Origin of the sequence: Labilibaculum sp. (assembly GCF_041595635.1) — a bacterium.
Taxonomy (GTDB): Bacteria; Bacteroidota; Bacteroidia; order Bacteroidales; family Marinifilaceae; genus Labilibaculum.
In genome coordinates this window covers 57,672-115,342 of sequence record NZ_JBFHJW010000001.1, presented here as the reverse complement: position 1 = coordinate 115,342, position 57,671 = coordinate 57,672, and the positions used below count along the sequence as shown (strand labels likewise).

The window sequence follows — 57,671 nt, the reverse complement described above, 5'->3', positions numbered from 1 at the left end:
TGCTGTTTACAGTGTCTTTTGTCATCCTATCTATTTTGCAGGTAAAGGACCTACGGAACGAATCGAAATTCATTTATACCCACACCTACACTGTTAGTAATGCGGTCCGCGATATCAACACGCATATCCAAACCATGGAAAGTGCCATGAAAGATATTCTACTCGCCGAAACCCAACAAGAATTCGATCATGCCTTAGACACAATCAATTTGTACCATCTTAAAGTAATGAGTCAATTCGATACTGTTTTCGATCGTTTTTTAGGTGATAAACGCGATGTTGGAATCGCCTACCATACATTTATTGAATGGGAAGATCTTAGAAATCAGATTATTGATTTAAAAATAAGTAAAAAAGAAGCGAGAGCGAAAAAAATGGTTGATGGAATAGGCGCCAAACACCTTAATAAACTAAAAGAGAAAACGAAAGTAATGACTGATTTTGCCGAAACCCAGGCAAAGCAGATTTACCGTGAAGCAACTGAAGCTCATACCCGAAAGTTATATATTTTCACAATCATATCTATCCTTATCGTACTCACGAGTATATTTATTACCTACATAATATCGGAAAGCATTAGCCGTCCAATTAAAAATTTCATATACAAGGCTCAAGCAATCTATCAGGGCAATGGAAATGGTTCTGCTCTGAAAATTAGCGAAGAGCAACTTCTAAGTCATTCTATAAGCGAATTAACTCAAACATACACCAAACTCCAGAACGAAATTTCGGAAAGGGAACGAGCTGAAGAAACCATCAGAATACAATATCAGGAAATTCATGATTCTTCGGAAAAACTACGGCACTTTAATGAAAAACTAGAAGAAAGAGTTGCCGAGAGAACAACTGCTCTGACCGAAAGTGAAGAAAAATACCGTAATCTGATTAATGGAAGCACCGATATTATATTGGTCCATGAATACAAAGGAGGTAATTCTTCTAAATTAATCGAGGCAAACGACACTTCTTGTATTGTTCTTGGCTATACAAAAGGTGAGCTATTTAAGCTTGAACCACAAAACTACATAGAGGATCTACCTACTGATTACATCACAAATTCTATAAAGAGGCTAACGAAAGAGAAACAGATTACTCTTGAACAAGTTTTTACTACTAAGTATGGTAAAAAAATACCAATGGAAACCGTGAGTCAATTAGTTAGTCTCCAAGGAAAACATGTAATTTTATCTACCTCCAGAGATATTACAGACCGAAAATATGCCCAACAGGCAATTGTTCAAAGTGAAAGAAGATTGAAAAAAATGATTCATCAATCTCCCCTTCCGATTGTAATTACCGATAACGAACAAAACATTGAATACTTCAATAATAAATTTGTTGAGTTATTTGAATATACTTTAGATGATATTAAAACTTCGGAAGATTGGTATCGATCCTGTTTTCCTGATCGCAAATACAGAGATCAAGTAAAAGATACGTGGAATAAAGCAATTACAAAAGCAAAGAAAGACCAAACTGACATTGAGAAACAAGAATTTAACATGACCATAAAGAATGGGAATGTTCGTCATTGCGAATTCTTTATGGTACCATTCGATGGCTCATCAATGATTATCATTAATGATATTTCAGAAATCATATCAACCCAAAAAGAATTGCTTAAAGCAAAAGAAAAAGCTGAGGAAAGTGATCATTTAAAATCTGCTTTTTTGGCTAATATGTCACATGAAATAAGAACGCCGATGAATGGAATCATTGGTTTTGCCGACATGCTAAAAAGACCAGACAGAACAAAGGATCAGAGTGATACCTACATTAATATTATTTACAAAAGCTCTAATCAGTTATTAAAAATCATTAATGATGTTCTCGATATTTCAAAACTTGATTCGGGACAAACCTATCTCAAAGAAAGCAATTGCTCCATTAATTCATTACTTGATGAATTACATACTCAATTTTCCAAAGAGAACAGCACTGATGATGGAATTGAATTTAGAGTGAGTAAGGCGCTTTCTAATAGAAATGCATTGGTAACTACCGAAGCTCGAAAATTACGGCAAATACTATCCAACCTATTGAGTAATGCCTTTAAATTTACCTCATCTGGACTTATAGAGTTTGGCTATGAGCTAATATCAGACTCACAATTGGAATTTTACGTTAAGGATACGGGGATAGGAATACAAAAGAAAAAACAAAAGATTATATTTGAACGATTCCGACAAGTAGAGGAAACATTTACTCGCAGATATGGAGGAACTGGACTCGGATTGGCTATTTCGAAAGGTTTTGTAGAATTAATGGGTGGACAAATAAATATGGAAACAGAAGAGGACAAAGGCACCACATTTTACTTTACGATTCCATATAAACCTGTGAATCCGAAAGCTCCAAATGCAAATCAAAGGAAAAAAAGATCGTACAAATGGAATGATAAACTGATTCTTGTTGTAGAAAAAGATGAAAACAATTTTAAATGTATTGAAGCAGCGTTAAAACCTACAAAAGTTAAAATACTGCGCACCATATCAGGAAACAAAGCCATTGAATTAAGCCTTAAAAATCCAACAATTAACTTGGTACTAATGGATTTAAGCCTATCTGACGTTAATGGACTGGATGTTAGCCAGTCAATTAAAAAAATGAGGGATAATTTGCCTATTATCGCTCAAACATCCAATCCACTGCAAGAAGATCGTATAAAAAGCATTGAGGCTGGCTGTGACGACTTTTTGGCTATCCCTTTTGATAAGAATAATTTATTGGATACCATCGACAAGTACTTGGTAAAGGAAAGCAAGGTGATCTTTTAATCTACAGCAAGAGAATAAATTTCCGTTGGAATTTTTTTCCCAGTCAATATAACTTCTCCCAAATAGTTACATTCATGCTGAATTTTATTCTCCTTGCACAAGTCTGCATGCAAACTCCCAGAAATAAGTAACCTGGAATTGTAAGAATTACAAAGACCCTGTATTCTCGATGCAGTATTAATCGCATCTCCATGATAGGCAATTTCTGATTTTAATTCACCTACCTCAGCCACCATCACTTTGCCTGCATGAACTCCTGCCTTGAAAATGGGAACCATTCCATACTCCTTTTGGTAGTATTCTCTTCTTTTTTCGAGAATATTCAAGAAATCATAAAACACTTGTAAACACCTTAAATTCTTTATTCCCTTTTTCATCGTCCAACTTAAAACAACCTCATCGCCAATATATTGATAGATTTGCGCCTGATTGTTACGAACCGCATCAGAAACATCCTTGAAACAATCCTGAATTAGTCTGCTATACTTAAAATGCCCTAGTTTCTCGGCATAATAAGTAGACGACTTTAGATCCATAAAGAGAAAAATTCTTTGTTCTTCTTTGGGCTTATAATAGCGTCCTAACAAAAATTTTACGAGCAAGCCTTGACCTAATTTTCGGTCTATTTCATAAAAAATCTCTATAAGAAAACCCACAATAAAGAAGTAGGCCAATAGAGCATAAAACAACTGAGATTGATAAATCAAAATAAGCCGTGAAAAACTAATAGGAAAATTCGCAAGTAAAAAATAATCGCCTAATTCATACATGAAATAAATTAACAGACAAGCACTACTAAGGTGAAGAAATACACTAATTAGCAAGGAAAAAAAGTAGCTAGGAACAAACCTACGAAAGGAAGTGAAAACCTTAAAGATAAGCCCCCAAATAAAGCCAGCTATGAAACCAAAACACAATACATTTAGAATATTATTAAACTTATAAACAGATAATTCACTCTCCTCATCCATTTGAAAAATCAAAAGGAAAAAAAAAGCAACCACCCAAATTAACTGCACTGTAATAAAGTAAGTTCCGATAGAACGAAGTTGTCTTTTAAAGGGCATTTTACTTATTATTATTAAGAAATTGAACCAACTCTTCCACTTCTGAAAAGGAATTTATGACATAATCATTATTCACTTTAAGTCGAAACAAATGATTTTTTAAAATGCTAATATTTTCTTGTGAAGTTGTTCCTAATTTATGTAGGCCAAACTGATATAACTTCTCTCTATCTTGATAATTCATTGCTATCATCTATGAATCTAAAAAAAATGACCAAATCATAATTCTTTGAATATATGATTTAGTCATACCATTCTATCTACTCAACAGTTAATTCTCCAATTGATTTTAAAAAGCTAACTTCTCGCAGCTTGTAATTTATTTTCGAATCGATTAATTCGGTATGAGCGCGCTGCCAAAAAGCCTGAGCATCTAATAATTCTGTTGTATTTGCTAAACCTTCATAATAAGAATTTTTTGTCAAATCTACGTTCTCATTGGCTTGCTCCATAGAAACTTTTGCTAATTCGATTTGTTGGTAGGCCTCCTGCAATTTAAAATAAGATTGTTGAACTTCTAGACGAATTAAATCCTGAGTTCTCTCCATTTCAAATTCCTTTTGCCTGCTTTGAGAACGCACCGATGCAACTTTGTGCTTGCGTTCTTGCCAATGAAAAACGGGAACCGACAAACTAGCTTCAACAGCAAGAAAATTCGTTGAACCTATTAAATCTTCAATATCACTCATGTAGGAATAAGAAGCTCCTACTCCAAACTGAGGTAAATAATCTGCTTGGGTATTCTTAACCTGTTCCTGCGAAATTTCAACTTGTTTTCCAAGCATTAAAAGTTCGGGACGCTGAGCAATTGCTTTTTGCATGTAATCAGGATCAATCACTTCTTCGCTAATGTTTATTACTGTATCTGTTGCCACAATTCCAGTCGTCAAATCTTTCCCAATAACCTGACACAATGACATTTGCGACAGAACCTTCAGATTATTTACGCGAAATAAATCCAATTTAGCCTGATTCAACTGAACCTGAGCTTTCAGTAGTTCATTTTTAGTTGTAATCTCTAATTCGTAAGCATTTTGCAAATCCTGAACCAAAGCGGTAAGCATTTCTACATACTTTTGAGTTAGATTTACTTTTTCGTTAATAGAAACTAAATTCCAATATGCTTGGTCTGTTTCCAACAACACATCGGATGATTGCAAATTTCGATTATAAGTAGAAATATCTCGTCCCATTTTACTCATATTATAGGAACTTTTGATTTTACCACCCATATAAATAGGCTGAGTAAGCGTTAAATTAGCCGAAAAATAATCGATATTACCCATCTCGATGCTGAAGTCTGGAAAATAAACATCACTAAGTCCACTATAAACTCCCTGCTCTGCTTCGGCCAAACTATTTGCTGTAGGTAAAAACGACCCCGAAAAATTAATATCATCTATATCGTGATAGTAATTGTAGCTACCACTGGCATTTAAACTGGGTAAAAACTGAGTAAACACATACCGAACATTCGATTCATTTTCGGAAATCATTTCGTCAGCAATTTTTATTTTCTGGTTGTATTCTAGAGCCAATGCACGGCTATCGCTCAATGACAGCTTTTCTTGAGCCATTCCCTGAAAAGCGATCAGGGAAAAGGCTATAAGACTATATATTTTGTTTCTCATATTTTCAAACACTTATAAATCCATTACATTTTTTGTTGAAACTCTGTAGAAGATTGCATATAGAACTGGCACAATAATTAAAGTAATTATGGAACCAATCAACAATCCAAACATAATTGCAACTGCCATTCCTCCAAACAGCTCATCACTAATTAAAGGAATCATTCCTAAAATTGTAGTAAGCGATGCCATAATTACCGGACGCATTCTTGAAACGGCAGAATCGATAACTGCGATTAAAACATCCTTGCCTTCTTTTATCTCTAAATTAATTTGATCAAGCAATACAACCGCATTTTTAATCATCATTCCCATTAAACCAAGCGTTCCTATAATGGGCATAAATCCAAATGCTTTGCCAGTTATCCACAATCCATAACTCACACCAATAAATGCCAGAGGAAGAACGGATAAAATGATAATGGGTTGACGGAAATTATTGAATAATGCCATGATAACAATTACCATTAGCAAGAATGCCAGTGGTAAAAATTTACCGATATTTTCATTTGCATCAGCACTGTTTTTGTGTTCTCCCAACCATTCTAAATCATAACCTTCAGGCAAAGAAATGGCCTCAATCTTATCGTGAATATTCGAATAAGTATCTGGAGCATTATAACCCGGAGCAGGATCACACTGCGCTTTTATAGCTCTTCGTCTATTGTAACGCTTAATTAATGGATCTTCAAATTCGATATCAATGGAAGATACTACTTGACGCAAAGGAATACTAGTAAGTCTAGCTCCCCAAATTGGAGTATTTTCCAATGATTCCATGTATTTATCTTCCTCAACAGTCGTTTTCAAATAGATTGGTAAAATATCATCAGCTTTTCTGAAAACGCCAATTGGCAATCCATCGGTGGCACAAGCCATTGCATTAGAAACATCAGATCTTTGAATTCCAGTTAAACGAGATTGTGCCTGCGAAAAATGAGGATTCCAAACTTTCACCTGATTTTTCCAGTTGTTGGTAACCTTAATAGCTGTTGGCTCATCTATCATTATTTTTTCAGCTTTCTCCGATAGATCTCTTAAAACCTGAGGATCTGGTCCAGAGAATTTAGCTTCGAGCATTGCTTCGCTTGAAATCGCAGAATAATATCTTACTCTGGCTCTTGCCCACGAATAATTCTCATTTAAATACTCTTGTAGTTCAGCACCAAATTTTACAGTAGTTTCGTAATCTCTCGTATCAACGATTAGCTCTCCATAATTAGAATTACTCATTGTAAATGGTCTAACCAAAGTATATCTTGCCGGAGTAACCCCCAAACTGGTTGTCACATTTAATACTTCCTCCTGATCTAACAAATAAGATTCTAAACTGCCAAGTTCTTTTTCAACCGTTTCGATATCTGAACCTTCAGGCAGGAAATACTCTACAATAAACTGATTGTACTCCAGATTCGGCATAAAAAGTTGCTTCACATTCTTAAATACAAAAATTGAAGACACAAAAAAGAATACTGTTATCAGTAAAATTATTGTTTTATGACGCAAAGAATACTTTACAAAATGACGGAATTTTAAATAAAACTTACTTCCGTAAGGATCTGCTTCACCTTCCTCGATATTCTCGTACTTTTTACCTCTTAAAAACAGATCACAAAAATAGGGAGTTTGTGTTAGTGATAATATCCAACTCAAAAACAGAGATATTGCAACAACCAGAAACAAACTCTCGCAAAATTCACCTGTTGCATCAGGTGACAAATAAATTGGCAAAAAAGCCAGAATAGCAACAATTGTAGCCCCTAATAAAGGCATAGCCGTTTGCTTGGCTGTTCTGCTCATCGCCTCATTTCTACGCATTCCTTTCTTTAAATCAACCAGTATCCCATCGGCAATTACAATGGCATTATCAACCAGCATCCCCATGGCAACAATAATGGCTCCCAAACTTACACGCTGAAGCATGATATCCGTGCTAAGCATGACAATAAAAGTTCCCAATATGGTAAATATCAAACCACTACCTATTAGCAAACCAGTTCTAAAGCCCATAGCCAGCAAGAGTACGAAAACTACAATTAGTACAGATTCGATAAGGTTAACCATAAAGGTTTCAATAGCAATATCCACACGCTCGGGTTGATAAAAAACACGATTTACATTAACTCCAACCGGAATACTTGCTTTTAGTTCATCAATACGCGTTTGTATACGCTCACCCAATTCAATAACATTACCTCCCTTTTCCATTGCAATAGCAAGTCCGATAGCTGGAATTTTATTGTACTTTAACTTGCTAGAATATGGCGTAACATAGTCTTCTTTTATATCGGCAACATCTTTTAAATAAATCGAATTTTCACCATAAGCAGAAATCAAGATATTCTTTAAATCATCTAACTTATGAAAACTGCCTTCCGAAGCAATCCGAATTCTATCACCCCCCACTTTCAAACTACCTGGATCAACAATCTCGTTTTGGTTGTTCAAAATTTGAATTATACTGGCAGGATGTATTCCCAAATAAGCCATCTTTTCTTGCGACAACTCTACATTGATACAGCTTTGCTGTTCCCCAAAAAGATCGATTCTCTTTACTCCACTTACCAGTAAAAGTTCGCGTTTCATATATCGTGAATAATCCTGAATTTCCTCATCAGAAAAACCATCCCCATTCAGAGCCAGAAAGATTCCATATACATCACCAAAATCGTCAACAACCATTGGTGTAGATGCTCCCTGAGGCATAGCAACACTTATGTCGTTTACCTTACGTCTTAAAACATCCCATATCTGTGGAAGCTCTTTTGTTTTTACCGATTTATCAATATTAACGGTAATTTCAGAGTATCCTGCCATCGATCTGGATTCAATATTATCTATATTGTCCATTGACTGTATGGCAGTTTCTAAAATATCGGTTACTCTCAACTCCACCTCATGAGGCGAAGCACCCGGATACTGCGTAATAACCAAAGCCGTTTTCACACTAATTTCTGCATCTTCTAGCTTTCCCAATTTAAAGAAAGCCGCTACTCCTCCAAATGCAATCGCAATTAATACAAAGAGGAGTACTTTTCGCCGTTTCAAAACAGCATCTGTAAAACTCATAACTGACCTCCGATATTAGAGTTCGACTTAGTATGCAATTGCTTTACTTTTTGTCCTTCTCGAAGATTATTAACTCCTGCTGAAACAATTAAGTCACCAATTGAAACTCCATTAGAAATATTAATCATTCCCTTAGAATCGAAACCTCCCATTTGCACTTCCCTACTTTCTACACAATTTTTATTTTCGTTGTAAACCCACACATATGACTTTCCTTCCTTACTAAAAACAGACTCTACCGGAACTTTGCAGTCTGTAGTACTGGTCGATTTTAGCTTTGTTGTGACGCTTGCTACCATTCCTGGGACAATTTGTTTATCTCGAGTATCCACTTTCAATCTCATTTTAAAAAAATTATCGCCATTTGGCTTTTTCTCAATCTCAATTAATTTCAAATTGAACTCTTCATTGGGAAAATTTTCAAATTTGGCTGTAAAATCAGTAAATAGTTTATTTTGTAGAAAATCATTTTCACTTAAAGCTACTCCAACTTCCAAATTATGTAAATCCAATAGTGAAACGATAGGTTGTCCGGCTCCAATTTTTTCATAATTCTCAACATATAAAGCTTGTACATAACCCGAAAACGGTGCATAAATTTTAGTGTCATTTAATGCATTCTCTGCAGCTTCTTTTTGCGCTTTTGCCAATTTAAATGCTGCCTGAATTTGATCATATACACTTTTTGATGTGCTTTTCTTCTCGTACAATGCGGTATATCTTTCTGCTTGCAATTTTGCATTATCGAACTGTGCCTTTGCAGCTTCCAACTGAACTAAATAATCGCGTTCATTTACAGCTGCTATTAATTCTCCTTTGTTCACAAATCGCCCCTGATCCACATTTAAACTTACCAATGGACCCGAAATCTGAAATGCAATTTTCACTTCTCTTGATTCTTTTACCAAGCCAGTAAATACCTTTACCGAAGAACCATTTGCATTTTTACCAATTTTAAAAACCTTAACAGGCTGAATAACTTCCGTTTTGCTTGCCTCTTTCTCTTTACATGCAAAAATCCCTACTCCCAAAAAGGCAGTAAGAATTACAATTTTCACTAATCTCATCATTTTCATTTTACTTCTTTTGAACGACAATAGGTCATTTGATTCACTCTATACTTAAAAAGAGCTTAATCCATCACTGAACTCTTGAAATGAATTCTCAATTTACAAATCTACTATTTAACTGGAATTCCCATTCCCGAAAACACACACCGAATTATGGTGCGCAATCTATCGATAGTTTCCTCGTCGGAATATTGGTAAGTCAAATAAATATCATTTAAATTTTGCAAAGCATCAATGCAATACTCAACATTAATATCCTGACGAATCAGTCCTCTATCTTGCCAGTCGACATATTTTTTATGTAAATTACTGATTTCGTATTTATATTTTTCTTCAATACCCTTCTCTATAAGTGGATATTCTTTATAGATCTGTTGTATCAATATCCGCTGACCTACAAGACCATAACTAAGATAATTATCAACAAACTGCTGAGTAGCTTGTAGTGGATCATCAGTTAATTTAAAAGGTTCCAATATTTTAATAATATTCTTATGAAATATCTGGAAAGCGATTTCTCTCACCAGATCTTCCTTCGTGCCGATAATTTTGTACAATGTAGCTTTCGCCAAGCCCGATGCACGTGCCAATTCAAGCATATTTAATCCTCTCAAACCAAATTGCAGAATCATTTCCATGGCAACTTTTGTTACCTTTTTCTGAACTTCAATTTTATCTACTTTTGCCATAACTGAACCGAAATAGTTTTACGGGTACAAATATAGCTAAAATTTGATTCCATGAAACACTCTAGTAAATTTTTTTTCACAAATCAGAATACGTCCTTATTTAATGAACTGTAAGGTCCAATTTATCAACTAATATTCGAAGATAAAACAGCAAAAATGCAACTTTCAAAGAAGTAATATTAACACAAAACCCCTCATCGCTAAAAAAATACCCTCCCAATTGCAATGCAATTGGGAGGGTATTTTTAAGAGGTTTTTGGTAAATAAGATCGAAGCAAAGAAATCTAACTCCAAAGAGGGCATTCCGATTGGGCATATTAATTTATTGCATCAACATCCCCTCAAAAGTTTTTACCCATTTATTAAATTCTGGATAAACTTCCTCGGCATGCTTACTGCTTTGATCTTTTAAAAATTCTTGCAATTTATTCTTACCGCCTTTATTAATGAGAAATTCAATAAAAGCTGCTCCTATCGGATAACTTAAATTTCTTTCGTATTCGGTTGGTTTCTCCCATAACTCAAGCAGAGAAAACTTATCTTTTGGCACTATACTTCTTGCTTTGAGCATAGAACTTTCTTCCATTTGATTGAAGTACATCCCCAAACCTTCCGAAATAAGCATCGTTTTATACTTAGGTTGCAGGGCCAGTTTACAAAGCATGTGCACCAATTCATATTCTCTTGGTTCTCCAACCAATACATTCACCGTACAAAGCTCAGAATTAGAAAATGGTAAAGATCGAGAAAATTTGCGATAGGCTTCATCGATATCTGTCCAAACAAATAAATCCACTTTTTTACCAGGTTTTACCCCCATCCAATCTACAATACGAACATAATTACGTTCCATATTAGACATATATTCATCTGGATTTTTCAGAGTATTTTTATCCTGGAAGTGAAATCTAATATTCTCTGATTCAATCTGCTCCCAAGCCTTATAGTATATTCCTTTCTGAAATAAGGACAAATATCTCTGAGCATAATTACTAGCCTCTTTAGATACTCTTTCGTTCTTTATTTTCTGAAGTAGAGTTACAGCTCTTTGTTCTTCGCCACTTACAAAATAACATTTTGCCAGATAAGCATTACTTATTGCTTTAATTTCATTAGTTGCCGATTCCGATGCAATGGAATTCTCTAAATAAGGAATTGCTTTCTGAAATTGTTTGGAATTGGTGTAAGAACGACCTAGAATTGAATTTAATTCCGCATCTGATGGATTTTCTGAAAGCATTGTTTGCCCAAGTTCAATTGCTTGATCGTATTTCCCCTTCGAAAATAATTTTCTTAATCCCTTGTTCTGGCTCATCAAACTCGTTTGGAAAACCAACAAAACTAATGTTAAAAGTATTTTATTCATTGTATCGTATTATAATTAGGTTTGGCAATTTACAAGAATTAATTGATTCGCAAAAAGAGGTTTTATAAAGATCACATTGAATCCATTAATCTTACTAATTACAGATGAATATATTGGAATACAACCACCATCACCACAAACAATTATTCAGGCTAACTACTTTTATAAGAAAAAGAGAAATGGAATGATAATTCCCAACAAAACTAACCATTTCCCTCGCCCTTTTATTCCATTTTTCCCAGGAACAATAAACATTCCCGACAGGGCAAAAACAATCATCGCAATGGCAAAAATATCAGCCATTATTGTCCAACCTTTTCGACTATTGTAATGTAGTTTATTGATAAAATAGATCCATTCAATTTTTTCGTACATTTCGAAAGTTAGAGTTCCCTTTTGGGGATCGTAATTTCCCAACCCTCCTTTTAAGTACACACTATACTTATCTCCTTCCGGAAGAATTCTATTTAAAGGATAGGCATTTAGATGCTGACTCCAATATACTTGCAACTGATTTGGGGTTAAACCCGGTTTCAACTGAATGTTGTTGTAGTTAGTATGATAGGCAGGATCTTTCCCATTTTTTTTATGATTTAAAATAATTCCCGACAGAGCATAAATAATAGTAATTCCAACAAAAAGATAGCCCAAATCGCGATGTATAAAGCGAAGCCATTTTCTAAATCCTACACTATTCCAAAACCTCATAACTTTTTCCATCAACATAGTATATTGCGTAATAATCCTTATTTTTTTCCCTCATCCAATCACGCATTTCTTTTATATTCGCCATTTCAGAAGAACAATTCTCCCCATTTTCTTCCATGGCATGTTTTGCTTTTACTTCGCTTTCCTGTTTGGCAATAGCTACTTGATCCAGTCGTTTTTCCCGAAGAATACCTGTCACCATAATATCGTGTCCAACCAATTCCTTATCAAAACCCTTCAATTCTCCCGTGGCCTCCACTCGTATCGATAAAGTACCATTTGCATTTTTCAATATGCAGCGTTTCCCCGAATGAGCACAGATGTGATTTACCAACCCATTAAAACAAAACTCTTTTCCAAGTATTTTATCAGCATTTTCCATTATCTCATCGATAGAAATCACTTTCTCATGAATTTGATTCCCTTTCGCAGTTCCCAGATCCTTTTCTTTATTCTGTTTTTGTACCAAATTACACGACACACAAAAAACACAAATAAAAAAAACACTTATGTATTTCATATCACAAAATTTAAGTTTAATTATTACTCTACAAAATCATGACTACCAAGATATAAATCCTGATAGAACAAATAATATTTATTCCTATTTATTTCCATAATAAATATCAAATCTTAAGTAGATAAGACTGAATTAAAGTCATTTGAAATCAAGAAAAATTCAATTAGACAGATTTTAATCTTAAAATTTTGAACATTCGCATTACTTTAGCAACCATTCACAGGTAATTGCGTACATTAACGAATATCATTAAAGAATGAACTTCACCAGACAAAATAGATTCTATAGACTTCAATAATACTATGAAAATACAATTTGAAAAATTTAAGGATTGGAAAATCAAAACAAAATTATTCCTACTAACAATTATCACACTGCTTAGTATCCTATTTTTAAGCTTAACGTCTAGCTATTTTTTTAACACAAGTCGCACTTTAAATGTCATGATTAATGGGGTTCGAGTGCATCAAACACTCCTTCAGAATTCAGTAGAAAATTTATATCAATTTAAAATTACAAAAGACTCTGTTTACCTAAAAAAATCAGCTGCTCACCTAAACAAAGCGAATTGTTTAATTGAGGATATGTTAAAACTTGAAAAAGATTACGAAACAAAAAGCACAGCAGAAATAGCAACCTACCTATACAATGGAGCGCCTGAGGCCTACAATAATGATATTAACAATGCTAAACTAATGGTAAGCAGGCTAAAACTTCTTAATCGATTTCGTAGCAAAAACCTAAGTGGTGCGAGAGTAAATGTACGTAAAGCATTTACTGTTATTGATGATATTGAAGAGGAACTCCTTAGTAATGGAGAAAATATTGACATTGATATTATTCAAGATAAGTTGAACATCATCCAACAACATTATTCTAACATAAGTAATGAAGTAAACAATTTATCGCACAAAATCAACTCAGCTTTAATCTATATAATTCTGGGCATAGCCTTTATTCTTACCCTTTCGATATTAATTCTGTCCAGATATATCTACAAATCAATATCCATACCTGTTAATCAAATTGTAGAGAACTTTAAATTAATAGCTTTAGGAAACTACCACGCTCCATTAAACATTGATTCAAAAGATGAAATAGGAAATTTAGCTCGATCCTTCAATACCATACAACATGATTTCCAAAACGTTGTAGATCACACTAGCAAAATTGCCAAAGGAGACTTGAGCACTAATCTAGTCCTAAAATCAAAGGATGATGAGCTATCAATTTCAATAAATAAGATGATTGAAACTCTTAAAGATTCAAAGGCAAAAAATGATGATACTTTATGGTTCAGATCTAGCATAAATAAATTAAATACAATACTTCAAGGAGATCAAAACTTAGAAAATGTAACCAATAAGTCACTTATCTTCATTAATGAATTATTAAATGTTCAACTTGGCGCTATTTACATTTACCATAAAGATAGCGAGATATTAGAGCTTTCAGCATCAATAGGAATGCCAACTAGTGAAGAATCAAGACATATTCCCATAGGCTATGGACTAGTTGGACAAGCAGCAAAAACAAAAAACATTAACCATTTTACAGATGTTCCTACCGATTATTTTACAATTTTTTCGGCGTCTGGAAAAATGAAACCCAAAAACATCATGCTCATTCCACTCATTTACAACCACAAAATTCGTGGCGTAATGGAATTAGCAACAATCAACACTCTAAATGAAACTGAAATTAGTTTTATTGAAGCTATTCGTGAAAGTATGGCAGTAAAAATCTCCTCCACTTTGGCACGTACGCAATTGGAAACGCTACTCACTAAAACACAAGAGCAGACAAATGAATTACAGGTTCAGCAAGAAGAATTACGTATTGCAAATGCAGAGCTAGCTGAACAAACAAAAACTCTGATCGATAATGAATCGAAACTTCAGGTGCAACAAGAAGAATTACGAGTAGCCAATGAAGAATTAGAGGAAAGAACAAATCAACTTGAAATTCAGAAGGAAGAAATTCAAAATAAAAATCTTAACTTATCTCAAACACATGATAAACTAGAAACAAAAGCTCGAGAATTAGAACAAACCAGCCAATACAAATCCGATTTTCTGGCGAATATGTCTCATGAATTGAGAACTCCTCTTAATAGTTTACTAATTCTATCAGGTTTACTTGCCAAGAACAAGAAAGGAAACCTAACTCCAGATGATATAGAGTCGGTAGAGATTATCAATAAAAGTGGTGAAGATCTCTTGCAACTAATTAATGAAATTTTAGATCTATCTAAAATTGAAGCTGGCAAGATGGCTGTTGAATTCGAAAACATTCACATCGAAAACATAGCTAACAACATTCTCATCAACTTTAAACATCAGGCAGAAAAGAAAAAATTAGACTTCAAAGTTGAAATTGCACCCAATTTTCCCAAAACAATTGAGACAGACCAACTAAGAATATCTCAAATTCTAAAAAATCTTTTATCCAATGCGTTTAAATTTACATCGCAAGGATCAATTACCGTAAGTATGAAAATGCTTACCAATAAAGAAAACTTGCAAAGAGAAGATTTAAAAGGAGCTGAAGTATGCGCCTTTATGGTTACAGATACAGGAGTTGGTATTCCAGATGAAAAAAAGGAAGCAATTTTTGAAGCATTCCAACAAGCTGATGGAAGTACAACAAGAAAATATGGAGGAACTGGCTTAGGCTTATCGATCTCAAAAGAATTAGCTAGACTACTTGGTGGTGAGATTCATCTGGAAAGTGAAGCAAATAACGGATCTACTTTCACATTGTTTCTTCCTGTTTTACAGGAAGGAAGCACTAAGTCCGAACCAAAAACCGAAATTGGCAAAAATGAAAACATGGATGAAAAACCTGCCATTTCGCCAAAGTTCATAAATGATGATAGAGACATACCGCAAACTAAACCAACAGTAGTAATCATTCATCCAGATAAAAAAGAAGCAAACCAACTTCATTCTCAAATTCGTGATAATCAATTCAATGCCCTTGCAGCATCAAATACTAAAGATGCAATTGCACTCATTGAAAACCACCAAGCTTCCGCAATTATTATCGCTTTAGCATTATTATCGAAAAATGGTGAAAGTGAATTGAAGCTATTAAAATCTCATTCTTTAGCATCTAAACTACCCATACATGTTGTTAATCCTATTGAAGGATTAGGTGACGTTGAAGTAGGAGAATTACCAACTGTTAATACTACAGATTTTAATACTGCCATTAAACAAATTCAAAAAGATCTCCTTTCTGATTATAAAAAAATATTAATTATTGAAGATGATCCTGTAACTCAAAAAATCCTCACAAATCTATTAAAACCAACAAATGCAATCATAGAACAGGTTACGAATGGTCATAATGCTATTCAATTAATTAAGAAAAACAATTACAATTGTATCGTGCTAGATTTAGGCTTGCCAGATATAACTGGACATGAATTATTGGACAAACTCACCGAGGAGAATATAAAAATTCCAAATACAATAATTTACACAGGTAAAGATCTAGATAGCAATGAGCATCGAGAGCTAAGCAAATTCACTAATTCAATTATTCTTAAAGGATTAAAATCTGATGAAAGATTGATGGATGAAGTAACACTATTCCTGCATCAAGTTGCTACAAAAATTCCTGAGAGTCCGAAAGTAAGCGCAACAGAAATTGACGATTCCATTTTTAAGGGAAAAAAGATTCTTGTAGTTGATGATGAGATCCGAAATATTTTTGCTCTGGGAAAAATTCTAGAAGACAAAGAAATTGACGTTTTAGAAGCTGAAAATGGTAAAATTGCCCTTGATGTTTTAAATGAAAACCCCAATGTAGATTTGGTATTAATGGATATCATGATGCCAGAAATGAATGGATATGAAGCGATGACTCTTATACGAGAAACACCCAAAATAAAAGAAATTCCAATAATTTGCCTTACAGCTAAGGCAATGAAAGGTGATTGCGAAAAGGCAATTGCATCGGGAGCTAATGATTATTTGGCCAAACCAATTGATGAAAATAAATTGTTTTCAATGTTAAAAATTTGGCTTTATAACTAAGTGGAACCTTATCGTATAGATAGAATTGGATAAAAAACTACAACAACCAGAAATGCAAAAAATTAAGATATTAATTGTTGATGATAAAAAAGAGAATTTAATCAGCCTCGAAAAAATTCTCGACGATTTTGATGTAGAATTCATCCGTGCATCATCGGGAGAAGAAGCATTAAAACATAGTCTTAAGTATGACTATGCAATGGCCATTCTTGATGTACAAATGCCAGGCATGGATGGTTATGAAACCCTCGAATTGATGAGACTACGAAAGAAAACAAAACTACTTCCAGTCATCTTCGTTTCAGCCATTCATCAAAGCGATCTTCACATTATTAAAGGAATTGAAACGGGCGCAGTAGACTTTATTCCTAAACCAATTATTCCAGAAATATTAATTGGTAAAGTAAAAGTTTTCCTTGATCTGTATAAGCAAAAATTAGAAGTCGATCAACTATTAGAACACCTTGAAAAAAAAAATAAGGAACTAAGTATTGAAAAAAATAAGGCAGAAAAAGCAACACTATCTAAATCGCTTTTTCTGGCCAATATGTCCCATGAAATTCGTTCCCCAATGAATGGAATTCTAGGTCTTTCCCGATTACTATTACAATCGGAATTAAATGACGAACAAAAAGACATGTTGGAGGTAATGACTAATTCAGGAGAAAACCTAATCCAAATTATCAATGATATTTTAGATTACTCGAAAATTGAAGCAGGACAAATTGAAATTGAAAATATCGATTTTAATCTTACTAAAGTAATTGATACAGTTTTTCATCTTTTAAACTTTAAAGCGGTTGATAAAAATATCTTGTTTAACATTGAAGTGGATGAATCAATTCCAAAGCAGTTAATTGGGGATTCCTTTCGTTTGAATCAGATTCTGATGAATCTGGCCAATAACGCAATTAAATTCACAGGTAATGGCAGTGTATGCCTTTCCGTAAAGTGCATTGAAAAAACAAAAGATCAAGTCGCCTTATTTTTCTCGATAAAAGATACAGGAATTGGAATATCAAAAGAAGCACAAAAAAAGCTCTTTCGAGAGTTTATGCAGTCTGAGAAATCTACTACCCGAGAATATGGCGGAACAGGTTTAGGTCTTGCCATATCAAAAAACTTAACCCAGTTAATGGGTGGAGAAATTGTCGTAGACAGTGAACTAGGAAAGGGGTCAGATTTTATGTTTACATTAAATTTTGGATACCACGAAAAAATAGAAAATATAATGAATAATCAAAACACCGAAATTTCTTCGAATATATCGATACTTGTTGCCGAAGACAATCCTATTAATCAAAAAGTGGTTACTCTCACCCTTCGAATGATGGGATTAACATGTGATATTGCTAAAAATGGTCTGGAAGCATTTGAGATGTATAAAGAAAAACGCCATCAAGTCATATTAATGGATATGCAAATGCCTGTACTTGACGGAATTAGTGCCACAGAAAAAATTAGAGTCTATGAAAATTTAGAAACGATTAATGAACCTGCTGTTATTGTAGCTCTTACCGCAAATGCATTTGTAGAAGACAAACAAAAATGTATTGAAGCTGGCATGAACAATTTTCTATGTAAACCATTCAAAGAAGATGAACTTCGAAAAATATTAAGTGAGGCATCAAAAAGCATAGTAAAATAGAGCATTCATATGGATCAGAACAAACTTGAAGATCTTGAAAATATAGACATTGAAATACCTTTACTCTTAGAAGCAATCTTCCAAAAATATGGTTACGACTTTAGGAACTATTCCAAGGCACATTTAAAAAGGCGTTTAATGCATAGAATGGCCATTGGTAAGTTTGATTCCATTTCTTTAATTCAAGATAAAATTCTAAGAGACAAGAATTCTTTTGTAGAACTACTGGCTGATTTATCAATTAACGTTACAGAAATGTTTCGTGATCCTGATTTTTACTCCTCGTTTCGTGAGAATATCATTCCGAATTTAAGAACCTATCCGTTTATTAAAATTTGGCATGCAGGATGTGCCACAGGTGAAGAGGTATACTCATTAGCTATTATGTTAGAGGAAGAAAAATTATTAAATCGCTGTCAGATTTACGCTACAGACTTCAACAGAAAGGTATTAGAAATCGCTAAACAAGGAATTTATCCAACTCGAGATATAGATCAGTATGAACGTAATTACATAAAATCTGGAGGCAAAGGAAAATTATCCGACCATTATACAACAAAATATGGTTCAATTAAATTCGATCAAAAATTTGCTAAAAAAGTTGTTTTCGCCGACCACAACTTAGTTACCGATGATGTTTTTGCTGAAGTCAACTTAATTCTTTGCAGAAATGTACTCATTTACTTCAACAGAGAGTTACAGGCAAAAGTTGTAAACTTATTTCATAAAAGTCTTTCATCAAGTGGCTTTTTATGTTTAGGCACCAAGGAATCTCTTCGTTTTACTAGTCAGGAACACAATTTTTCCGAAATTGATGTCATGCAAAGAATATTCAAAAAAAGAATTAACTAATGTATAAAGCTATCGTCATCGGCACATCATTCGGCGGACTGGAGGCGCTTACAGCCATCATCAAAAATCTGCCAGAGAATTTCTCTTTGCCAATTTTAGTTGTTCTGCACATTGGTGAACACAAAAATGATTCTTTCATTACTGCCTTGAATAAACGCACTAATTTACACGTGAAAGAAGCCGATGAAAAAGAAAAAATACAAACAGGAACAATTTATTTTGCACCTCCAAACTATCATCTGCTTGTTGATGAACAATCAAGTATTGCCCTTTCGAGTGATCCTAAAATTAATCATTCACGTCCTTCTATCGATGCGCTTTTTGAATCAGCAGCCTGGCATTATAAAAATCAGCTGATCGGAATTCTTTTAACGGGCCTAAATCAAGATGGAGCATTGGGAATAAAAGAAATTCAAGCCTGCGGAGGAACTACAATTGTTGAGAATCCAGAAACTGCAATCGCAAGTATAATGCCTGCTTCTGCCATCCGAATTATGCAACCAGATTTTCAATTGGTATTGAATGATATTCCTTCCAAAATAAGAGAATTAACACAATAAAATTTGGCTTTTTTCTCATTAATAAGCTTGCTATAAATCGCCGAATGTAAATGCAAGCAAAATCAATATTTTTTCCGACCTTTCGCCCAAATCAACATCTCATATAAAAAATGCCAACTAGCATAGAAATAAAAGCTTACTGCAATAACAAGCAGGCAATAAAAGAAATACTTCTTTCAAATGGCGCAAAACTTCAAGCTACCGATCATCAAACAGATACCTATTTTCATTCCAAATCAGGACGATTAAAACTCAGAGAAGGAAAGGCTGAAAATCAATTGATTCACTACATCCGAGAAGATAAAAAAGGCTGTAAAAAAAGCAAAGTTGTCCTTTATAAAAGCAATACAGATTCTTCTCTCAAAGAAATTCTTGAAAAAACAGTAGGTTCAAAATGTATTGTTGATAAAATAAGAGAAATTTACCTAATTGATAATGTGATTTTTCATATCGATACAGTAAAAGGATTAGGCAATTTTGTAGAAATAGAAGCGATGGATACAAACGGAACCATTCCTACTGAAAAATTGCAAGAACAATGCAACCATTACATCAAAATATTAGAAATAAATGCCAAAGATTTACTAGCTGAATCATACTCTGATCTTCTGCAACAAAATCAACTTTTCAATCAAATATTGATTGACGAATAAGAATACAATGTAGGATCAGTCATATTTTATTCATTTTTAATACAAGTATTTACTAACTTTACTAATGAACCTAAATTTTATGCCGATGCTTCAATTTGAATTTGACATACGCGACCATAAAATTAACAACAACGAATCGAAAGGAATACAATTAGCCCTTGGAATTTCCTTTTTTATTTGTGCTGCCTTTTTATATGCGTTCATTAACTATCTTAACTTCTGTCCTTTTAGCGAATACTTCATCTTTATACTTGTGGTGGTATCTCTTTATTTTATTGGCTTGCTTTTAGGTTGCAAATTCCTATACCCTCGAGAATATTTGCAAATTAATGCCAGAAAATTAACCTATAAAACGGGGTGGGGAAATAAGAAGCTAAAAATCTATTTAAAGGACATTAAAGACTTTAGCATCGAAAAGAAAAAATTACTGATCGTACTCAAAAACAAAGAAATAATTTCCATCGATTTATGTTGTTTTAGTAAAAATGCGATAACTGTACTCAAAAATTATTTGAACCTAAATTAAAAACGGAAGATATTGAATCTTCCGTTTTATATCTATTATTTAATAGTCATCCTTGCAAAAGGAGCCGTATCCTGTTCAACAAATTCTTTCCTGAGATATTTAAAATATCCTGTAATCGCTACCATTGCCGCATTATCAAGAGAATAACCAAGTTGCGGAACGTACACTTTCCATTTGTATTTGTCTGCAGCTTCTCTTAGTGCGATTTGCAAGCCAGAATTGGCCGAAACACCACCAGCGATAGCTACTTCACGAATACCCGTTTCCTTTGCGGCCTTTTTTACCTTATTCATTAAAATTTTAACAATTGTATGTTGCAAAGAAGCACACAAATCATTCATATTTTCTTCAATAAAATCAGGATTCTCCTTAATTCTATCCCGAAGAAAATATAAAAATGAAGTTTTAAGCCCGCTAAAACTATAGTTTAGTCCTTTTATTTTAGGTTTGCTAAATTCAAAAGCCAAAGGGTTTCCAAGTTTAGCTTTCTTATCGATTAAAGGCCCTCCCGGATAAGGTAAGCCCATTACCTTAGCACATTTATCAAAAGCCTCTCCAGCAGCATCGTCAATGGTTTCTCCAATTACCTCCATCTCTAAATGATCTTTCACTACAATAATTTGAGAATTACCACCCGAAACCAGTAATGCCAAAAAGGGAAAAGATGGATGCTCGTACTGGTTTTTTAAATCATCGATAAAATGCGCCAGTATATGAGCCTGAAGATGATTTACCTCAATAAGAGGAATGTTTTTTGAAAGAGCAAAACCTTTCGCGAAGGAAGTGCCTACCATTAAGGATCCAAGCAAGCCTGGACCTCTGGTAAAAGCAACAGCATCAATATCATCAGCAGTTATTCCCGCTTTGGCTATAGCCTGATGCACTACAGGAATTATATTTTGTTGATGAGCTCTGGAAGCTAACTCTGGAACAACGCCCCCATAATCCATATGAACATCCTGACTGGCAATAATATTTGAATAAATCACTCCATCTACTAATATAGATGCTGAAGTATCATCGCAAGACGACTCAATTCCTAATATTGTTATACTCATTAATTTTATTTTAAATCCAAATAAAGATAGCGTTCCCCACCTAAAAGGTTAAAAAAATCAAAAAACACCTCCAACCCTAAATTAGATGTAAAAATCAACATCTTTTTAGCTAATTTTGTGCAACTCACAAAACGCAAAATTATCAAAAAATTTCTCAAAATATCAATTTGGACCCTGCTGGTTCTCATTATGCTCCCAATAATGACTTATTTAGTATTCCTAAATAGTCATGTTCAGACCTATGTAAGCCAAAAAATAGCCAATTATATTTCAGAACAAACAAATACTCCTGTAAGAATTGAAGGCGTAAGCATATCCCCCTTCAAAAGCATTATACTTAAAGGCTTATACCTTGAAGACTATCAAAAAGACACCCTTCTTTATGTTGGGAATTTAACTGCCAAAATTGATTCTTTCAAACTCAAACAACATAAACTTTTCATCCAAAAGCTCACCTTAGAAAAAGCCTATGTAAATCTTCATGAAAATGAAAATAGATTGTTCAACTACGAGGTTTTTCTCGATTCCTTATCGAAAAAAGGAAGCTCTGGGAATAAAAGTAATGACTCCCAAAAATCCTGGAATATTACAGTTGCCAATATTGATCTTCTTAACTCTCAGTTTGGCTACTTGGCCGTAGACACAATTCCTCAGGAATTTGGAATGAATTACAACAATATTTATGTATCGAAACTAAATTTACAGGCTCGAAACATTAAAATCATCGGCGATTCTGTCGACTTTCAAGTCAAACATTTAAGTTGCCTTGAAAAATCAGGTTTTGAAATTATCGATTTCAAAGCAAGAACCTGGATTACCAGCAAACAATGGGGTTTAAAAGATGTTAACATTACTGCACCCAACAGCATACTGCAAGCCGAGCACTTGTATTTCAACTACGAACCAGGAGAAGCTTGTTGGGCGAATTTTACAAAAAAAATGAAACTCGATTTCCAAATTACATCCTCACGAGTAAGCTTTTTGGATGTTGCCTACTTTAATGAATTGCTGCTTGGATTTCGAGAAACAGGATTTATCACAGGACATATTTACGGCACAATTTACGATTTGCGGGGAAAAAACATTGACATTCTTTATGGCGACAACACCGTTCTTAAAGGTCAATTTTACATGAATGGTCTCCCCTACCTTAAAGATTCTTATTTGGAAGCCTATTTTGAGGAGTTAACAACCACCATTTCGGATATTGAGAAAGTATATATTCCTGGGTATGCAAAAGAACATTTTAATTTGCCTGACTACTTCGATAACCTGGGATTGATTCATTACACCGGACAATTTAATGGTTTTTTAAATGACTTCGTCTTTTACGGTGATTTCTTGACTGAATTGGGAAAATTAGAAACCGATATACTATTTAGACCCAAGTCGGGAAGTAACCGATTAAATTTCACAGGTGATCTTAAATCATCAGACTTTAATTTAGGCGGGTTACTAGAACAAGATAAATTAGGAAACATATTCTTAAATGTTTCAGTGAATGGTTTTACAGAACCTGAGCTTACTCAAGGAATCATAAAAGGAAACATCAGTAAAGTAGATTTCTATGATTATCAATATAAAAACCTTTCTTTAGACGGCTTTTTTGATAATTCTCGATTTGATGGACAAATTTCCATTGAAGATCCAAATATTGGTTTCGATTTTAAAGGTAACATCAACTTTTCAAAGGAAAATCCGACGATGGAATTTAGTTCACATCTTCGAAAAGCCAAACTATTTCCTTTGCATTTAAATACCACCGACCCCAAAGCAGAATTAAGTTTATCCTTAAATGCCAACTTTAAAGGTGATGATTTTGACAATGCCAATGGAACAATCGAACTTACGAACACCGATTATAAAAACAGCTTGGGTGAGTATAGCCTCAACATATTTACAATCAACTCTTTTTCATCACCATTAATTAAAAAGGTAGAAGTTAATTCGGATATTGCAGATGCCAAAATAGAAGGAAATTATGAGATTGACAAATTGGTTTCCTCAGTAAAACAAATGGCCCACATCTATCTTCCAGCCTATGCCTCCCAAAAAGAAGCTCTTAGTATCGATAGTACCAATAATTTCCAATTTTCAATCAATTTAAAAGAAACTGAACCTTTAACAAAACTTATTTTCCCAAATATAAAACTAGCATCTAATTCTAGTTTAGAAGGAAAATTAAACGCAAAAGAACAACTTGTTCATATGAATTTTGAGACCACAAGCGTAAAAGTAAACGATAACACTTTCGAAGAACTCAAGCTTGATCTATCCACAAATAATAAAAAACTGGAGCTTAAAGGTCGAACCAACAAATACACTTTCTCGAATAATTTTAGATTATACAATCTATCTCAAAAAATTACTGCGAGCAACAATAATATCGATATCGACCTACTTTGGAACAATTGGGATGCCGTTACCTACAGTGGCTATCTTAAAGCTCAAGCAAAGGTTGAAAAATCAAAAACATCGGATCACACCATTTGGAATGTTGATTTATTGCCAAGCACAATTATCATGGCCGATAGCATTTGGTCTCTTCAAAAATCTAACTTGATTATTGATAGTACCAGCTATGCTATTGATAATTTTAAAGTCAGCAGAAAAAATCAATATTTTAGTTTGGATGGGAAAATTTCATCCAATCCTAGCGATAGCATTAACTTCCAAATACAGAACATAAGTCTTAAGGATTTAAATGATTTAACCCGTGAGAAAAACATTAATATTGACGGAACTGTCCGCGGATACATGCAGTTATCTGATTTTTACGGAGACAGATTATCCAACTCCGACTTTCACCTGGAAAATCTGATTTTTAATCAAGATACGATAGGCGATTTTTATCTGAACAGCAATTGGGATAAAGCCAACAAGGAATTATCTTTTACCACATTTACCAACTACAAATCACAAAAGGAACTCGACCTGAAGGGAAGCTATTTTCCTGAGCAGGATTCCTTAAATATGGATATTCGCATTGATAGTATTCGATTGAGTTTGCTCACGCCTTACCTTCAGGAAAACATTTCGGAGATAAAAGGAAATGCCTCGGGTTCTATTCATATCAATGGTTCACCGTCTAAGCCTGAATCTTCAGGCTTTCTAAAACTAGAAAATTCCAGCTTTAAAATTAACAAATTACAAACTATCTACACTTGTGATGATAGCATAAAAATAACGCCTAAAGAGCTACAGTTTAACAAACTAAAACTATTGGATGAAAACAACAACACAGCAATTGCTTACGGTGTAATTTCTCACGAACAATTTAGTAATTTCAATTTAGATCTTGCCGTAAACACTCTTTCTTTTAATGTTTTAAATACAAAAATTACGGATAATGAAACATTTTATGGACAAGCCTATCTCACAGGAATTACTTCAGTATATGGTCCTATTAATAATTTAGACGTAGAAATTACCGCTAAAACAGGTAAAAACACCAGACTATTTGTTCCTATGAACAACAGTAGTGATATTGAAGAAAGCAATTTCATAAAGTTCGTAAATTCGAACAATCATTCAATAAATAATACAGAGGAAGAATACAAAATTGATCTTACGGGAATTCGCTTAAACTGCGATTTAGAAATAACTCCTGAAACAGAAATTCAAATTATTTTCGATTCTAAAATTGGCGACGTACTAAAAGCAAAAGGTGGTGGAAACCTAAAATTAGAAAGCGATGCAAAAGGTGATTTTAAAATATTTGGCGATTATACAATCCAATCGGGTAGCTACCTTTTCACCTTACAAAACGTGATCAACAAAAAATTTGATCTTTCCAATGGAGGTAATATCAAATGGAATGGAGATCCCTATAACGCAATCATTAATATTAATGCGGTATATAGTGTTAAAACAAGTTTGTACGATCTACTATTAGACACTCCGTATATCGACACGTCTAAAAAGATTATGGTAGAATGCAATATGAATTTAAGTCAGGATCTTGAAAATCCAATTATTAAATTCGACATTAATTTTCCCACTTTAGATCAGCAAACACAAAGTCTTCTGGAAGGACAATTCTCTAGCGAAGATGAATTAAACAAACAGATTTTATCGCTCCTTGTTTTAAACCGATTCTATACTCCGGAATACCTAAGATCAACCGATCCTGATTTTGAAAATAAAAACTCTAGTTATGCGGTTGGTCTTACCACAAGCGAAATGCTTTCCAATCAATTATCAAATTGGCTAAGTCAAATTAGTAACGATTTCGACATTGGAGTAAGTTATCAGCCTGGGGATGATTTAACCAGTGATGAAATAGAATTAGCACTTTCCACTCAAATCTTTAATGATAAAGTAACTATAAATGGAAACATAGGAACCGGAGATAGCGAAACCAATAGCAACGACATTGTGGGCGACGTTGATGTGAACTTAAAATTGGATAAAAAAGGAAAATTGCAACTAACAGCTTTCACTCGTTCAAATGAATACATTTTATACGAACAAAATAAAAATACGCAAGGAATCGGAATTTTTTACAAAGAAGAATTTAATACCTTTTCTGAGTTGATGAGAAAATATTTGAATTTCCTAAAGTCAAACAAAAATCAAGAAAAAGAAGACTAAGTTCTAGTCCTTAGTAATTTTAAAAATCCTTGATCAATGTTATTCAACAGAATTAATAAGGTTTTTTTTTATTTAATTGCCTCAGATTAAAATTTACAAATATTATTATCTTAGTACTTTGTTTAAAAAAAAATAACTAATTCTAAATAATCCATTACTATGTTTACATTAATGATTGTGGTTTTTGTTCTTGGCTACACAGCTATTGCTTTAGAACACCCACTAAAAATTGACAAAGCAGCTTCGGCTCTTTTAATTGGAGTAATAACTTGGGCACTTTATGTATTTGGTGGCATTGATATTCTTTCATCGGGTGTTAGTAGAGCCTGGAACGAATATGTTGCAATAAATCCTGCTGCCGATACACATGAGGGGATGTTATATTTCATTACTCATCATGAAGTTCTTCATCATTTATCCGAAATTTCATCCATTTTATTCTTCCTACTAGGAGCGATGACAATTGTTGAAATAGTTGATCAACATCAAGGGTTTAAGATTATTACTGATAAAATTAAAACAACCAATAAGATTAAACTCCTTTGGGTGCTAAGTGTCTTAACTTTCTTTATGTCAGCAGCATTGGATAATTTAACAACAACTATTGTAATTGTAGCCTTAATCCGTAAGCTTATCGACGATAAAAAAGATCGTTGGTTCTTTGCTTCTATGGTTGTTTTAGCAGCTAATGCTGGTGGTGCATGGTCTCCTATAGGCGATGTTACAACCATTATGCTTTGGATTGGTGGACAGGTTACCACTTTTAATATCATTACTCGAGTAATACTTCCAAGCTTATTCACCATGCTTGTTCCTCTAGTGATTGTAAGTACATACTTAAAAGGTGATGTTACTCGTCCACAATTGTCAAATGGCGACAGTAAAGAATATACTACTCATAAAGAGCAATTATTCATTCTTTGTTTAGGTGTATCTTCTTTACTATTCGTTCCTGTATTTAAAACAGTTACTCACCTTCCTCCTTATTTAGGAATGTTGTTTGGCCTTGGATTAATGTGGGTAGTTACTGAAATTATGCACAAGCATAAGGATAGTGAATTTAAAAGCAGACTAAATGTAACTGGCGTTTTGAAGAAAGTTGATGTTCCTACCGTATTATTCTTCTTAGGGATTCTTTCTGCTGTTTCAAGTTTACAATCAGCTGGTCATCTTGATATCCTTGCTCAATGGTTGAACGACAATGTTCATGATATTTACATCATCAACCTTATTATCGGAGTTCTTTCTTCAATTGTTGATAATGTTCCTTTAGTAGCAGGTGCAATGGGTATGTACCCAATTGAAGCCGCTGGAGCAGTTGGATACGCTTCTAACTTCGTACAAGATGGTTTATTCTGGGAATTCTTAGCTTACTGTGCTGGTACAGGAGGAAGTATCTTAATTATTGGTTCGGCTGCCGGAGTAGCTGCCATGGGAATGGAAAAAATAGATTTCATCTGGTATTTCAAGAAAATTTCTCTTCTTGCCTTTATCGGATACCTTTCCGGTGCTGGGGTTTATTACCTTCAGGCAATCTTATTGCACTAAAATCATAATTTCCCATATTTGTGTGAGGAATCAAAAACAATAATATTAATTTAGCGAGATATAATATTCAATATTATATCTCGTTTTTTTATGTGTAAGATTTAACTTGAAAATAGTAAATATGAATTATCTTTTGATTTTAGCTGGAATTCAAACTGCGGTAGAAAATGAAGCCTTAATTGACCAACAAGGCGCCGAAGCCACCGAAATTTCACTTAACTTTATCGATTTAGCCTTTAAAGGAGGCTGGATTATGGTTCCTATCTTATTCCTTTCTGCCATCGCGATGTATATATTCTTCGAAAGATTCTATGCAATCCGAAGAGCATCAAAGGTCGATTCGAATTTTATGAACCGAATTAAAGATTACATTCATGACGGGAAAATGGACTCGGCCATAGCACTTTGCCAATCGAATGATACTCCAGTATCAAGAATGATTTCGAAAGGTATCAAAAGAATTGGTCGTCCGCTGAATGATGTGAATGCCGCCATTGAAAACATTGGAAATCTTGAAGTGTCGAAACTCGAAAAAAACTTAGCAACCCTTGCAACAGTGGCAGGTGCAGCACCTATGATTGGTTTTCTGGGAACAGTTATGGGAATGATTCAAGCTTTCTACGATATGTCCAATGCAGGAAATAATATTGATGTATCGCTTCTATCCCATGGTATTTATACCGCTATGGTAACTACTGTTGCAGGTCTTATTGTAGGAATTATTGCCTACTTTGCTTACAATATTTTGGTTGCAAAAGTTGAAAAAGTAGTATTTACCATGGAAGCCACTACAACCGAATTTATGGATTTGTTGAACGAACCAGTTAAGTAATCGTCTTATGGCATTAAAAAACAGAAATAAGGTAAACCCTAATTTTAGTATGTCATCAATGACTGACATTGTGTTCCTGTTACTGATATTCTTCATGGTAACTTCAACACTTATCGCTCCTAATGCGCTAAAATTACTCTTACCACAAAGTAAAAATCAAACAGCGGCCAAACCAATCACAACGGTTTCTATCGATAAAAACAATAATTTTTTTATCGAAACCAGTGCTGTTCCATTTTCTCAATTAGAAAATCGCTTGCAAAAACGTTTGTCCCGAGAAGAAGATCCAACTATTTCTTTGCACGCCGACCAATCTGTTCCTGTTGAACAGGTTGTTAAAGTAATGAATATAGCAAAAAATAATAAGTACAAATTAATCTTAGCTACCAGAGCTAAATAAAAGATAACAATGAGTAACTCGAAGGGTAAACGATTAGGATTTGTGGGGACAATTGGATTTCACATAGCTTTGCTTGCCCTTTTGTTTTTTCTGGGATTCAGTACTCCTCTTCCCTTGCCTGAAGAGGAAGGTATTCTAATTAATTTTGGAAATTCGAACCAAGGCTTTGGACAAAGAGATCCAGCTCCTTCCCGAGCGAGTAAATCTGTATCTGCAGTTTCTTCTCCCGCAGTACAAGCTCAACAGTCGGCAAGTAAAGCAGAACAATCAAAAAGTATAGCAAGCGAAAAAATCTTAACACAAGATACTGAGGATGCTTCATATATACCTTCGGCAAAAAAAATAGCCGCTAAAAAAGCAGAAATCGAAAAAAATAAGAAGATAAAGGAAGAACAAGACAGACTTCAAAAAATTGAGCAAGAAAAGAAACGACAAGAGGAAATACAAAAACAACAAGAAGCCGAAAGACAACGTTTGGCTGAAATTGAACGAATAAGAAAAGCCGAAAGACAAGAAAAAATTGCCAACATTAACAACAAAGCAAAAAATGTATTCGGTCAGGGAAACTCGAGCAATTCATCACAAGGAATAAGCAGCTCATCGGGAAATCAAGGTGCACCCAACGGATCGGTTGATTCAGATAATTATACTGGCTCAGGTTTGGGCAGCAAAGGCGTTTCCTACTCGTTAAGTGGTCGAAACTCACTTTCCATTCCTAAACCACAATACCAACTTCAGGAAAGTGGAAAGGTAGTAGTAGAAATAACAGTAGACAAAACAGGTAAAGTGGTAAGTGCACGCCCTGGAATGCCAGGATCTACAACCAGTAACTCTACACTATTCGATGCGGCAAAAAAAGCAGCTATGAAAGCGACTTTTAATTCAGATAATACTGCCCCGGCTTATCAGCAGGGAAGTATTACCTATCATTTTCAATTGGACTAAGAAGCTAGCAATCCCAACATTTCATAAACCCCCAGAAATTTTAAGGAAGCAAAAATAATTACTGCCAGAAGAATGTAACGTACAAATTTTGCACCCCAACTCACTGCAAAATTAGCTGCAATATAAGCTCCAATCATGTTTCCTATGGCCAAAATAAAACCAATCTTGTAATCAACCTGATCATTCATAATAAAAACAATTAAAGCAAATAGAGTGTAAAGAAGAATAATAAGCGCTTTAATTGCATTGGCTTTAACCAAATCGTAACCAGCACCTAATACCAACCCCGATAGTAAAAAGAAGCCAACTCCAGCTTGAATAAAGCCACCGTACACTCCTATAAAAAAGAAAATTACTACTTGTACAATACTTGGTTTGGATCGAACTAAGCCAGCTTGTCCTTTCACCCAGGCATCTGGCTTGTAAAGCACAATTAAAAACAAGAATATGAGCAAAGCTCCAATTGTTTTTTGCATCATTTCTTCATTGATTTCCACGGCCAAACTCGCTCCTAATACCGATCCAACAATGGCAGGAAGTGCAAGCCATATCCCTTCTTTAAAGGAAAATACTTTTTGTTTTTTAAAGCTACTTACACCCACCATATTTTGCAATATTATAGCAATACGATTGGTTCCATTGGCAACATTGGCAGGAAGTCCCATAAACATCAACATTGCTAAACTAATAATTGAACCACTTCCTGCAAGGGTGTTTAAAAAACCAGCAAAAACACCTACTAACACAATTAACAAATAGTAATACCACTCCATATTTTCATCATTTTTAGACTTTTAAACTAAGAATAAAAATCAACACAAAATATGTTAAAAAACAAAATGGACCTTTTGGGTCCATTTCATTCAAAAATAATTTGCATTTAGTATTCAATTGTTTCGGTGTATCCCATTCCTTTTGTACTATCAATATATCTCGCACTAAACGGCTCGATTTTTACCAATCTCATTTCATTCACCATTTCGGCAGGAAAATTAGCAACCTGAGGGAATTTATTCATGTAAATTCCCATTAAGCGACCAGCTTCTTCCTTATCCTCAACGAAACTTGCATGCCCCATCATCTGAATCCCCTGAATAAGAGACCAATCCTGATAATCCTCATCAACGGTATAAGCAACCTTCGAATTTTGCTTGATGTTCGCAATTTTTCGTGTTCCTCTATGAGAAATAAAAAACACTGTATGGCCTTCGTTAATATACTCCACACTATGAGCCATTGGCAATCCTTCGACAGAAATTGTTGCAAGGCTTAGTAAGTTATGTGCTCCCAAATAATTGTCGATATTTTTAACTGTTTCTTCTCTCATTGTTTACATTTTATTGTTTCTTATTAATTGATTAAATACAAAGCAATTGAATTGCTCCAAATGTTTTCTGTCTTTACTAACTTTCATCTGCATGATCATTCCTTCCCAGCTAAAAAAGATAAACTCGGCCAAAGTTTTAGGATCATCCACATTTTGGATTTCCTTTTTTTCCTGAGCATATTTAATTTGATTAGCAATTAAGTCAATAGACTGCTCTAGGATTAAATTTAAATGCTCGCGAAAATCTTCATTCACATCAGCCATTTCAAGAGTAAAATTACCTATGGGGCATCCCCCCTTAAAATCTCCATTCACAAAAAAATCCAAAAATCCACTAAAAAATGTTTGCAGTCTCTGAACATGGGGCATCGATGCATCTTCTGTAAATCTGTTTAAAACAGATTTAAAATGTTGAAAAAAACAATCGATAACCTGTATGCCAAAATCCTGCTTATTCTTAAAATAGAAATAAAATGATCCTTTGGGAACACTGGCTTCTTTCAAAATTTCCTGTAATCCAGTATCATTAAAGCCTTTTTCATGCATTAATCGAACACCGGCATCTAAAATTTTCTGTTTCGTGTTGGTTTTCATAGTAATAATAGACTGGTCTACTACAAAAATAATAAAAAAAAATTACACAAAAAAAGAGGAGAACTAAATCCTCCTCTTTTCATTTATATTGTTACAATCATTTTAGTAAGCAAACATCGGACGTTCGCACATCATTTCGTTTACACGCTCACGAACCGAAGCAATTACTTCTTCATTATCGATATTGCTAATTACCTCATCAATCATCTGAACGATTACGGGCATGTGCTCTTCTTTTAAACCACGAGTGGTAATGGCAGGTGTTCCTACACGCAAACCCGAAGTTGAAAATGGAGAACGAGTATCGAAAGGGACCATATTTTTATTGATTGTGATATCAGCTTTCACCAATACGTTTTCTACTTTCTTTCCTGTTATGTCTGGAAATTTAGAACGTAAATCAACCAACATGGAATGATTATCGGTACCATCGGAAATCACTTTGTAACCCAAACGCATAAATTCTGAAGCCATAACCTTAGCATTTTTTTGCATTTGAATTGCATATTCTTTGTAGGAATCGGTTAACGCTTCTCCAAAAGCAACCGCTTTAGCCGCAATAATATGCTCAAGAGGTCCTCCTTGTTGTCCTGGGAAAACAGCAAAATTTAAAACCTGAGACATCATTTTCACTTCACCTTTTGGTGTTTTTTGTCCCCATGGATTTTCAAAATCTTTTCCCATCAAAATCAAACCACCACGTGGTCCACGAAGGGTTTTGTGTGTAGTTGTTGTTACAATATGGCAGTAAGGAATTGGATTACTCAACAATCCTTTAGCGATTAATCCTGCAGGGTGAGCAATATCTGCCATCAACAAACAACCTACTTTATCGGCAATTTTACGCAAACGAACAAAATCCCAATCGCGTGAATAGGCCGAAGCTCCTGCTACAATCATTTTCGGTTTGTGCTCTGCCGCCAATTGTTCTAATTCATCATAGTCAACAGTTCCTGTTTCTTCTTTTACATGGTAGGCAATTGGATTGTATAAATTCCCCGAAAGATTCACTGGAGAACCGTGTGACAGGTGACCTCCGTGCGATAAATCCAATCCTAAAAAGGTATCACCTGGCTGCAAACAAGCATAAAACACAGCCGCATTTGCCTGAGCTCCCGAGTGAGGTTGCACATTAGCATACTCTGCACCAAATAATTCACAGGCTCTATCAATAGCTAACTGCTCAGTTTGATCTACAATCTGGCAACCACCATAGTATCTCTTTCCTGGATAACCTTCGGCATATTTATTGGTAAGGCATGAACCCATTGCATCCATTACTTGCTGGCTCACGAAGTTCTCAGAAGCAATTAACTCAATACCACTTTTCTGACGTAGGTATTCCTGATCAATTAGGTCGAAAATTTGAATATCTCTTTCCATTGTTGTTTGTCTTTTTCCGAAATAAATCGGAATAAATTAATGAGTTGTTAGTATGTTAAAGGAACAAAAATTCCTTTGCTCTAATGTATCTATTTCCCCCTTGTAAAGATGATGCACAATCATAAATATCTATTTCATAGCATCTGCTAATGTGCAGCTTCAAAATTAGACAAATCAGCATATTAAAAAAATTATTTCCTGCATAATTAAAAGTCTTAGATGAATATTTATACAGCCAATAAAAAAACAGTAATCTCAACAGCCAAAGCTTCTCCTATTTTCTCTCTAAAACCTAAAAAAGTTTCCAAAAAATCAACCTGTAAAAATCGCAATTGGACCTCTAATATTTGTAGAAAATCTAATTTACTCCTATCCATTTGCAAAAGCTAAAGCATTTATTGTAAATTTAACAATGCATTTAAACCAAAAATATCACAATGGAAATCATCGAAACAACAAAACAAAGACCTGCATTGATAACAATATTATGCATTTTAACTTTTATTGGAAGTGGTTTTGGCATTGTTGGTAACCTAATTAGCATGATTTTGTCGCCCATTACAAATTTTTTCGAACCTGATTTTTTTGAAATGACCCTAAACAACATTCAGGATGATTTTACAAGCGAATTAGTAGAACAAGCATTGATAATGGGACAAAAAGCCATTCATCATCTTTTTGAAATTTCGCTCGTTAAATTTCTATTGTATGCTGCTAGTTTAACAGGCGCAATACTCATGTTTCAATTAAAAAAAGTTGGTTTTTATATGTACACAACAGCTCAAATCTTACTTTTATTTGTTGCACCAGCATTTCTTGGCTTTAACCTATTTACAAATATGGGAATCCTTTTTAGCAGTGTATTTACAATATTGTTTATTGCTCTTTATGCCATTAACCTTACCAAAATGAACTAATTACTAACCCCTAAAAATAAAAATCTAATGGAAGAAAATGTAACAACTATCACAACACCAAAAAAAAGACCAACTTTCCTAACGGTTCTTTGTATTCTATCTTTTATTGGTAGTGGTGGATTTGGATTATTGAATTCACTGTATCAATTTGCTACATTTGAAAGCAGCTATCCAAAAAATGCTGAAAAACTAAGCCTAGTTCTAGAGCAATTAGAAGATGCAGGAATGGATTCTGGTTTTATGTATACCAATGCACAAAACAGCCTGATTCAACTTGAAAAAATGTCACAAAATTTAGGGATAATAACTGGAGCAAATTGCTTATTTGCACTACTCAGCCTTTTAGGCGTATTTATGATGTTCAAATTAAAGAAAAATGGTTTTTATCTATATTTAGGCGCGAATTTATTTTGGATATTGGTACCCTTAGCGCTTATCGATTTTGATGCAACACTATTTATGACAATGGTCAGCGCAGGAATTACAGCCTTATTTGTGATTCTTTACGCAGTAAATCTCAAACACATGAAATAAATATTTTCTTGCGATAAATTCAAAGCTGCTTATTTTGTAGGCAGCTTTTTTAATACTTTTTAAAAGAATTTAACTCGGAATATTTTGGCCTATTTTGTACTTTTAATCTGTTATTGTAGAACTTAATTAGATTGAAAATGGTACGTAATTCAGTATTGTCTGTTTTGATCTTACTTATGTCCCTTTCTGGATTTTCTCAAAACAAAGACAACAAAACAGAACCCAACGAAGACATAAAGGTCAACAAAGAATTTGATAAGGATGGAAATTTGATTCGATATGATTCCACCTATGTTTACACCTGGTCGTCGGATAGTTGCTACACAAGCTTACCCGATTCTGCATTTTTAAATTTCTCGGACATTCATAAAATTAGGAAAAAAATGCAAGAGCAGTTGGAACAATTTTACAGCAAAGACAGCTCGAAAATGAAACAATTTTATCATCCTTTTTTCTCAGATGACTTTTTCGACAATAGTCCATTCGATTCGGAATTCTTCCAGAATGACTTTTATTCAGAAGATTCTATCCCCACCGATATGTTTCGACAAATGGAAAAAATGTGGGAAGAAAGAAAAAAATACAATCGTGAACACAACACTGAAATGCGAAAAAATCTAGATTCGTTGCGCAATAGTTTTATGCTAAAAAGAAAGGAATATTTTCAGCAGCGAGATTCTATCTATCGCTTTTATCAACAAGAAAATAAATCGACTGATTTATAACCTCCAATAATACCAGCTAATCGGCAGTAATTTTTACCAAATGCTGCCGATATGCTGAAAACAATTTTGATTTGGAAACGAATCCTTTGTATTTTCCCTTTTCTAAAACAGGTAGATTCCAGGCTCCACTTTCTTTAAATTTCGACAGTACAATTTCCATCGAATCAGTATAAGAAATTGATGCAGGAGGAGAAATCATTAAACTACTAATGGAGGTTGAATACATTTGTTTATCGAACATGATTTCGCGAACCTCATCTAACAGAATCACACCAATTAAAAACTCTTCTTCGCTAAGAACAGGAAAAATATTTCTTTTTGATTTCGCAATTACTTTTACCAAATCGCCCAAGTTAGCATCTTCCGGAATGGTCATCAAATCCGTCTCAATAACTTTCGATAGTTGCATAAATCGCAAAACTGCCTGATCTTTATTATGCGTTATTAGTTCGCCTTTTTGGGCCAATTGAATAGTAATTATAGATTCTTTTTGTAAACTTTTTACAGTAATAAAAGAAATCGTAGTTGAAAGCATTAAAGGCACAATTAGCTCGTAGCCTCTGGTAATTTCCGCAATCAGGAAAATCCCTGTTAAAGGAGCATGTAAAACTCCCCCAAGCACACTAGCCATACCCACCAAAGTAAAGTTGCTTTCAGACAAAGGTTCCCCTATCTCAAAATAATTGTAAATAAATACAAAAAGATATCCCAACATAGCTCCTGTAAACACCGAGGGTGCAAAAATTCCACCCACTCCCCCAGCTCCCAATGTAATTGAAGCTGCAATGACCTTTAAAAGTACCAATGCCCCTAAAAAAAGAACAACAACATACCAAAGCTGGGTATCGTTCTCGAATAGGCTGGACCTAAATACCTCATCAAGGTTCCCTGCCATTAAAGATTTAACAGTATTATAGCCTTCTCCGTACAAAGCCGGAAAATAAAAAATGAGAATACCAAGACAAATTCCTCCAATCAGCATTCTATTTTTAAGTAATCTAACCTTTTCAAAACGAGATTCAATCCTCAAAAATATTTTGGTAAAATAAACAGAAACAAGTCCCGAAAGAATTCCCAATAGAATAAAAAATGGAATGTCACGAATGACAAAAGGATGTACAATAACGAATTCAATCAGAATATCATCATCTAAAAATAACTTTGTGGTAAGAGCACCACTCACCGAAGCCATCAGTAAAGGAATCAATGAGAAGCGCGATAAATCAATCAGTAGTACTTCCAAAGCAAACACAATAGCGGCAATAGGAGTGTTAAAAATAGCTGCAATTGCACCCGAAGCACCGCAAGCGAGCATTATGGTAACCTCTTTATAATTTAAATGAAAGTAACGTCCCATATTTGAACCTATGGCTGCTCCAGACGAAATAATTGGTGACTCTAATCCAATACTTCCACCAAAACCTGCTGTAAGAATAGCTCCAATTACCGACGAATAAACCTTGTGCAATTTCACAATGCTGTTTCGTTTCGAAATAGCTCGTAGCAAAGAGGTAATATTGTGTTTTGTAAAATCACGAATAATATATTTTTTAAAAAGCTGGCTAAGACCAAGCCCAATCATAGGATATAAAAAAAATAAATAATTTTGCTCACTCCAATTGATTCCCTGTAGCAAATACTCACGCCCGCGATAAACCGCAGTCTTTAATATAAGAGCAGTCATCCCCGAAGCGATACCTATAAGTACGCTAAGAATTAAAATTAAAGTCTGGTTATTGATATGACGGAGTCTCCAAATTAGAAACCTGCGCCAAGGTGTTTTACTGACCATAAAAGTATATAGCTTGAGTAGCTAATGTAAGCAATTGCATGGGAAAAGAAAAGGATCAAAATCAATTCGCTCTGCCTCATTGCCAAAAAAAAGTCCATTTTGTTGGTACAAAATGGACTTTTTAAATCTATTAACTAAACCTAATTTTACTATTCATCTGAGAAATGCACCAAAACTCTTCGATAAACATTGAAGATTTTCGCTTTTGACACAAAACCCAAATATTTTTCGTCCTGAACAACCGGAAGGTTCCAGGCTCCTGTTTTTTCAAATCTGCGCATCACTACATCCATAGGAGCATCCACTTCCAAAATAGCCGGCGGCAGTATCATTAAATTTCTTACATAGGTATCATCATACATCTCAGAGTTAAACATGATGTCTCTAATATCATCCAAAAGAACAATCCCAAGTAGTCTTTCTTCCTCATCAACAACAGGAAAAATATTTCGGTGCGAATGCGAAATAATCTTTACCAATTCACCTAAAGTAGCATCAGGACTCACCTTTTTTAAGTCAGTTTCAATAACTTTTCCCAATTTCATAAGGGTGAGAATGGCTTTGTCTTTATTGTGAGTGATTAACTCTCCTCGTTTGGCTAAACGTTTGGTGTATATAGAATGAGGCTCAAAATACATGATGGTTAGATAGGCAATGGTTGCCGTAATCATAATAGGAACAAACAAGGCATAACCGCCTGTTATTTCCACAATTAAGAAAATACCAGTTAGGGGAGCATGCATTACTCCGGCCATCATCCCAGCCATTCCTATTAAAGTAAAATTACTTTCCGATAATTTTACAAAATCGAAACCATTCAACAATCGCGCAACAAAAAAGCCTGAAACTGCACCTAAAAATAAAGAAGGAGCAAAAATACCTCCAACTCCACCACTCCCAGTAGTAACTGTTGAAGCAATTACTTTAAAAATAATGATGAGAAGCACATAGACCAATAGTATCCAATAGTTGTCTTTCAAGAAATAAAAAATACTATTGTTTACAAGATGTGTGGTATCACCATTTAACAAGGCCTGAATGGTGTTGTAACCTTCTCCGTATAGAGGCGGGAATAAGAAAATCATGATCCCTAATAGAATACCTCCTACCAACATTTTTTGGTAAATGTTGGTTATTTTTCCCATGAGTGATTCGAGATACATCGAAAAACGAGTGAAATACAAAGAAACCAAACCAGCAAAAATTCCTAAAAGAATGTAGTATGGGATGTTATTGATAACAAAGGGTTCGCTAACTACATAGGATAGCAAAACTCCCTTGCCCATAAAGAAATAGGCTACACTAGCCCCTGTGATCGATGAAATTAACAAAGGAATTAAAGAAGCCATTGTTAAATCGAGCATCAACACCTCTAAAGTAAAAACCATACCAGCCATAGGTGCTTTAAAAATACCACCAATTGCACCGGCAGCACCACAACCAACCATTAAAGTGATGGTTTTATAATTCATGTGGAACATTCGAGCCAAATTCGAACCAATGGATGCCCCCGTAAGTACTACTGGTGCCTCAGATCCAACCGATCCACCAAAACCAATGGTTAAAGTACTAGCAATAATGGAGGTAAAATTATTATGAGATTTAATTAAGGAATTCTTTTTTGAGATGGAATACAAAATACGCGAAACACCATGTCCTATGTTATCTTTTACAAAAATCTTAATAAATAAAATAGTAAGCAGAATACCAATTGCAGGATAGGCCAAATACAATAGGTTAGCAGAATCAACAGCTAAACGATGAGTTAAAAAATGATGAGTATAATGAATGGCGTTCTTTAATATCAGCGCAGCTACTCCAGTTATTAATCCGACTAAAAAACTTAACAATAAAATAAATTGTCGTTCTTTAATATTCTTCATTCTCCAAATTAAAAACCGGGATAGTAAACTTTTATTCTTCATTCCTTAAAATCAACGTTACGTCTAAAAAATCACAATGCGTAAGAGTCCTGTGGCTGAGGTCAAACGCCCTTTTTCTTGTGTTGCATTAAGGTATCTAGCGAATCCTTCTACAGTATGCAACCAATTGATTATCTGCGATAAATAGCTTAGGTGTTTTCCTTACAGATCTACATTTCGAGTGCAAAAGTAATAGATAATTGGTAAGGAAAAACTCTTTTGGGAGGAAATTTTAAAAACATTCAAGAAACACAGTTAAATAACTGATCTTCAATACAAACAAAGCAAACGTTTGCTTAGAAAGTAAAGCTAAAATACTATTTCACAGTTGGAATTAATCTTCAGAAAAATGCTTTAACATCCGACGATAGGTCGAAAAAATTTGAGCCCGAGAAACACAACCACAATACTTGCCATGATCGAGTACAACCAAATTAAATTTATCAGAATACTGATATTTACTTGCCACATCGGCCATGGATTCATCGTGCTGAATAACAACTTGAGGAACCACCATCAAATCTCGAACAAAGACTTCATTATATCGTTCTGGTTGGAACATAATTTCTCGTATATCATCAAGTTTTACTATTCCCTGAAAATTATTTTCTTCATCAATAACAATAAATATATTTCGATGTGCTTTAGCAATTACTTTAACTAGTTCGCCTAAAGTAGCATTTGCATTTACAGTGCTAAAATCTTTTTCGATTAATCGAGTAACACTCATTAAAGACAGAACATTTTTATCTTTGTCGTGTGTCATAAGTTCCTTGCGCTTGGCCAACTGAATGGTATAAACCGAATGTGTTTCGAAAGTTTTAACAGTTGCATAAGAAATTGTTGCCGTAATCATTAAGGGAACAAACAGTTGATAGCCGCCCGAAATATCTGCTATTAAAAACAGACCTGTTAAAGGGGCATGCAATACTCCTGCAATCATACCTGCCATTCCAATCAGTGCAAAATTATTTACTTCTAAATCCCGCAATCCAAAATATTGAACCAATTTGGCAAATAACACTCCAGTATTAACGCCCATAAAAAGTGTTGGAGCAAAAATTCCTCCTACTCCACCCGCTCCAAAAGTTATGGACGCGGCGATCACCTTAAACAATATAACTAAAATGAGTAGGACAATAAAAACTAAAAAATTATCTTTTAGAGAATAAAAAAATGAGTTGTTAAATAAATAGGAATAATCTCCAGAAAGAGAAGCATTGATAGCATTATACCCTTCTCCGTACAAGGATGGGAAACAGAAAATTATTAATCCCAATGATAAACCACCAAAAATTAATTTTTTATAAATCGAATCAATTTTATCAAAAATATCATTTATAAACATGTAACATTTGGTAAAATAAGTCGCAATTAATCCTGTAAAAATTCCCAATGCAATATAGTAAGGTAGATCGGACATAATAAAGCCATTTTGCACCTTAAAAGGATACAAAACATCCATTCCCAAAAAGAAATAAGAAGTAATTACTGCCGATGCCGATGACAAAAGTAAAGGCAATAAAGACCACATGGTTAAGTCAAGCATTATAACTTCAAGAGCAAATACAATTGCTGCAATGGGCGCCTTAAAAATTGCAGCCATAGCACCCGCACACGCACATCCCAAAAGTAAAGTAATGTGCTTGTAGTTTAGATGAAAAAATCGACCAATATTGGATCCAAGAGCCGCTCCTGTTGCAACTGTAGGTCCCTCCAAACCAACAGAACCACCAAAACCTACGGTAAGTGCCGAGGTTACAACAGAAGAAAACATATTGTGTCGGTTTATTTGAGCGTTGGATTTCGAAATTCCATACAAAACATTTGGAATTCCATGTCGAACAGGACGTCGGATTACATATTTTATAAAAAGAACTGCAATCAGAATACCAATGGTCGGATAAAAAACATAGAAGAAGTTTTGATAATCAGCAGAAGAATTATTCTGTAGTAATGAACTAATAAAATGAACAGAATTTTTAATAATAACAGCTGCTATCCCTGATGTTATTCCAATAAGAATGGCTAACAATGAAATAAACTGACGATTACTTACGTGCTTTAATCGCCAAACCAAAAACCGACCTAATAAAGATTTTTTTTTCACTTTAAAAATTAAATAAAACTCAACATTTTTTTTCTTGATCAATCATCACAGCCTTCTCTATTTCACTTTCGTCGAAAATTAAAATAAGAAATATCTTGCCTAAGATACAAGAAGCAAATCTGAAAAAAGAAGAATAATTGATGCTATTTTAAAATCTTTAAAAAATCGAAAGAACAATTGCGACCCCAAACAAGGCTTTATATGGCTTACCCATGTGAAAAACGTACATTAAATCATACTCACACATCTTATATCTTATCAAGAATTTTTCTAAATTTGTGGCAGAAACAATTCATTCTCGAAAGGCACAAGCATTCAACCGTTGCACTTGTGTCTTTTTTTTGATTGATTTACAACTGAATGAGAAGAAAATGACAAATAAAATAACATCTCTTTTTAAAATAGAATTCCCCATTATTCAAGGAGGAATGGTTTGGTGCTCAGGATGGAGACTCGCGGCAGCAGTTAGTAATGCAGGAGGATTGGGTTTATTAGGTGCTGGTTCTATGCATCCTGATATGCTTCAGGAACACATCCGAAAAACAAAAGCTGCTACCCAAAAACCCTTTGGTGTTAATGTCCCTTTATTGTATCCCGAAATCGATAAGATTATGGATATCATTGTGAAAGAAGATATTAAAATTGTTTTTACATCGGCAGGAAGCCCTAAAAAATGGACTCCTTTTTTAAAGGAGCATGGAATTACCGTTGTGCATGTAGTTTCGAGTGCTTTTTTCGCCAAAAAATGCGAAGATGCTGGTGTGGATGCTGTTGTTGCTGAAGGTTTTGAGGCTGGCGGACACAATGGCAGAGAAGAAACCACAACAATGGCCTTGATTCCATCGGTTCGAAAAGCCATTGAATTACCCTTGATTGCTGCTGGTGGAATAGGATCTGGCGAAGGCATGCTAGCTGCTATGATTTTAGGAGCAGACGGTGTGCAAATGGGAACTCGTTTTGCCGTTTCGGAAGAGTCATCGGCACATGAAAATTTCAAGCAGTCGATACTCAAGCTAGGAGAAGGAGATACAAAACTAGCCCTTAAAAAACTGGCGCCCACACGATTAATAAAAAATCAATTCTTCGAATTGGTAAATAAGGCTGAATGTCGTGGTGCTTCGCCGGAAGAAATGAAAGAAATCCTTGGAAAAGGAAGAGCAAAAAAAGGTATGTTCGAAGGAGAACTGGAAGAAGGAGAACTGGAAATTGGACAAGTTTCTGCGACCATTGATGCAATTCAGCCTGTATCAGAAATACTTGACCAGATAAAAGAAGAATACTTAACAAGTCTAGCTAATTTACAATCTGCTAAATATACATTTTAAAGCAAATCCCATTCGTACCAACAGAGAAGAAACTATGATCGATTTTGATAAATTTACACTTGAGAATGGCTTGCGGGTAATTGTGCATCGCGACGAAACTACACCTATGGCGGCCGTAAATATTTTATACAATATTGGCGCCAAAGATGAAAACCCTGAGCGAACAGGATTTGCTCACCTGTTTGAACATTTGATGTTTGGTGGATCTGTAAACATTCCCAATTACGACGAGCCATTGCAAATGGTTGGTGGCGATAATAATGCATGGACCAATAACGACATTACCAATTACTACCTAACTGTTCCCAAGGCAAATCTGGCAACCGCTTTCTGGTTGGAATCGGACAGAATGCTGAGTCTTGCTTTTGATGAAAAAAGTTTGGAAGTACAGAGAAATGTTGTAATCGAAGAATTTAAGCAACGTTATTTCAATCAACCATACGGTGATGTTTGGCTGCACCTCCGTCCTTTGGCCTATCAAAAACATCCTTACCAGTGGCCTACAATCGGTAAATCAATCAATCATATCGAAAAAGCAACTCTAGATGAAGTTAAGGATTTCTTTTTTCACCATTATGCTCCCAATAATGCAATTATGGTGGTATCGGGAAATGTAGAAACCCAGCAAGTAAAGGAACTATCCGAAAAATGGTTTGGCCCCATTGAGAGAAGAGAAATTACGGTTAGAAATTTGCCGATTGAACCTGTTCAAACAGAGTTTCGAAGCAAACGTGTTGAAAGTAATGTTCCATTTGATGCTATTTACATGGCTTTTCACATGGGAAAACGAATGGACAAGGATTTCTATACTGTAGATTTAATTTCCGATGTTCTATCCAACGGACAATCTTCACGAATCTTTCAATCTTTGGTGAAAGAGAAAAATTTGTTCTCTTCCATTGATGCCTATATTACAGGAGAATTTGAACCTGGTTTGTTTCTTATTACCGGAAAACTGGTTCAAGGTGTTGATATGAAAACCGCCGAAGCTGCTATTTGGGAAGAATTACAGAAAATTGCAAGCACAAAAGTAAATGAATACGAATTGCAAAAAGTCAAAAACAAGGTAGAATCGACTTTGGTATTTTCAGAAATCAGCTATTTGAACAAAGCCATGAATTTAGCTACTCATGAACTACTTGGCGATGCAAATGATATCAATAAAGAAGTAGAAAAATACCAAGCGGTTAGCGTGGAAGATATTTTTAATAGCGCAACAAAGATTTTTAGAAAAGAAAATTGTTCAACACTTTACTACTACGCAAAAAAATAAGAATGGAAAAATTATCTAGAAAAACAGCTCCACAATTTAAGACAGTAGATCATATTGAAATTCTGAGTTCTACAAAGCATTCGTTGAGCAATCATATTCCTGTTCATATTATCAATGGTGGAAGTCAAGAAGTTGTAAAAATCGAATTCATTTTTAAGGCTGGAATTTGGCAGCAGGAAAAACACCTAATCGCCACACTAACTAATACCATGCTCAATGAAGGGACTACTTCTTTTTCTGCATCTGAAATTGCAGAAAAATTCGACTTTTTAGGTGCACACATCGGTTTTTCGACCAGTAAGCACGATGCCAGCATTGTTCTTTACAGCCTGAAAAAACATTTTCCAGAAACACTTAGTTTAACAGCTGATTTAATTAGGAATTCCATTTTTCCGGAAAAAGAATTTAAAACAATTTTAACCAACAAAAAACAACAATTTCAAATTGAGCATCAGAAAACAAATATATTAGCCAGAGAAAAATTTAATGAATTAATTTATGGCGCTAAACACCCCTACTCAAACACCTACGACATTAGTGAATTTGACACTTGCAGCCTTCAGGATGTAAAAGAATTTTATGCCCATAATTACGTACCCAGCAATTGTCATATCATTATAGCTGGAAAGGTAGATGAGACCGTTTTAACACAAGTCGAATCGCTATTTGGCGAGCAAAACTGGAGTCAAAAGGGCAAAGCCAAAACTTTCCAGCACGAAATTAGTAGTTCGAATGAAAAGTTAGCCTTTGTATGTAAAGAAGATGCCATTCAATCGACCATTCGTATTGGTCGTAAGTTGTTTACCAAAACACATCCCGATCATACGGGAATGCAGCTTTTAAACCTTGTACTTGGCGGTTATTTCGGATCGCGCTTAATGCAGAACATTCGAGAAGACAAAGGTTACACCTACGGAATTAATTCCATAATGATTTCCTATTTGAAGGAAGGTCATTTTACCATTGCCACCGAGGTTGGCTCTGAAGTATGCAAAGATGCAGTTCGGGAAATTTTCTTTGAGATAAAAAAATTGAGAGAAAATTTAGTGCCCGAAGAAGAACTTACCCTTGTGAAAAACTATATTTCGGGCGAAATGCTAAGAAATCTCGACAGTCCATTTGCCTTATCGGATAGCTTAAAAACAAATCTCCCTTTCGGATTAAATAACTCCTATTACATTCAATTTATTAAAGATTTAAAAGCCATTACAGCCGAGAAAATTATGGAACTAGCGAACACCTACTTGCAGGAAAAAGATCTATACCTTATAGTCAGCGGTCCCAAAGAAAGTGAAAATGCCCTAAGATATTCATATTAATTTCTTATTTTATCAAACAACAGTATACTTCGACTTATTGACTTCAATATGGATACAAAAGGTCATATATCTTAGATTTGTTACTAAAAAAAGGCCATGTTGCACTTAATTTAGTCTTAAAAAATTGTTAGTTTTCGCTACATTTATACACAGTAGCGAACAATACGGAACAAATAGCTTTTTATGAGCGGTGAAATCAAAAATGATGAACAATTAGTACTGGAAGCCTACCAGGAACTTCTAAAGTATTGCAATAGAAGTCGTGAAGCAGAAAGTTCACAAATGATAGATAAAGCTTTTCATTTTGCATGGAAAGCTCATGAAGGAGTGCGCCGCAAATCTGGAGAGCCATATATTCTTCATCCAATAGCCGTTGCACAAATTGCAGCCAAAGAAATGGGCTTAGGCACCAAATCGATTGTATCGGCTCTACTTCACGATGTTGTGGAAGATACAGAATATACACTTGAAGATATTGAAAACCATTTTGGAGCTAAAGTGGCTCAAATTGTTGATGGACTTACCAAAATATCAGACGTTTTTGATCAGCAAACATCACTGCAAGCCGAGAATTTCAGAAAAATGCTATTGACTTTGTCCGATGACCTTAGGGTTATTCTGATAAAACTTGCAGATAGACTGCACAATATGCGTACTCTTAATTCCATGCCCTTACGCAAGCAAATGAAAATTGCAGGAGAAACTCTTTTCCTTTTTGCTCCATTAGCTCATCGAATGGGTTTGTACTCTATTAAATCCGAATTAGAAGATTTAGGCCTGCGTTATGAGCATCCCGAAGACTTTGAGTTTATCTCGAAAAAAATAGTAGAACAGGAGGAAAAACAGAGAGAAATAATTGAAGGCATCATTGCCCCCATTGAAATAAAGCTAAAAGAAGCAGACATTCAATGTTCTATTAAAAATCGACCTAGATCAATATTCTCCATTTGGAATAAAATTCAAACCCAGAACACCAGTATAGAAGAAATTTACGATCTGATTTCGGTACGAGTTGTTTTTCAATCCAAAGAAGGAATTCCTGAAAAGAATCAATGCTGGAACATCTACTCTCTAATAACAGACATCTACAAACCAAAGCCAGAACGAATTAGAGACTGGGTGAGCACGCCAAAAGCAAATGGGTATCAAGCTTTGCATGTAACCGCAATGGGACCTATGGGAAATTGGGTAGAATTTCAAATTCGGACAGAAAAAATGGACGATATCGCAGAAAAAGGTTTTGCGGTTCATTCAAAATACAACTCTGATAACAACAGTGGAGAATCTGAATTGGATAAATGGCTGAACGATGTTCGGGAAATTTTAGACAACCCCGAAGCCGACGCTATGGCCTTTCTCGATGAATTTAAATTAAACTTATTTTCAAAGGAGATTCAGGTTTTTACACCCAAAGGACATATACGCACCTTACCCAAACAGGCTACAACTCTCGATTTTGCTTACGAAATTCATTCCGACATAGGCAACCATTGCATTGGAGCCAAAGTAAATCACAGATTGGTTCCTTTAAGCCATGAATTAAAAAGTGGCGATCAGGTAGAAATATTAACCTCGGAGAAACAATCACCAAAATACGAATGGATAGAATTTGTAGTAACAGCCCGCGCAAAATCTAAAATCAAATCCGCTTTTAAAAAAGAGAGAAAGGAATATACTTTAAAAGGATCAAGAATGATTGAATACCAATTACTTGATAGTGGACTTAAAGTAAATGCTAAAGCATTTCGAAAAATGCTTGAACATTACCAACTCTCCAATAAAGAGGAATTATTTTATAAAATTGGTTTGGGTAAAATTGATATTACTGAAATTGATGCTGTTGTTCGAAAAAAATCAAAAAATAAATTCATAAAATACTGGAAACTTCAATTCTTCGGAAATTCGGATAATAATGAAGAAGACGATGACGAAAAAGAAGTTCTGGAATCTCCAGAAACTAAACCCAGTTTAGACAAAAAAAAGACTCTTATGCTTACCGAGTTAGCAGCCAATGAGAGTTATAAAATTGCCACTTGCTGTAAACCAATACCAGGAGATGAAGTTTTGGGTTATCTCGATAAAGATAATGTTGTTACCATTCACAAGCGTAAATGCCCAAATGCCTTAAAATTGATGACGAGCCAAGGTGATAAAATTATTGCTGCCGACTGGACTAGTCATCGTTTGATGTCCTTTTTAGCCATTATTGAACTCACGGGAATTGATAAAATTGGTATTGTAAATGAAGTCACCAATATCATCTCGAAGGACCATGATGTGAACATGCGATCTCTTCATTTTGAAAGCCACGATGGAATTTTTGAAGGTTTAATTCACCTCTATGTTCACAACACTGAAGACCTTAACAATTTAATAATGAAACTGATCAAGATTAAAGGCCTTGATAATGTGAAACGTATCGAAAATATCGAAGAATACAGTTGAATTAAAAATTATTCTAAATAAGCGATCAATTCTAAAAAAAATCCTTATTTTAGTCCATTATTTTAAATTAGATTAGATAACACATAGGTTATTTTTGATATGAGCAACGAAGAGACCAAAGAAACCGTTAAGAAGATGTTTACTGAATATCTTCAGAAAAAAGGACATCGAAAAACTCCTGAAAGATATGCAATATTAGATGAGATCTACTCTCGGGAAGGGCACTTCGATATAGAATCGCTTTATATCTTCATGAAAAATAAAAACTATCGTGTAAGCCGAGCAACTCTTTACAATACCATCGATCTTCTTTTAGATTGTAAATTGGTAGTAAAACACCAGTTTGGCAAAAACATTGCTCAATTCGAAAAGGCTTATGATAGCAACAAACACGATCACTTAATTTGTACTCGTTGCGGTAAAGTTCTTGAATTTTGCGACACTCGTTTGGAAGATGTTCGTAAAAATGTTTCCGACGATATGGACTTCAAAGTCTCTCATCATTCCTTATATATATATGGAATATGCCAAGAGTGCAGAAAACTAGAAGAAAAATAATTTATCAACAATCAATATATTTAAAAACCTTTTTAAACAAGAGGTTTTTTTTATGCCTGTAAGCGACTTATCAACAAGATTTTTTTTCACCATAGCTAAATGAAAATAATTATTACCTTTGACTGTTAAAACTTGTAACCATCCTTCAAGCTTTAACAACCGAACCATTTCATAAATCCAAAATAAAATTGGTTTGGATAATTAATTGTTACGAATTACAATCAAATTATTAAACAAATGAAAGTTGATGTACTTTTAGGCCTCCAATGGGGAGATGAAGGTAAAGGAAAAGTTGTGGATGTACTAACCCCAAAGTACGATTTTATCACCCGTTTTCAGGGTGGCCCAAATGCCGGACACACGCTAGAATTTAACAAGATAAAACACGTTTTACATACCATCCCTTCTGGGATTTTCCGTGACGATAAGATTAATGTAATCGGAAATGGTGTTGTTATCGATCCGGTAATTTTTAAGAAAGAAATAGAAGGAATTACAAAATTAGGGATCAATCTTTCCAAAACCTTATTCATCTCGAAAAAGGCACACCTAATCTTACCTTCACACCGTATTCTTGATGCTGCTTCAGAGGCTGCAAAAGGAAAATCTAAAATTGGTTCAACTCTAAAAGGAATTGGACCGACCTATATGGATAAAACCGGACGAAACGGATTACGTATTGGTGACATCAACTTAAACTTTAAAGAAAAATACGATGCATTGGTTGTAAAACATCGCTTAATGCTCGACAAACTTTATGAGTTTGAATACGATATTACGGAATATGAATCGGAATGGTTCGAGGGGATTAAACTATTATCTCAATTTCAACTAATCGATAGCGAACAATTCTTGAACGATGGATTAAAAGATGGCAAATCAATTCTTGCCGAAGGTGCTCAAGGAACTATGCTGGATGTTGATTTTGGATCCTATCCATTCGTAACTTCATCGAATACTGTTTGTGCTGGTGCTTGTACTGGACTAGGAATTGCTCCTAACCGAATTGGCAGAGTAATTGGAATTTTTAAAGCCTACTGTACACGAGTAGGAATGGGGCCTTTCCCTACTGAGCTCTTTGATGAAGACGGAGAAAAACTAAAGGTAAATGGAAATGAGTTCGGTTCAACAACTGGTCGTGCCAGAAGATGTGGATGGTTGGATTTAGTTGCCTTAAAATACTCAATCATGATTAACGGTGTTACCGAATTAACTATGATGAAATCGGATGTAATGGATGATTTCGACACCATAAAAATTTGTACCTCTTACCTGGTAAATGGTGAAGAAGTAGAACACGTTCCTTACGAAATGACCGATGATATTAAACCTGTATACACAGAATTTAAAGGCTGGAAAACAGACATGACTTCTGTTACTCACGAAAATGAATTTTCAGAAGAATTCAATACTTACATCGACTTTATTGAACAAGAAACCGGAGTTCCCGTAAAAATTGTTTCTGTAGGACCAAACAGAGCTCAAACAATAGAAAGAATGATCGATTAATCGATTCCCTTATATATAAAGAATCCCGCTTCTCAGTGGGATTTTTTATTATCATTTTTTTTATCAATTCATACAGGTATTCTAACGTCTTCCCATTCAACATACATCGTCAATGGTTACATTTTTCTACAGCAAACCAGAATGATTAAAAAAAACCCTCTCCAAAAGGAAAGGGATTTTCTATATCGATTAGCCATGCTAAATCTTATACTATTTGCAGTAAGGCTTACTTATTCACACTTTTGATTGATCCTAATTCAGGATAAAATTCTATACTGTAATTTTCATTGATCAACACTTCGGCAGGCATGCTAGCTATTTTTCCAAATTGCGCAATACTCATTCTATCCTTACACAAAATCTCTTTCCCATTTAAAATACTAACATCAGCTCGTCCTGGAATACGGTAGTTTATTAATTTCTGAGGAGCCAATCCTGCGGTTGGAATTACCACCAATTCGCTGGTAGAATCTAAATTCTCAAATTCAATTCGTATTGGCTTACCTGCCAAATCAGTTACATCAACAGGTCCAGCTTGCGGCGACATTCTAAAAACCACAGCATTATCCTCATTTTTTTTCGGTGTGAACCAGAATGTATATGGCTTATAAACACTCACTTTTTTACCAAGAAAAAGAGATAAATATTCGTTTTCAAGCTTTTCCAATTCATCTAAAATAATCTCGTAAGCTTTTCCATCGGGAGGCAATACTTCAAAATCAGCTGTTAGCATTTTAAACCTACGTTTTCGCAATTTAAAAATTTGATGAGCCGCTTCTTCTGCTTTTTCTTCCGTGCTTTTCACCAAAGCTTGTTTCTCTAAAACCGGAACTTTCACAAAAGCAGTATCTGTTTCCACCACTTTGTATACGGTATCCTTTTTGTATTTGATCATCGGATAAATAGAGAATTTACCATATTCTATGTCTACATCCTCATCGGCCAAAACTCGTATTTCCTTTTCTTCGGTCAGCACTGTTTTCGATCTTAAATTGAAACCTCTTATCAATCCTTCGGGAGTCAAAGCAATTAAACTAGGTTCGTAATCAACATCTGTAGTCACTTTATAAAACTGCTCAGGATCCACTTCGCCCTTGGCTGACAATTCAACTGATTTTAATTTCCATTCAAATCCATTTTGTCTTACAACATCCGAAATACCTAAATATTTTAGAGCATAATCGGAAAAAGGACCTTTTTTAACTATGGTTTTTTCGGCCATAACATTCACCTGAATTGCCGTTTGTGGCAAGGCATACACAACAGTACTTGGTATTTCCAGTGTTCTTCTTTTTTGTGCATCTGCATTCCATTTACAGGAAACAATGACAAATGAGACCAATAAAATTCTAAGAATCATTCTGTTCATCACAATCTATATTTTTATTAAAATTGGCTAATTAAACTAAAGTAGATTTTCTTTACAATCTAAATTTCTATTTTTTTAAATGCAACCAAGCTTTGGGCAGGTAATCAACAATATCACCTGCCGTTAACGCCTCAATTCCAAGATCAAGAGAAGCCAGGTCGCCAGCTAAACCGTGCAAATACACGCCAATAATGGCTGCAACATGCGACGGATATCCTTGCGAAAGCAAAGATAATATTATTCCAGTTAACACATCTCCACTTCCTGCTGTTGCCATTCCTGGATTTCCAGTGGGATTAAAATAACAGCTCCCATCGGCACCACAAATAGCTGTGTAAGCACCTTTTAAAACCAAACTTACGCCATGCGTTTTTGCGAACTCGCGCTGCATGCAATTGCGAGTGTAAGCATCATTGCTTTTACCAACCAAACGCTCAAACTCTTTTATATGTGGTGTAAAAATACTTCCTAAAGGTAACTCTTCTTTCAACTCAGGATGTTCGCTAATAATATTAATAGCGTCAGCATCAATCACCATGGGAACTTTTACCTCTTTCAATAAGTCAATCATCGCCCGAAAGGAATTCTGTTTCTTATCAATCCCTGGCCCAATAGCAACGGCTTTAAATGGACTTAAATTGGGATATTCAGTAAAAATAATATCAGACCGATCGATACTTACCATTGCTTCGGGAACAGCTGTTTGAATAATTTGATAACCCAAACGAGGAATATGAGTTGTTAAAAGACCAATTCCAGAACGTAAGCTAGCACGCGAAGCCAATATAGCTGCTCCCATTTTGCCATAACTTCCGCTAATCAGCAAGCCATGACCATAAATTCCTTTGTGATCAAATTTTTTCCTAGGCATGAGCAAGGATTTTACAAATTCCCGTGTCAATATTTTATAGGGAGTTGTCTTACTTGCAATAATATCGGGGTGTAAACCTATGGATAAAACAGTCCATTCCCCCACAAATCCGGCATTTTCGGCAAATAAAAATGCCAATTTTGGGAATTGAAAACTTAAAGTATATTTGGCCTTTATAATTCCCCTTCTATTGTTTTTTGAGTTATCCTCTCCCATCAATCCCGAAGGAATATCTATAGCAATCACATTCGCATCACTAGCATTAATAGCTGTTACAACATCCAAAGCTAAACCCTCTAATGGTCGTGACAAACCAGAACCAAAAATTGCATCAATAACAATGTCATCCTTAAAAAGCCAAGGCATAGAATCCACGGTTGTCATTTCATACAAATCCAAAGTTTTCAGTTTTTTCAAGCGTGCCAAATTAATTTCAGCATCAGGAGATAATTGATCCTTTATTCGAAGTACAAAAACTTCAACTGCATAATTATTCTTAGCCAACAATCGAGCCAAAGCCAATCCATCTCCTCCATTGTTCCCTGGTCCTACAAAAATTTTACAATTTTGGGGAGCATCAAAAGTCTTTATCAGCCACTTGCAAACTTCATCGGCAGCTCTTTCCATCAAGCCAACAGATTCTACAGGCTCATTAGCAATTGTGTACGCATCAATCTCAGCAATCTGTTTCGCAGAAAATATTTTCATTCTTAATATAATTTTGAAAAGTTAGAAGTTCAATTGATTTAATTATTTTATCATCCCAAAAAGTCTTCTTTTTAAAGAAAAAGCAAATCTTAGTTTCAAATAAGAATAACTCCCAACTATCTGTTTTCGGGCATTTATGTTATTAACATCACTTTCAAAGATACGAAACTTTCAAGAATCGAAATACATCCAAAACCGTTTTAAATAGATAGATTCTAACCTTCAATCAATACTGAATATAGATTTTGTACCGTGCACTTGTCTATTAATGATAAATAGGACAAAAAATCAATACTCTTTTTTATGCTTAATGAACATATTTAGGCTCACAATACTAAAAACTATCGGAATACTATTTACATCAGTATTCTTTCTAACCTACTAGAAAAATAGGTGATGTATCTGAAACTTTATTCATATAAAGATTTTTTTGATCAGAAATTCAAATTTCTATTGGCTAATCGATAAAATCAAATAGAATTCCCTTTTGCTATTTCAGACTTAAAGGTATTTTATACTATATTTGCTCTATCTAAAGCAATTCTAAATAAAAGAAACAAATGTTTACAAAACTGAAAAAGCGTTGGAAAATCACTTCAAACATCCAACTACTCCTTATTCTTACTGCCTTTTCACTTACCGGAAGCCTTTCGGTTATGATTCGTAAACCAGTTTTTGAGTACCTATCCATTGGGCCAGACACCAACTTGCTGATTAAAATCCTCATGAGTATTTTAATCATCACGCCTACCTACCAAATACTGTTAGTTCTTGTTGGTAGTGTTTTGGGGCAATTCCGTTTTTTCTGGAATTTTGAAAAGAAAATGCTGAGCCGATTCAGCTCCAAAAAAAAGACAAAATCAATCCCTAAAGAAGCGTAAACAACAAACCAACTGCTACTTAAATCATTCACAGGACTCTATGTACAAAGAAAATATCACCGAAAAATTTCGCCAATTACAAGATCGAATTACAACGGCACTCGAATTAACCGATGGCAAAGCACTATTTGAAGAAGATAATTGGTTGCGTGATGGTGGAGGTGGTGGTAGAAGCCGAGTTACCAGCAATGGAAATATTATTGAAAAAGGAGGCGTACAATTTTCCGCAGTTCAGGGAGTTTTGCCCGATAAAATAAAAAGTAAATTGCAAGTTACAGAAGCTAACTTCTTTGCTACAGGAGTCTCGCTAATCATCCACCCAAAAAATCCTCATGTTCCTATTGTACACATGAACGTTCGTTACTTTGAATTGGAAGATGGCACTTTTTGGTTTGGAGGAGGAATCGACCTCACCCCAATTTATATCGATAAAGAAGAAGCTCGCAATTTCCACCTAAATTTAAAAGAAGTCTGCGATCGTCATCATCCCGATTTCTATTTCAAATTTAAAAAGTGGGCCGATGATTATTTCTACCTGCCCTTTCGAGAGGAAACCCGAGGTGTTGGTGGAATTTTCTTCGATCGATTAAACGAAAATAATGGCTTGAGTAAAGAACAAATTTTTGCTTTTGTAATGGATGTTGGCAATCTGTTTGCACCTCTTTACTGTCAAATTATGGCTAAAAATGCAAATCAATCTTTCTCCGAAAAAGAGAAAGATTGGCAGTTGCATCGACGTGGACGATACGTTGAGTTTAATCTGGTATTAGACAAAGGCACCAAGTTTGGCCTAGATACCAAAGGTAGGACCGAATCGATTCTGGTTAGCATGCCGCCAGAAGTAAAATGGAGCTACCAATATCCTATTGATGAAGGTTCTAAAGAAAAAAAGACCTTAGATTTACTAAAAAAAGACATCGATTGGATTTCATCTATTGAGCATTTTTCGGCAAATAAAATCCTTTCCTAATTGTTTTTATCATCTAAGCAAAAATTTTTATTACTTTAAACAGGGAAATACACTTGCTGCATTTTCTTTTTAATTTCACCAATCAATCCATTAGCATGCAAAAAAAAACTACGGTTCTACTTCTTAATCTGGGCACCCCAAAAAGTCCAAAGGTTTCAGATGTTCGCACTTATCTTTTCGAGTTTTTGAACGACCGTAGAGTAATTGATATTCCCTGGCTACTACGAAAAATTCTAGTCAATTTAATTATTGTACCTTTTCGATCCAAAGCCTCTTCGAAAATTTACAAGCAATTGTGGACCAAAGATGGATCTCCCTTATTGATATATGCAGAAAAAGTAAAAGATCTTTTGCAAAAGGAATTGGACAATAATTTCACCGTTGAAATAGCGATGCGTTATGAACAACCATCCATGAAAAATGTTTTGAGGAAAATTCAGAAAAACATGCCCGACCAACTCATTATTTTACCCATGTATCCACAATATGCCTCCTCATCCACTGGTTCGACTTTCGAGAAAGCCATGGAAATCATTAAAAAATGGGAGGTTATTCCAGAGGTTAAATTCATCAATCAATTTTTCGATCACCAAGGCTATTTGGAAACAATTGCCGAGCAAGCACGAAAACACAATATCGACGATTTTGATCACGTGATTTTCTCCTATCACGGTTTGCCAATCCGGCAAATTAATAAGGTTCATCCGCATCGCAATTGTTTTGATTGCGATTGCCACAAACAATTTAAACCAGATACCGATTATTATTGCTACCGAGCAACCTGCTTTGAAACAAGTCGTTTACTTGCCGAAAAACTAGGTATTTCAAAAGAAAAATATACTGTTTCTTTCCAATCGCGACTCGATAAAAACTGGTTAGAACCCTTTTCAGATAAAATAGTGGAAGAAAAAGCAAAAAATGGTGCCAAAAAACTTCTTGTTTTTAGTCCTGCATTTGTAGCAGATTGCTTGGAAACTACCGTTGAAATAGGAATTGAATATCGTGAAATATTTACCAAAAATGGAGGTGATAAATTGGTTTTGGTCGAAAGCTTAAACGATCACCCCAAATGGATTGCCACGCTAAAAGATTTGGTTCTTAACCGTTAATCATTTCTAGCGTAAAAAAATCCTGAAAAAGATTTTTTTGCGCTATCCTGTAAATTTTTAAAAAGCAAACTCCAAAAAAAACATTGCAGGCTTGCAATCGCGAAAATCTTCCGAAAGATAAAGGGTTTGGGCTACTTCGTTATCGCAACGTACCTCTAAAGTAATTTTACAGCAATTTCGATTCTTAGCTATTTGTTTGACCGATTGCATTAAAAACCGGCCTACACCTTTTCCTCTTTCATCTGGCATCACAATAAAATCATGGATATTTAGCAAAGAACGCATTTTAAAGGTCGAAAAATTCACAAAACAATTGGCCAAAGCGATGCAACGCTCTTGATTTTTCACCAGTACACCCACATAATTCGTCTGATTTTTCAGACCTTCCACTAAAGCTGGAAAACTCTTTAAAGAAATCGCCTTTGAACAACCCATAGGATCAAGCATATAAGCATTCATCAATTCAAATAAGGCTGCCCGATGTTCCTCATCGCAAAGATTCATTTCAACAAAGGAATAGGAATTTGAAATCATTGTTTTTGTATGTGAAAATATTCTACTCTCTTACAATTTTAAACTATAACTTAAATCGCCAGGTCTCAATCTCATATTTTTTCACTCTCGTTCCCAACATCCTTTCGGTGATATGAAGTAATTCTGCAGCTTTTGTTACATTGCCGGCTGTAGTTGTTAAAGCATCTCTAATCAATTGCTTCTCGAGTTGTTCTACCACCACCATCATTCCACCTTCAAACGAACTATTCGTTGAATCAGCAGTTTGCAGAGTTGGCGGCAGATCGTAACTATGAACTACATTGTCTTTCGCCATAATGCACGATCGCTCAATTACATTCTCTAATTCCCTGATATTTCCAGGCCACCGGTGAACCATTAACATGTTTAAAGCCGAAGTTGTAATTCTTTTAATTTGATAATTATTCTTCCGATTAAATTTATCAATAAAATGATCCACCAAAATAGGAATATCATCCCTTCTATGTCGCAATGGAGGAATAAATATTGGAAAAACATTAATACGATAATAAAAGTCCTCTCTAAATTCTCCTTTTTCGATTAATTCCTCAAGATTTCGATTGGTGGCAGCTATTATCCGTACATTCACTTTAATGGTTTTACTTCCTCCAACTCTCTCAAATTCTCGCTCCTGTAAAACTCTCAATAACTTCACTTGCGTGGATAAAGGTAGGTCGCCAATTTCATCCAGAAAAACAGTTCCTCCATTGGCCAATTCAAATCTTCCTTTTCGCATCTGATCAGCTCCCGTATAAGCTCCCTTTTCGTGACCAAAAAGTTCATTCTCAATTAAGTTCTCAGGCAAAGCCGAACAATTTACTTTAATAAGATTATTTGATTTCTGCTTGCTCTTATTGTGAATTTCTTCCGCAAAAAGTTCTTTCCCAATTCCACTTTCTCCCCGCAAAAGAACCGTACTATTGGTTTGCGCCACTCGATTT

At 34.7% G+C, this 57,671-nt stretch carries 44 protein-coding genes (2 of these 44 cut by a window edge); 24 read left to right on the top strand and 20 right to left on the bottom strand.

Annotated features, from left to right (window positions below):
- Positions 1 to 2,777, top strand: the 3' portion of a protein-coding gene (locus ABYT26_RS00495; protein ID WP_372750911.1) for an ATP-binding protein. The gene continues 55 nt to the left of window position 1, outside the view; 2,777 of the gene's 2,832 nt are visible here — the last part of the coding sequence; its start codon lies beyond the left edge, outside the window; the stop codon is at positions 2,775 to 2,777.
- On the opposite strand, the gene ABYT26_RS00490 is transcribed toward ABYT26_RS00495, so the two are convergent.
- The 8 genes from ABYT26_RS00490 to ABYT26_RS00455 all read right to left on the bottom strand — a co-directional run bounded on the left by ABYT26_RS00490 (position 2,774) and on the right by ABYT26_RS00455 (position 12,897).
- Positions 2,774 to 3,844 (bottom strand): adenylate/guanylate cyclase domain-containing protein, encoded by a 1,071-nt coding sequence (locus ABYT26_RS00490; protein WP_372750910.1) that lies wholly within the window; start codon positions 3,842 to 3,844, stop codon positions 2,774 to 2,776. The two genes, ABYT26_RS00495 and ABYT26_RS00490, sit on opposite strands and share 4 nt — an antisense overlap.
- A 260-nt stretch (positions 3,845 to 4,104) precedes the next feature.
- Entirely contained in the window at positions 4,105 to 5,475 is a 1,371-nt protein-coding gene (locus ABYT26_RS00485; RefSeq protein WP_372750909.1) for a TolC family protein, read from the bottom strand.
- 12 nt (positions 5,476 to 5,487) lie between these two features.
- A complete protein-coding gene (locus ABYT26_RS00480; protein WP_372750908.1) occupies positions 5,488 to 8,544 on the bottom strand; it encodes an efflux RND transporter permease subunit in 3,057 nt (1,018 codons plus the stop codon).
- Positions 8,541 to 9,620 carry an efflux RND transporter periplasmic adaptor subunit gene (locus ABYT26_RS00475; RefSeq protein ID WP_372750907.1) on the bottom strand — a complete coding sequence of 360 codons (1,080 nt, stop codon included), beginning with the start codon at positions 9,618 to 9,620 and terminating at the stop codon, positions 8,541 to 8,543. The genes ABYT26_RS00480 and ABYT26_RS00475 overlap by 4 nt, the downstream gene beginning before the upstream one ends.
- A gap of 104 nt (positions 9,621 to 9,724) precedes the next feature.
- A complete protein-coding gene (locus ABYT26_RS00470) occupies positions 9,725 to 10,303 on the bottom strand; it encodes a TetR/AcrR family transcriptional regulator (RefSeq protein ID WP_372750906.1) in 579 nt (192 codons plus the stop codon).
- A gap of 322 nt (positions 10,304 to 10,625) precedes the next feature.
- Positions 10,626 to 11,618, bottom strand: coding sequence for a tetratricopeptide repeat protein (locus ABYT26_RS00465; protein ID WP_372750905.1), 993 nt, complete (start codon positions 11,616 to 11,618; stop codon positions 10,626 to 10,628).
- Positions 11,619 to 11,831: 213 nt separating this feature from the next.
- Entirely contained in the window at positions 11,832 to 12,389 is a 558-nt protein-coding gene (locus ABYT26_RS00460) for a PepSY-associated TM helix domain-containing protein (protein ID WP_372750904.1), read from the bottom strand.
- Positions 12,361 to 12,897 carry a hypothetical protein gene (locus ABYT26_RS00455; protein ID WP_372750903.1) on the bottom strand — a complete coding sequence of 179 codons (537 nt, stop codon included), beginning with the start codon at positions 12,895 to 12,897 and terminating at the stop codon, positions 12,361 to 12,363. Before ABYT26_RS00455 ends, ABYT26_RS00460 begins: the two co-directional genes overlap by 29 nt.
- A 302-nt stretch (positions 12,898 to 13,199) precedes the next feature.
- On the opposite strand from ABYT26_RS00455, the gene ABYT26_RS00450 reads away from it, so the two are divergent.
- The 6 genes from ABYT26_RS00450 to ABYT26_RS00425 all read left to right on the top strand — a co-directional run bounded on the left by ABYT26_RS00450 (position 13,200) and on the right by ABYT26_RS00425 (position 21,179).
- Complete coding sequence (locus ABYT26_RS00450; protein WP_372750902.1) at positions 13,200 to 16,940, top strand: response regulator; 3,741 nt, start codon at positions 13,200 to 13,202, stop codon at positions 16,938 to 16,940.
- Between the two features lie 52 nt (positions 16,941 to 16,992).
- Complete coding sequence (locus ABYT26_RS00445; RefSeq protein ID WP_372750901.1) at positions 16,993 to 18,588, top strand: response regulator; 1,596 nt, start codon at positions 16,993 to 16,995, stop codon at positions 18,586 to 18,588.
- Between the two features lie 9 nt (positions 18,589 to 18,597).
- Positions 18,598 to 19,440 carry a protein-glutamate O-methyltransferase CheR gene (locus ABYT26_RS00440; protein ID WP_372750900.1) on the top strand — a complete coding sequence of 281 codons (843 nt, stop codon included), beginning with the start codon at positions 18,598 to 18,600 and terminating at the stop codon, positions 19,438 to 19,440.
- Entirely contained in the window at positions 19,440 to 20,000 is a 561-nt protein-coding gene (locus ABYT26_RS00435; protein ID WP_372750899.1) for a chemotaxis protein CheB, read from the top strand. The genes ABYT26_RS00440 and ABYT26_RS00435 overlap by 1 nt, the downstream gene beginning before the upstream one ends.
- Before the next feature lie 110 nt (positions 20,001 to 20,110).
- Positions 20,111 to 20,653 (top strand): class IV adenylate cyclase, encoded by a 543-nt coding sequence (locus ABYT26_RS00430; RefSeq protein ID WP_372750898.1) that lies wholly within the window; start codon positions 20,111 to 20,113, stop codon positions 20,651 to 20,653.
- Positions 20,654 to 20,738: 85 nt separating this feature from the next.
- On the top strand, positions 20,739 to 21,179 hold the full coding sequence (locus ABYT26_RS00425) for a hypothetical protein (protein ID WP_372750897.1): 441 nt from the start codon (positions 20,739 to 20,741) through the stop codon (positions 21,177 to 21,179).
- 35 nt (positions 21,180 to 21,214) lie between these two features.
- Here the strand turns inward: ABYT26_RS00425 and tsaD are convergent, their stop codons facing one another.
- Positions 21,215 to 22,237 carry a tRNA (adenosine(37)-N6)-threonylcarbamoyltransferase complex transferase subunit TsaD gene (gene tsaD, locus ABYT26_RS00420; RefSeq protein ID WP_372750896.1) on the bottom strand — a complete coding sequence of 341 codons (1,023 nt, stop codon included), beginning with the start codon at positions 22,235 to 22,237 and terminating at the stop codon, positions 21,215 to 21,217.
- Positions 22,238 to 22,438: 201 nt separating this feature from the next.
- Between tsaD and ABYT26_RS00415 the strand changes: the two genes are divergently transcribed.
- The 5 genes from ABYT26_RS00415 to ABYT26_RS00395 all read left to right on the top strand — a co-directional run bounded on the left by ABYT26_RS00415 (position 22,439) and on the right by ABYT26_RS00395 (position 30,555).
- Positions 22,439 to 26,830: a translocation/assembly module TamB domain-containing protein gene (locus tag ABYT26_RS00415; protein ID WP_372750895.1), complete on the top strand. Its 4,392-nt coding sequence runs from the start codon at positions 22,439 to 22,441 to the stop codon at positions 26,828 to 26,830.
- Positions 26,831 to 26,989: 159 nt separating this feature from the next.
- Positions 26,990 to 28,378 carry a sodium:proton antiporter NhaD gene (nhaD, locus tag ABYT26_RS00410; RefSeq protein ID WP_372750894.1) on the top strand — a complete coding sequence of 463 codons (1,389 nt, stop codon included), beginning with the start codon at positions 26,990 to 26,992 and terminating at the stop codon, positions 28,376 to 28,378.
- Positions 28,379 to 28,499: 121 nt separating this feature from the next.
- Positions 28,500 to 29,210, top strand: a complete 711-nt coding sequence (locus ABYT26_RS00405) for a MotA/TolQ/ExbB proton channel family protein (protein WP_372750893.1) — start codon at positions 28,500 to 28,502, stop codon at positions 29,208 to 29,210.
- A gap of 7 nt (positions 29,211 to 29,217) precedes the next feature.
- On the top strand, positions 29,218 to 29,610 hold the full coding sequence (locus tag ABYT26_RS00400; protein WP_372750892.1) for an ExbD/TolR family protein: 393 nt from the start codon (positions 29,218 to 29,220) through the stop codon (positions 29,608 to 29,610).
- Between the two features lie 9 nt (positions 29,611 to 29,619).
- On the top strand, positions 29,620 to 30,555 hold the full coding sequence (locus ABYT26_RS00395) for a TonB family protein (RefSeq protein WP_372750891.1): 936 nt from the start codon (positions 29,620 to 29,622) through the stop codon (positions 30,553 to 30,555).
- On the opposite strand, the gene ABYT26_RS00390 is transcribed toward ABYT26_RS00395, so the two are convergent.
- The 4 genes from ABYT26_RS00390 to glyA all read right to left on the bottom strand — a co-directional run bounded on the left by ABYT26_RS00390 (position 30,552) and on the right by glyA (position 33,859).
- A complete protein-coding gene (locus tag ABYT26_RS00390) occupies positions 30,552 to 31,328 on the bottom strand; it encodes a sulfite exporter TauE/SafE family protein (protein WP_372750890.1) in 777 nt (258 codons plus the stop codon). The genes ABYT26_RS00395 and ABYT26_RS00390 overlap by 4 nt on opposite strands.
- 107 nt (positions 31,329 to 31,435) lie before the next feature.
- On the bottom strand, positions 31,436 to 31,882 hold the full coding sequence (locus ABYT26_RS00385; RefSeq protein WP_372750889.1) for a pyridoxamine 5'-phosphate oxidase family protein: 447 nt from the start codon (positions 31,880 to 31,882) through the stop codon (positions 31,436 to 31,438).
- Between the two features lie 3 nt (positions 31,883 to 31,885).
- Positions 31,886 to 32,476: a TetR/AcrR family transcriptional regulator gene (locus ABYT26_RS00380; protein ID WP_372750888.1), complete on the bottom strand. Its 591-nt coding sequence runs from the start codon at positions 32,474 to 32,476 to the stop codon at positions 31,886 to 31,888.
- 102 nt (positions 32,477 to 32,578) lie between these two features.
- Positions 32,579 to 33,859 (bottom strand): serine hydroxymethyltransferase, encoded by a 1,281-nt coding sequence (gene glyA / locus ABYT26_RS00375; RefSeq protein ID WP_372750887.1) that lies wholly within the window; start codon positions 33,857 to 33,859, stop codon positions 32,579 to 32,581.
- Between the two features lie 437 nt (positions 33,860 to 34,296).
- On the opposite strand from glyA, the gene ABYT26_RS00370 reads away from it, so the two are divergent.
- From ABYT26_RS00370 to ABYT26_RS00360, 3 genes are all read left to right on the top strand, one after another.
- A complete protein-coding gene (locus ABYT26_RS00370; protein ID WP_372750886.1) occupies positions 34,297 to 34,776 on the top strand; it encodes a hypothetical protein in 480 nt (159 codons plus the stop codon).
- Positions 34,777 to 34,803: 27 nt separating this feature from the next.
- Positions 34,804 to 35,310, top strand: a complete 507-nt coding sequence (locus ABYT26_RS00365) for a hypothetical protein (protein WP_372750885.1) — start codon at positions 34,804 to 34,806, stop codon at positions 35,308 to 35,310.
- 137 nt (positions 35,311 to 35,447) lie between these two features.
- Positions 35,448 to 36,035: a hypothetical protein gene (locus ABYT26_RS00360; RefSeq protein WP_372750884.1), complete on the top strand. Its 588-nt coding sequence runs from the start codon at positions 35,448 to 35,450 to the stop codon at positions 36,033 to 36,035.
- Positions 36,036 to 36,051: 16 nt separating this feature from the next.
- Here the strand turns inward: ABYT26_RS00360 and ABYT26_RS00355 are convergent, their stop codons facing one another.
- From ABYT26_RS00355 to ABYT26_RS00345, 3 genes are all read right to left on the bottom strand, one after another.
- Positions 36,052 to 37,827 (bottom strand): chloride channel protein, encoded by a 1,776-nt coding sequence (locus tag ABYT26_RS00355; RefSeq protein ID WP_372750883.1) that lies wholly within the window; start codon positions 37,825 to 37,827, stop codon positions 36,052 to 36,054.
- Between the two features lie 149 nt (positions 37,828 to 37,976).
- On the bottom strand, positions 37,977 to 39,710 hold the full coding sequence (locus tag ABYT26_RS00350) for a chloride channel protein (protein ID WP_372750882.1): 1,734 nt from the start codon (positions 39,708 to 39,710) through the stop codon (positions 37,977 to 37,979).
- 373 nt (positions 39,711 to 40,083) lie between these two features.
- Positions 40,084 to 41,859 carry a chloride channel protein gene (locus tag ABYT26_RS00345; RefSeq protein WP_372750881.1) on the bottom strand — a complete coding sequence of 592 codons (1,776 nt, stop codon included), beginning with the start codon at positions 41,857 to 41,859 and terminating at the stop codon, positions 40,084 to 40,086.
- Positions 41,860 to 42,230: 371 nt separating this feature from the next.
- Between ABYT26_RS00345 and ABYT26_RS00340 the strand changes: the two genes are divergently transcribed.
- The 6 genes from ABYT26_RS00340 (at position 42,231) to ABYT26_RS00315 (ending at position 50,288) form a co-directional block, all read left to right on the top strand.
- Positions 42,231 to 43,184 (top strand): NAD(P)H-dependent flavin oxidoreductase, encoded by a 954-nt coding sequence (locus tag ABYT26_RS00340; RefSeq protein WP_372750880.1) that lies wholly within the window; start codon positions 42,231 to 42,233, stop codon positions 43,182 to 43,184.
- A 34-nt stretch (positions 43,185 to 43,218) separates the two neighbouring features.
- Complete coding sequence (locus ABYT26_RS00335; RefSeq protein ID WP_372750879.1) at positions 43,219 to 44,457, top strand: M16 family metallopeptidase; 1,239 nt, start codon at positions 43,219 to 43,221, stop codon at positions 44,455 to 44,457.
- Positions 44,458 to 44,459: 2 nt separating this feature from the next.
- Entirely contained in the window at positions 44,460 to 45,776 is a 1,317-nt protein-coding gene (locus ABYT26_RS00330; RefSeq protein ID WP_372750878.1) for a M16 family metallopeptidase, read from the top strand.
- Positions 45,777 to 45,959: 183 nt separating this feature from the next.
- Positions 45,960 to 48,221 carry a bifunctional (p)ppGpp synthetase/guanosine-3',5'-bis(diphosphate) 3'-pyrophosphohydrolase gene (locus tag ABYT26_RS00325; RefSeq protein WP_372750877.1) on the top strand — a complete coding sequence of 754 codons (2,262 nt, stop codon included), beginning with the start codon at positions 45,960 to 45,962 and terminating at the stop codon, positions 48,219 to 48,221.
- Positions 48,222 to 48,320: 99 nt separating this feature from the next.
- A complete protein-coding gene (locus tag ABYT26_RS00320) occupies positions 48,321 to 48,779 on the top strand; it encodes a Fur family transcriptional regulator (RefSeq protein ID WP_372750876.1) in 459 nt (152 codons plus the stop codon).
- A gap of 237 nt (positions 48,780 to 49,016) precedes the next feature.
- A complete protein-coding gene (locus ABYT26_RS00315) occupies positions 49,017 to 50,288 on the top strand; it encodes an adenylosuccinate synthase (protein ID WP_372750875.1) in 1,272 nt (423 codons plus the stop codon).
- 226 nt (positions 50,289 to 50,514) lie between these two features.
- Here the strand turns inward: ABYT26_RS00315 and ABYT26_RS00310 are convergent, their stop codons facing one another.
- Both ABYT26_RS00310 and ABYT26_RS00305 read right to left on the bottom strand, forming a co-directional pair.
- A complete protein-coding gene (locus ABYT26_RS00310) occupies positions 50,515 to 51,657 on the bottom strand; it encodes a DUF4831 family protein (protein ID WP_372750874.1) in 1,143 nt (380 codons plus the stop codon).
- Between the two features lie 67 nt (positions 51,658 to 51,724).
- The gene (locus tag ABYT26_RS00305; protein WP_372750873.1) at positions 51,725 to 53,236 is read right to left on the bottom strand and encodes an NAD(P)H-hydrate dehydratase; all 1,512 of its coding nucleotides are present in this window, start codon (positions 53,234 to 53,236) and stop codon (positions 51,725 to 51,727) included.
- Positions 53,237 to 53,796: 560 nt separating this feature from the next.
- Here ABYT26_RS00305 and ABYT26_RS00300 point away from each other — a divergent pair.
- From ABYT26_RS00300 to hemH, 3 genes are all read left to right on the top strand, one after another.
- Positions 53,797 to 54,117: a DUF6787 family protein gene (locus ABYT26_RS00300; protein WP_372750872.1), complete on the top strand. Its 321-nt coding sequence runs from the start codon at positions 53,797 to 53,799 to the stop codon at positions 54,115 to 54,117.
- Between the two features lie 40 nt (positions 54,118 to 54,157).
- Positions 54,158 to 55,087 (top strand): oxygen-dependent coproporphyrinogen oxidase, encoded by a 930-nt coding sequence (gene hemF, locus ABYT26_RS00295; protein WP_372750871.1) that lies wholly within the window; start codon positions 54,158 to 54,160, stop codon positions 55,085 to 55,087.
- A gap of 95 nt (positions 55,088 to 55,182) precedes the next feature.
- Complete coding sequence (gene hemH, locus ABYT26_RS00290) at positions 55,183 to 56,196, top strand: ferrochelatase (protein WP_372750870.1); 1,014 nt, start codon at positions 55,183 to 55,185, stop codon at positions 56,194 to 56,196.
- A 57-nt stretch (positions 56,197 to 56,253) separates the two neighbouring features.
- Here hemH and ABYT26_RS00285 read toward each other — a convergent pair whose 3' ends face one another.
- Positions 56,254 to 56,730: a GNAT family N-acetyltransferase gene (locus ABYT26_RS00285; protein ID WP_372750869.1), complete on the bottom strand. Its 477-nt coding sequence runs from the start codon at positions 56,728 to 56,730 to the stop codon at positions 56,254 to 56,256.
- A 43-nt stretch (positions 56,731 to 56,773) separates the two neighbouring features.
- A protein-coding gene (locus ABYT26_RS00280; RefSeq protein WP_372750868.1) for a sigma-54 interaction domain-containing protein crosses the window boundary here: on the bottom strand, positions 56,774 to 57,671 show its 3' portion. 659 nt of this gene lie beyond the right edge of the window; only the last 898 of its 1,557 coding nucleotides appear in the window; its start codon lies beyond the right edge, outside the window; its stop codon occupies positions 56,774 to 56,776.

Coding starts and splice junctions, on each gene's coding strand:
- ABYT26_RS00490 (WP_372750910.1), bottom strand. CDS start 3,844: ATGCCCTTTAAAAGACAACTTCGTTCTATCGGAACTTACTTTATTACA.
- ABYT26_RS00485 (WP_372750909.1), bottom strand. CDS start 5,475: ATGAGAAACAAAATATATAGTCTTATAGCCTTTTCCCTGATCGCTTTT.
- ABYT26_RS00480 (WP_372750908.1), bottom strand. CDS start 8,544: ATGAGTTTTACAGATGCTGTTTTGAAACGGCGAAAAGTACTCCTCTTT.
- ABYT26_RS00475 (WP_372750907.1), bottom strand. CDS start 9,620: ATGAAAATGATGAGATTAGTGAAAATTGTAATTCTTACTGCCTTTTTG.
- ABYT26_RS00470 (WP_372750906.1), bottom strand. CDS start 10,303: ATGGCAAAAGTAGATAAAATTGAAGTTCAGAAAAAGGTAACAAAAGTT.
- ABYT26_RS00465 (WP_372750905.1), bottom strand. CDS start 11,618: ATGAGCCAGAACAAGGGATTAAGAAAATTATTTTCGAAGGGGAAATAC.
- ABYT26_RS00460 (WP_372750904.1), bottom strand. CDS start 12,389: ATGGAAAAAGTTATGAGGTTTTGGAATAGTGTAGGATTTAGAAAATGG.
- ABYT26_RS00455 (WP_372750903.1), bottom strand. CDS start 12,897: ATGAAATACATAAGTGTTTTTTTTATTTGTGTTTTTTGTGTGTCGTGT.
- ABYT26_RS00450 (WP_372750902.1), top strand. CDS start 13,200: ATGAAAATACAATTTGAAAAATTTAAGGATTGGAAAATCAAAACAAAA.
- ABYT26_RS00445 (WP_372750901.1), top strand. CDS start 16,993: ATGCAAAAAATTAAGATATTAATTGTTGATGATAAAAAAGAGAATTTA.
- ABYT26_RS00440 (WP_372750900.1), top strand. CDS start 18,598: ATGGATCAGAACAAACTTGAAGATCTTGAAAATATAGACATTGAAATA.
- ABYT26_RS00435 (WP_372750899.1), top strand. CDS start 19,440: ATGTATAAAGCTATCGTCATCGGCACATCATTCGGCGGACTGGAGGCG.
- ABYT26_RS00430 (WP_372750898.1), top strand. CDS start 20,111: ATGCCAACTAGCATAGAAATAAAAGCTTACTGCAATAACAAGCAGGCA.
- ABYT26_RS00425 (WP_372750897.1), top strand. CDS start 20,739: ATGCTTCAATTTGAATTTGACATACGCGACCATAAAATTAACAACAAC.
- tsaD (WP_372750896.1), bottom strand. CDS start 22,237: ATGAGTATAACAATATTAGGAATTGAGTCGTCTTGCGATGATACTTCA.
- ABYT26_RS00415 (WP_372750895.1), top strand. CDS start 22,439: ATGACTTATTTAGTATTCCTAAATAGTCATGTTCAGACCTATGTAAGC.
- nhaD (WP_372750894.1), top strand. CDS start 26,990: ATGTTTACATTAATGATTGTGGTTTTTGTTCTTGGCTACACAGCTATT.
- ABYT26_RS00405 (WP_372750893.1), top strand. CDS start 28,500: ATGAATTATCTTTTGATTTTAGCTGGAATTCAAACTGCGGTAGAAAAT.
- ABYT26_RS00400 (WP_372750892.1), top strand. CDS start 29,218: ATGGCATTAAAAAACAGAAATAAGGTAAACCCTAATTTTAGTATGTCA.
- ABYT26_RS00395 (WP_372750891.1), top strand. CDS start 29,620: ATGAGTAACTCGAAGGGTAAACGATTAGGATTTGTGGGGACAATTGGA.
- ABYT26_RS00390 (WP_372750890.1), bottom strand. CDS start 31,328: ATGGAGTGGTATTACTATTTGTTAATTGTGTTAGTAGGTGTTTTTGCT.
- ABYT26_RS00385 (WP_372750889.1), bottom strand. CDS start 31,882: ATGAGAGAAGAAACAGTTAAAAATATCGACAATTATTTGGGAGCACAT.
- ABYT26_RS00380 (WP_372750888.1), bottom strand. CDS start 32,476: ATGAAAACCAACACGAAACAGAAAATTTTAGATGCCGGTGTTCGATTA.
- glyA (WP_372750887.1), bottom strand. CDS start 33,859: ATGGAAAGAGATATTCAAATTTTCGACCTAATTGATCAGGAATACCTA.
- ABYT26_RS00370 (WP_372750886.1), top strand. CDS start 34,297: ATGGAAATCATCGAAACAACAAAACAAAGACCTGCATTGATAACAATA.
- ABYT26_RS00365 (WP_372750885.1), top strand. CDS start 34,804: ATGGAAGAAAATGTAACAACTATCACAACACCAAAAAAAAGACCAACT.
- ABYT26_RS00360 (WP_372750884.1), top strand. CDS start 35,448: ATGGTACGTAATTCAGTATTGTCTGTTTTGATCTTACTTATGTCCCTT.
- ABYT26_RS00355 (WP_372750883.1), bottom strand. CDS start 37,827: ATGGTCAGTAAAACACCTTGGCGCAGGTTTCTAATTTGGAGACTCCGT.
- ABYT26_RS00350 (WP_372750882.1), bottom strand. CDS start 39,710: ATGAAGAATATTAAAGAACGACAATTTATTTTATTGTTAAGTTTTTTA.
- ABYT26_RS00340 (WP_372750880.1), top strand. CDS start 42,231: ATGACAAATAAAATAACATCTCTTTTTAAAATAGAATTCCCCATTATT.
- ABYT26_RS00335 (WP_372750879.1), top strand. CDS start 43,219: ATGATCGATTTTGATAAATTTACACTTGAGAATGGCTTGCGGGTAATT.
- ABYT26_RS00330 (WP_372750878.1), top strand. CDS start 44,460: ATGGAAAAATTATCTAGAAAAACAGCTCCACAATTTAAGACAGTAGAT.
- ABYT26_RS00325 (WP_372750877.1), top strand. CDS start 45,960: ATGAGCGGTGAAATCAAAAATGATGAACAATTAGTACTGGAAGCCTAC.
- ABYT26_RS00320 (WP_372750876.1), top strand. CDS start 48,321: ATGAGCAACGAAGAGACCAAAGAAACCGTTAAGAAGATGTTTACTGAA.
- ABYT26_RS00315 (WP_372750875.1), top strand. CDS start 49,017: ATGAAAGTTGATGTACTTTTAGGCCTCCAATGGGGAGATGAAGGTAAA.
- ABYT26_RS00310 (WP_372750874.1), bottom strand. CDS start 51,657: ATGAACAGAATGATTCTTAGAATTTTATTGGTCTCATTTGTCATTGTT.
- ABYT26_RS00305 (WP_372750873.1), bottom strand. CDS start 53,236: ATGAAAATATTTTCTGCGAAACAGATTGCTGAGATTGATGCGTACACA.
- ABYT26_RS00300 (WP_372750872.1), top strand. CDS start 53,797: ATGTTTACAAAACTGAAAAAGCGTTGGAAAATCACTTCAAACATCCAA.
- hemF (WP_372750871.1), top strand. CDS start 54,158: ATGTACAAAGAAAATATCACCGAAAAATTTCGCCAATTACAAGATCGA.
- hemH (WP_372750870.1), top strand. CDS start 55,183: ATGCAAAAAAAAACTACGGTTCTACTTCTTAATCTGGGCACCCCAAAA.
- ABYT26_RS00285 (WP_372750869.1), bottom strand. CDS start 56,730: ATGATTTCAAATTCCTATTCCTTTGTTGAAATGAATCTTTGCGATGAG.